At 70.2% G+C, this 55,353-nt stretch carries 49 protein-coding genes, 3 pseudogenes and 1 riboswitch; of the genes and pseudogenes, 31 read left to right on the top strand and 21 right to left on the bottom strand.

Annotated features, from left to right (window positions below):
- Positions 1-73 precede the first annotated feature (73 nt).
- On the bottom strand, positions 74-472 hold the full coding sequence (locus IE252_RS38415) for an SGNH/GDSL hydrolase family protein (RefSeq protein ID WP_190094142.1): 399 nt from the start codon (positions 470-472) through the stop codon (positions 74-76).
- A gap of 291 nt (positions 473-763) precedes the next feature.
- Between IE252_RS38415 and IE252_RS38420 the strand changes: the two genes are divergently transcribed.
- The gene (locus IE252_RS38420) at positions 764-1,108 is read left to right on the top strand and encodes a hypothetical protein (RefSeq protein WP_190094143.1); all 345 of its coding nucleotides are present in this window, start codon (positions 764-766) and stop codon (positions 1,106-1,108) included.
- A gap of 175 nt (positions 1,109-1,283) precedes the next feature.
- Here IE252_RS38420 and IE252_RS38425 read toward each other — a convergent pair whose 3' ends face one another.
- On the bottom strand, positions 1,284-1,535 hold the full coding sequence (locus tag IE252_RS38425; RefSeq protein WP_190094144.1) for a hypothetical protein: 252 nt from the start codon (positions 1,533-1,535) through the stop codon (positions 1,284-1,286).
- 84 nt (positions 1,536-1,619) lie between these two features.
- Positions 1,620-5,033, bottom strand: coding sequence for a P-loop NTPase fold protein (locus IE252_RS38430; RefSeq protein WP_190094145.1), 3,414 nt, complete (start codon positions 5,031-5,033; stop codon positions 1,620-1,622).
- 633 nt (positions 5,034-5,666) lie between these two features.
- Here IE252_RS38430 and IE252_RS38435 point away from each other — a divergent pair.
- Positions 5,667-6,389 carry a hypothetical protein gene (locus IE252_RS38435; RefSeq protein ID WP_190094146.1) on the top strand — a complete coding sequence of 241 codons (723 nt, stop codon included), beginning with the start codon at positions 5,667-5,669 and terminating at the stop codon, positions 6,387-6,389.
- 157 nt (positions 6,390-6,546) lie between these two features.
- Here the strand turns inward: IE252_RS38435 and IE252_RS38440 are convergent, their stop codons facing one another.
- On the bottom strand, positions 6,547-7,977 hold the full coding sequence (locus tag IE252_RS38440) for a short-chain fatty acyl-CoA regulator family protein (RefSeq protein WP_190094147.1): 1,431 nt from the start codon (positions 7,975-7,977) through the stop codon (positions 6,547-6,549).
- A gap of 183 nt (positions 7,978-8,160) precedes the next feature.
- Here IE252_RS38440 and IE252_RS38445 point away from each other — a divergent pair, with 183 nt between their 5' ends.
- The 3 genes from IE252_RS38445 to IE252_RS38455 are packed head-to-tail and all read left to right on the top strand — an operon-like array spanning position 8,161 to position 11,732.
- Positions 8,161-9,678 carry an MmgE/PrpD family protein gene (locus tag IE252_RS38445; RefSeq protein ID WP_190094148.1) on the top strand — a complete coding sequence of 506 codons (1,518 nt, stop codon included), beginning with the start codon at positions 8,161-8,163 and terminating at the stop codon, positions 9,676-9,678.
- Positions 9,678-10,583, top strand: coding sequence for a methylisocitrate lyase (prpB, locus tag IE252_RS38450; protein WP_190094149.1), 906 nt, complete (start codon positions 9,678-9,680; stop codon positions 10,581-10,583). The genes IE252_RS38445 and prpB overlap by 1 nt, the downstream gene beginning before the upstream one ends.
- Before the next feature lie 15 nt (positions 10,584-10,598).
- Positions 10,599-11,732, top strand: a complete 1,134-nt coding sequence (locus IE252_RS38455) for a bifunctional 2-methylcitrate synthase/citrate synthase (protein ID WP_190094150.1) — start codon at positions 10,599-10,601, stop codon at positions 11,730-11,732.
- Positions 11,733-11,927: 195 nt separating this feature from the next.
- On the opposite strand, the gene IE252_RS38460 is transcribed toward IE252_RS38455, so the two are convergent.
- The 3 genes from IE252_RS38460 to aceA all read right to left on the bottom strand — a co-directional run bounded on the left by IE252_RS38460 (position 11,928) and on the right by aceA (position 15,784).
- The gene (locus IE252_RS38460; RefSeq protein WP_190094151.1) at positions 11,928-12,800 is read right to left on the bottom strand and encodes a 3-hydroxybutyryl-CoA dehydrogenase; all 873 of its coding nucleotides are present in this window, start codon (positions 12,798-12,800) and stop codon (positions 11,928-11,930) included.
- Complete coding sequence (gene aceB / locus IE252_RS38465) at positions 12,797-14,389, bottom strand: malate synthase A (RefSeq protein WP_190094152.1); 1,593 nt, start codon at positions 14,387-14,389, stop codon at positions 12,797-12,799. Before aceB ends, IE252_RS38460 begins: the two co-directional genes overlap by 4 nt.
- Positions 14,390-14,494: 105 nt before the next feature.
- Positions 14,495-15,784, bottom strand: a complete 1,290-nt coding sequence (gene aceA, locus IE252_RS38470; RefSeq protein ID WP_190094153.1) for an isocitrate lyase — start codon at positions 15,782-15,784, stop codon at positions 14,495-14,497.
- 377 nt (positions 15,785-16,161) lie between these two features.
- Here aceA and IE252_RS38475 point away from each other — a divergent pair, with 377 nt between their 5' ends.
- From IE252_RS38475 to IE252_RS38500, 6 genes are all read left to right on the top strand, one after another.
- A complete protein-coding gene (locus IE252_RS38475; RefSeq protein ID WP_190094154.1) occupies positions 16,162-17,574 on the top strand; it encodes a short-chain fatty acyl-CoA regulator family protein in 1,413 nt (470 codons plus the stop codon).
- Between the two features lie 124 nt (positions 17,575-17,698).
- Positions 17,699-17,869, top strand: a riboswitch (cobalamin riboswitch).
- Between the two features lie 212 nt (positions 17,870-18,081).
- Entirely contained in the window at positions 18,082-19,581 is a 1,500-nt protein-coding gene (locus tag IE252_RS38480) for a CoA-acylating methylmalonate-semialdehyde dehydrogenase (protein ID WP_190094155.1), read from the top strand.
- Positions 19,578-20,732, top strand: a complete 1,155-nt coding sequence (locus IE252_RS38485; protein WP_190094156.1) for an acyl-CoA dehydrogenase family protein — start codon at positions 19,578-19,580, stop codon at positions 20,730-20,732. Before IE252_RS38480 ends, IE252_RS38485 begins: the two co-directional genes overlap by 4 nt.
- The gene (locus IE252_RS38490; protein WP_190094157.1) at positions 20,729-21,808 is read left to right on the top strand and encodes an enoyl-CoA hydratase/isomerase family protein; all 1,080 of its coding nucleotides are present in this window, start codon (positions 20,729-20,731) and stop codon (positions 21,806-21,808) included. Before IE252_RS38485 ends, IE252_RS38490 begins: the two co-directional genes overlap by 4 nt.
- Positions 21,805-22,707 carry a 3-hydroxyisobutyrate dehydrogenase gene (gene mmsB / locus IE252_RS38495; RefSeq protein ID WP_190094189.1) on the top strand — a complete coding sequence of 301 codons (903 nt, stop codon included), beginning with the start codon at positions 21,805-21,807 and terminating at the stop codon, positions 22,705-22,707. The genes IE252_RS38490 and mmsB overlap by 4 nt, the downstream gene beginning before the upstream one ends.
- Positions 22,704-23,477, top strand: coding sequence for an enoyl-CoA hydratase (locus tag IE252_RS38500; protein WP_190094158.1), 774 nt, complete (start codon positions 22,704-22,706; stop codon positions 23,475-23,477). Before mmsB ends, IE252_RS38500 begins: the two co-directional genes overlap by 4 nt.
- 151 nt (positions 23,478-23,628) lie before the next feature.
- Here the strand turns inward: IE252_RS38500 and IE252_RS38505 are convergent, their stop codons facing one another.
- Positions 23,629-24,129 carry a tetratricopeptide repeat protein gene (locus IE252_RS38505; RefSeq protein ID WP_190094159.1) on the bottom strand — a complete coding sequence of 167 codons (501 nt, stop codon included), beginning with the start codon at positions 24,127-24,129 and terminating at the stop codon, positions 23,629-23,631.
- A gap of 229 nt (positions 24,130-24,358) precedes the next feature.
- Here IE252_RS38505 and IE252_RS38510 point away from each other — a divergent pair, with 229 nt between their 5' ends.
- Positions 24,359-25,084 (top strand): DUF2625 domain-containing protein, encoded by a 726-nt coding sequence (locus tag IE252_RS38510; RefSeq protein ID WP_190094160.1) that lies wholly within the window; start codon positions 24,359-24,361, stop codon positions 25,082-25,084.
- 238 nt (positions 25,085-25,322) lie between these two features.
- Here the strand turns inward: IE252_RS38510 and IE252_RS38515 are convergent, their stop codons facing one another.
- Positions 25,323-25,700 (bottom strand): hypothetical protein, encoded by a 378-nt coding sequence (locus tag IE252_RS38515; protein ID WP_190094161.1) that lies wholly within the window; start codon positions 25,698-25,700, stop codon positions 25,323-25,325.
- Between the two features lie 385 nt (positions 25,701-26,085).
- Here IE252_RS38515 and IE252_RS38520 point away from each other — a divergent pair, with 385 nt between their 5' ends.
- Positions 26,086-27,129, top strand: a complete 1,044-nt coding sequence (locus IE252_RS38520) for a winged helix-turn-helix domain-containing protein (protein WP_190094162.1) — start codon at positions 26,086-26,088, stop codon at positions 27,127-27,129.
- 345 nt (positions 27,130-27,474) lie between these two features.
- Here IE252_RS38520 and IE252_RS38525 read toward each other — a convergent pair whose 3' ends face one another.
- Both IE252_RS38525 and IE252_RS38530 read right to left on the bottom strand, forming a co-directional pair.
- A complete protein-coding gene (locus IE252_RS38525) occupies positions 27,475-27,906 on the bottom strand; it encodes a hypothetical protein (protein ID WP_190094163.1) in 432 nt (143 codons plus the stop codon).
- A gap of 22 nt (positions 27,907-27,928) precedes the next feature.
- Positions 27,929-30,046, bottom strand: coding sequence for an NACHT domain-containing protein (locus tag IE252_RS38530; RefSeq protein ID WP_190094164.1), 2,118 nt, complete (start codon positions 30,044-30,046; stop codon positions 27,929-27,931).
- Positions 30,047-30,224: 178 nt separating this feature from the next.
- Between IE252_RS38530 and IE252_RS38535 the strand changes: the two genes are divergently transcribed.
- On the top strand, positions 30,225-30,443 hold the full coding sequence (locus IE252_RS38535) for a hypothetical protein (RefSeq protein WP_190094165.1): 219 nt from the start codon (positions 30,225-30,227) through the stop codon (positions 30,441-30,443).
- A 373-nt stretch (positions 30,444-30,816) separates the two neighbouring features.
- Complete coding sequence (locus tag IE252_RS38540; protein WP_190094166.1) at positions 30,817-31,716, top strand: GNAT family N-acetyltransferase; 900 nt, start codon at positions 30,817-30,819, stop codon at positions 31,714-31,716.
- Here the strand turns inward: IE252_RS38540 and IE252_RS38545 are convergent.
- Positions 31,713-34,004: an MMPL family transporter gene (locus IE252_RS38545; protein WP_229849080.1), complete on the bottom strand. Its 2,292-nt coding sequence runs from the start codon at positions 34,002-34,004 to the stop codon at positions 31,713-31,715. The two genes, IE252_RS38540 and IE252_RS38545, sit on opposite strands and share 4 nt — an antisense overlap.
- Before the next feature lie 175 nt (positions 34,005-34,179).
- Here IE252_RS38545 and IE252_RS38550 point away from each other — a divergent pair, with 175 nt between their 5' ends.
- The 5 genes from IE252_RS38550 (at position 34,180) to IE252_RS38570 (ending at position 38,583) form a co-directional block, all read left to right on the top strand.
- A complete protein-coding gene (locus IE252_RS38550) occupies positions 34,180-35,352 on the top strand; it encodes a sensor histidine kinase (protein ID WP_190094167.1) in 1,173 nt (390 codons plus the stop codon).
- Complete coding sequence (locus tag IE252_RS38555) at positions 35,327-35,989, top strand: response regulator (RefSeq protein ID WP_190094168.1); 663 nt, start codon at positions 35,327-35,329, stop codon at positions 35,987-35,989. The genes IE252_RS38550 and IE252_RS38555 overlap by 26 nt, the downstream gene beginning before the upstream one ends.
- Positions 35,990-36,428: 439 nt before the next feature.
- Positions 36,429-36,605: an Lsr2 family protein gene (locus IE252_RS38560; protein ID WP_190094169.1), complete on the top strand. Its 177-nt coding sequence runs from the start codon at positions 36,429-36,431 to the stop codon at positions 36,603-36,605.
- Positions 36,606-36,930: 325 nt separating this feature from the next.
- Positions 36,931-37,536: a dihydrofolate reductase family protein gene (locus IE252_RS38565; RefSeq protein ID WP_190094170.1), complete on the top strand. Its 606-nt coding sequence runs from the start codon at positions 36,931-36,933 to the stop codon at positions 37,534-37,536.
- 360 nt (positions 37,537-37,896) lie between these two features.
- On the top strand, positions 37,897-38,583 hold the full coding sequence (locus IE252_RS38570; RefSeq protein WP_190094171.1) for a hypothetical protein: 687 nt from the start codon (positions 37,897-37,899) through the stop codon (positions 38,581-38,583).
- A 121-nt stretch (positions 38,584-38,704) separates the two neighbouring features.
- Here the strand turns inward: IE252_RS38570 and IE252_RS43655 are convergent.
- The 5 genes and pseudogenes from IE252_RS43655 to IE252_RS38590 form a co-directional block, all read right to left on the bottom strand.
- Positions 38,705-38,797 (bottom strand): annotated as a pseudogene (locus IE252_RS43655) (isocitrate lyase/phosphoenolpyruvate mutase family protein); the annotation flags it as partial.
- Positions 38,798-38,865: 68 nt separating this feature from the next.
- A pseudogene (locus tag IE252_RS44425) lies at positions 38,866-38,928 on the bottom strand (hypothetical protein); the annotation flags it as partial.
- A 170-nt stretch (positions 38,929-39,098) separates the two neighbouring features.
- Complete coding sequence (locus IE252_RS38580) at positions 39,099-39,758, bottom strand: MSMEG_1061 family FMN-dependent PPOX-type flavoprotein (protein ID WP_190094172.1); 660 nt, start codon at positions 39,756-39,758, stop codon at positions 39,099-39,101.
- Between the two features lie 10 nt (positions 39,759-39,768).
- The gene (locus IE252_RS38585) at positions 39,769-40,029 is read right to left on the bottom strand and encodes a hypothetical protein (RefSeq protein WP_190094173.1); all 261 of its coding nucleotides are present in this window, start codon (positions 40,027-40,029) and stop codon (positions 39,769-39,771) included.
- A gap of 17 nt (positions 40,030-40,046) precedes the next feature.
- Entirely contained in the window at positions 40,047-40,415 is a 369-nt protein-coding gene (locus IE252_RS38590) for a TfoX/Sxy family protein (protein WP_190094174.1), read from the bottom strand.
- Between the two features lie 678 nt (positions 40,416-41,093).
- Between IE252_RS38590 and IE252_RS38595 the strand changes: the two are divergent.
- Positions 41,094-41,306, top strand: a pseudogene (locus IE252_RS38595) (transposase); the annotation flags it as partial.
- Between the two features lie 28 nt (positions 41,307-41,334).
- On the opposite strand, the gene IE252_RS38600 reads toward IE252_RS38595, so the two are convergent.
- From IE252_RS38600 to IE252_RS38610, 3 genes are all read right to left on the bottom strand, one after another.
- Entirely contained in the window at positions 41,335-41,904 is a 570-nt protein-coding gene (locus IE252_RS38600) for a suppressor of fused domain protein (RefSeq protein WP_190094175.1), read from the bottom strand.
- Between the two features lie 267 nt (positions 41,905-42,171).
- Positions 42,172-42,816, bottom strand: coding sequence for an NADPH-dependent F420 reductase (locus IE252_RS38605; protein ID WP_190094176.1), 645 nt, complete (start codon positions 42,814-42,816; stop codon positions 42,172-42,174).
- A 50-nt stretch (positions 42,817-42,866) separates the two neighbouring features.
- Positions 42,867-43,679 carry an inositol monophosphatase family protein gene (locus tag IE252_RS38610; RefSeq protein ID WP_190094177.1) on the bottom strand — a complete coding sequence of 271 codons (813 nt, stop codon included), beginning with the start codon at positions 43,677-43,679 and terminating at the stop codon, positions 42,867-42,869.
- Between the two features lie 118 nt (positions 43,680-43,797).
- Here IE252_RS38610 and IE252_RS38615 point away from each other — a divergent pair, with 118 nt between their 5' ends.
- Positions 43,798-44,742, top strand: a complete 945-nt coding sequence (locus IE252_RS38615) for a LysR family transcriptional regulator (RefSeq protein ID WP_190094178.1) — start codon at positions 43,798-43,800, stop codon at positions 44,740-44,742.
- A gap of 431 nt (positions 44,743-45,173) precedes the next feature.
- Positions 45,174-46,202: an alpha/beta hydrolase family protein gene (locus IE252_RS38620; RefSeq protein ID WP_190094179.1), complete on the top strand. Its 1,029-nt coding sequence runs from the start codon at positions 45,174-45,176 to the stop codon at positions 46,200-46,202.
- Between the two features lie 347 nt (positions 46,203-46,549).
- On the opposite strand, the gene IE252_RS38625 is transcribed toward IE252_RS38620, so the two are convergent.
- Positions 46,550-47,452 (bottom strand): LysR family transcriptional regulator, encoded by a 903-nt coding sequence (locus tag IE252_RS38625; protein ID WP_190094180.1) that lies wholly within the window; start codon positions 47,450-47,452, stop codon positions 46,550-46,552.
- Positions 47,453-47,620: 168 nt separating this feature from the next.
- On the opposite strand from IE252_RS38625, the gene IE252_RS38630 reads away from it, so the two are divergent.
- The 8 genes from IE252_RS38630 (at position 47,621) to IE252_RS38665 (ending at position 55,197) form a co-directional block, all read left to right on the top strand.
- Positions 47,621-47,932, top strand: coding sequence for an EthD family reductase (locus tag IE252_RS38630; RefSeq protein WP_190094181.1), 312 nt, complete (start codon positions 47,621-47,623; stop codon positions 47,930-47,932).
- A gap of 110 nt (positions 47,933-48,042) precedes the next feature.
- The gene (locus IE252_RS38635; RefSeq protein WP_190094182.1) at positions 48,043-48,924 is read left to right on the top strand and encodes a PhzF family phenazine biosynthesis protein; all 882 of its coding nucleotides are present in this window, start codon (positions 48,043-48,045) and stop codon (positions 48,922-48,924) included.
- Positions 48,925-49,202: 278 nt separating this feature from the next.
- The gene (locus IE252_RS38640) at positions 49,203-50,378 is read left to right on the top strand and encodes an alpha/beta hydrolase family protein (RefSeq protein WP_190094183.1); all 1,176 of its coding nucleotides are present in this window, start codon (positions 49,203-49,205) and stop codon (positions 50,376-50,378) included.
- A gap of 540 nt (positions 50,379-50,918) precedes the next feature.
- Positions 50,919-51,497: a TetR/AcrR family transcriptional regulator gene (locus tag IE252_RS38645; RefSeq protein ID WP_190094184.1), complete on the top strand. Its 579-nt coding sequence runs from the start codon at positions 50,919-50,921 to the stop codon at positions 51,495-51,497.
- A 170-nt stretch (positions 51,498-51,667) separates the two neighbouring features.
- Entirely contained in the window at positions 51,668-52,600 is a 933-nt protein-coding gene (locus tag IE252_RS38650; protein ID WP_190094185.1) for an MBL fold metallo-hydrolase, read from the top strand.
- 210 nt (positions 52,601-52,810) lie between these two features.
- On the top strand, positions 52,811-53,020 hold the full coding sequence (locus IE252_RS38655; RefSeq protein ID WP_190094186.1) for a hypothetical protein: 210 nt from the start codon (positions 52,811-52,813) through the stop codon (positions 53,018-53,020).
- Entirely contained in the window at positions 53,007-54,398 is a 1,392-nt protein-coding gene (locus tag IE252_RS38660) for an amidase (RefSeq protein ID WP_190094187.1), read from the top strand. The genes IE252_RS38655 and IE252_RS38660 overlap by 14 nt, the downstream gene beginning before the upstream one ends.
- Positions 54,399-54,690: 292 nt before the next feature.
- Positions 54,691-55,197, top strand: a complete 507-nt coding sequence (locus IE252_RS38665; RefSeq protein ID WP_190094188.1) for a DinB family protein — start codon at positions 54,691-54,693, stop codon at positions 55,195-55,197.
- Positions 55,198-55,353: the final 156 nt, after the last annotated feature.

The raw sequence follows: 55,353 nt of genomic DNA on the forward strand, positions 1-55,353 counted from the left end.
CGGCAGTCAGACCACCACCTTGCGGATACCTCATGGTCCGGGCATACCGCGACGGCCACCACCTGTCAGCCCTCTACGACATCACGCCCACAAACTCAGTAGAGCCACTAAGCCACCCAGTGGAGGCTGCGGACAGACCGAGGTCGCCCAGGCCGATGATGCTGACTGACAGACAGGAACGCTGGTTGGAGATCAGGGGCGGGTAGCCCATGAGGACGATCTTCGCGTACGGGGCGAGCTTGTGGATCTCCAGCACTGTCTTGGTGATGTCCGGGCGGACAATCTCGTTGAGGATGCCCGATATAGCCGTCTCCATTGGCTGCCCACTGAACCTCTCCTCCCGTGTGCCGACTTGTGCGTCTGGACTGTCGAACGTCTTGTCCTTGCAGTTGCCGTCGCCGCGGGACAGAAGGCATTTTTGGATGGTGTCGCCGAAGCGGGAGTCGTTGCCGCCGATGGAGATCGTGGCCAACGTCGTGTTGATGAAGCCGATGCCCCGCCGGGCTGTCAGCGGTCCGGCTCATGGGCAGCCGGTGGGCGGTGGTGCCTGGCTGCGCAGTGACCGGGCCACGCCCGCGTCGCGCGCAGCGACGCGACGCCGACGGCGTGCCGGTACCCGCCCGGAGGGGCCGACGCTATCGAGGAGAACCCGGGGGCGGCGGTCGTCGGCCGCGGCCACCGAGAGGTTGCCTTTCTTCCCACTCCCGCCGACCAGCAAGAAACCTCATAGGCCCGCAGCGGGCTGCGGACCCATAATCCGGATGTGGACCTATCGGATGACGGCCCGGCCCTGGATGACATATGGGCGCAGAGCGACAACAACCTGTGCGGGCTGCTGCCGGACAGCCGGAACGCCTCGCACATCGCCGAGCGCTTCGTGCGAGCCGGATGGCGGTCCCGGTCGTCCTCCTGGGAAGGCTACGAAATCGAGACCAGCTGGTGCCGCATCGAAGCCGACCCCATCGACAATTCCGCCACCCTGCTCAACGGCGTCATCGACCCGGACCGGCTCGACGATCTCGCCGCACTGCTGACACGGTTCGGCCTCCGCTTCCACCTTGAGCTCTACGACGACGAGCGCGACCTCATCCGGGAGATCAAGGGCTGACCGGGCGAGCGCGAGGGCCAGGACGGGCGGCAGGGTGTCGGCAGTGCGCAGGCCCGGCAAGCGGGCCAGACGGGCGCGCAAGCAGCGGCTGGCCTGGGCATCGCAGGGGTCCTCCTCCTGCAGCAGTGCCGCGCGCTCGGCCCGGTGAAGGAACGGGTGGTACCCAGCGGGTGCATCAGCTCGCGGTGCTCTGGGCGCCGGAGAGGCAGGGCAAGGGCGGACAGCCCTGCCCGCACAGCCTGTACTCCTCATCGCGGCCGCGTGCGGTGCGGTGGCCTTCGGCATCGGTGGGCAGGAGCAGGCGGCCGTGGCCGTCGATCGCCCGCGGCTCGATAGCGTCGGTGCGAGCCACGACCCGCAACCCCGCGAGGCTCGCCAGCTCCGCATCCTTGCCCGGCCCGATCAGGGCGGGTGGCAGGACCGCCATCAGCCAGCCGAGCAGGATGGGATAGACGCTCAGGCGCTGACTGTGGGCGTCATTCGAGACCCGAAGCCGAACGGTGAAAGCCGTTCAGGAGATTTTGTGGGCGAGCCCAGCCACCGCTTTGCCGTCGTACGTGGTGAGGAGTTTCCGTAACGACCCGCACGCCTGTGTGTGCTTCGCGTCGTCCAAGCCGATGCGGGTGCGGGCCCTGGCCCAGGCGATGTCGTCGTCGGTGTTCTGGGCGAGGCGTTCCAGCCCGGTCACTCCGTCGACGGACCTGCGCAAGTTGGGCTGCAGGGCGGGCCATCTCGCCGTGATCTCGGCAAGGACGACGAGGTGGAGCGCTTCCGCCACGTTGAGCTGGTCGACGCCCTTGCCTTTGTGGGCGAGGACGCGGAGGTAGAACTGCCAGATGGTGAGCACGCGCTTCGCCTCGCGGAGCGACACGTCGTTCTGGGCGCACAGCCGCTGTTCGAGCCGCTCGCGGATCGCCGGGTGTGCCTCCAGTGCGCGCGCGTACGAGTCCCTCTCCGCCTGGTACGTCAACCGGAGCTCCGCGGTGGGCAGACCGTTCGGGGGCGGAGTAGCGCCGGACGTGGCCTTACCAGGTGGTGCCGCTGCGGTGCCGGACGGCGCGGCCCCGGTGGGTGTGGTGTGGGGAGCAGTGCTTTCGGTGACCGCCCCCAGCAATCCTTCCAGAGCGGTGGCCACGCTGGTGTGGGCAACCGACGGCAGTGTGACGGGGAGCTGAACCAGCTTGCGGAGGAACGTCCAGCCCCAGGAAGGGTCCTGATGGGTCTGCAGCGCCTTGGAGGTGGCGAGGTCGGCATAGGCGCGGTCGAGATGTGCGGCGACCACGACGGGGTCGAGGCCGAGGACGAAGCGGCACCGCACGGACGCGGCCCGGTACCCGGCGGACGTGCGCACCTGGAGGGCGCCGGACAGGAACAGGTTGATGGCCTCGAAGACGTCGGCCGTGGCGCTGGGGGAACAACGGTCGAGGTCGTCGATGAAGACGACGAGTTCGTGGCCGGTGTCCTGGAGGCCGGCGAGCAGTTCGCGCATGTCGTGCTGGACGAGGTAGAGGTAGCCGGAACGCGCGTTGTAGTACGGGTCGTGCAGGGTTCCGTCCGTACTGGCGTCAGATCCCGGCGCCAAGGGCCCGCTGAGTACGGGGCCGTCCAGGAGTTGGCCGTTGAGGAAGGAGCGTGCGCGGCCTGCCAGGAGGCGGCCGAGGGAGTGGAGTATGCCCAGGGCCAGCAGGACGAGCGGCAGGCCGAGCGCGAGCTGCACGGCGGTGAAGTCGTGGCCGGCGACCGTGTAGTTCTGGCCTCCTTTGACCAGTTGGGCGATCGCCGGCGCCAGAAGAGCGAACACCGCCACGCGGAGCAGGGGCGACAGCATGCGGCGGAGCATGGCTCGCCGTAGCTGTCGGCAGTCGAGCCGGGCTCGGTTGCGCTGCAGCCAGTACCTCTCCCGGGCCCGCTTCTTCTCCCCGAGTGCGGGCTCGGTCGCCTCCACGACGGCCCTGGTCAAACCGGCCCAGATCTGGTCGCGGGTCTGGTGGGACCAGGGGGTGAAGTGCGCGGTCACCACACTCGAAGGTGCGGGCCGTTCCGGCGCTCCCTTCCCTCTCCAGCGGCGGCTCGGGGCGGGCGTACGGTGTGGCGCACCGCTGCGGGGCGGACGCAGCAGACGGTACGCCGCCAGCGCCGACAGGTGCCGGCCGGAGCCCCGCCGTCGCCACCGTCTGCGGGTGGTTCCCTCTGCTGGTGGGGCGGGTTTCCGCCGGGCGATCTCGCTCTCGATGAGCCACATCATGGTCGTCTTGCCCGAGCCCCACGGACCTTCGAGTGCCACTACGGACGGTCCGGTCGAGTCCAGGCTCTGGCGGGGCCTGTCCGAGCCGGACCTCCAGTCGCTGGGGACGAGCAGGTCGGTCACGGCAGCCACGAGAGGCTGACGGTTGAGGAGGTCGGTCTCAGCGGGACGGTCGCCGAAGCCATGAGTGTGTACGGAACCCTCGCCGTCGGGGAGCGCGGCACTGGGGTCCCGGCCCGTGCTGCTTTCTGACGACACCTCACGCGCCGCCGAACCCGATCTCGCCGGTTTCAACGCCTCCACCAGAGAGGCGGTGCCCGGATGCGCGGCGAGCAGGGCGAACATGGCCTGAGCCTGGACGGAGATCATGGCCATGTATTCGTCACCGGCCAGGTCCGGTGTCTCGATGCCGTTGACGATGGTGTCCCAGGGCTTGTCCTCCAGGCCGGGGATACGGGGAAGGACGCGGGCGAAGGCGCGAGTGGCGGCTTCGAAGACCTGTCTTCTCTCCGCGGGGTCTTCCGCTGGGAGCAGTTCGACATGCAGGGCGCTCTGGTACAGGACGCCGGTCTCGTCCCGTCCTCGTTCGGCGAGCGCCCGCCACCACTGCGTGGACCGGGCGACGACGAGGATGCGAATCCGTGCGCTGGGCAGAGCGACTGCGGCTTGCTGAGTAAGCTGATGGACCTGGTTTTCCCGTCCCGCATCTGCCTCGTCGACGATGACGAGCAGGTTTCCGCGTATCTGTGAGACGGCGGCAAGGCTGCTCTCGGGAGCGTCGGGCTTCAGCGTGCCAGTGGTCCAATGGCGTGCGGCCATCCGCCTCGCCAGCTCCCACGCCAGTCGCGTCTTGCCGTACCCGCCTGGGGCGATGAGGGCGCACACGCTGACGGGGTCCCGGCTCGTACACCAGTCGGTCAGCTGCTGAAATGCCAGCCCTTTGTCCCCGAAGGGGACAACAGCCAGTTCCGGAGCCAACAACGACTCCGGTGACGAGAAGCGGCGTGGAGGCAGCGGAGGCCGCAGGACGTCGGCGAGTTCACAGATCTCCAGGCACCAGGGAACGCCCGCACGCTGGGTGAACAGCTCCACGAACTCCGCTTCGTCCGCCAGAGACTCTATGCGCGCCGCGTTCAGGCTGGCGCTGCGATGGTCAACGGCGACCCCCACGAGCAGGTCGCCCACGAAGACCGGCGCGCCGGACATGCCCCTGAAGGGAGAGATCCCGTCAGACCGCGCGGGGACGGCACTCACGTCCAGCTTCCAACGAGCCGTGGCCACACCCGACACCGGGCTGATACCGCTGATCAACTGGTGGATGTCGAGCCCCCCGTCGCCGGCCCGCGCCAGTTCCGGAAAGCCCGTGACCTGGGCTTCCAGCGGGAGGAGTCCTGCCAGCGTCCCCCAGCGCACGGGCTCCGCGAGGTGACGGCGGGACGGGTCACCCTCGTCTCGCAGGCCAAGGAGAGCGAGGTCCAACTCCTTGTGAGACCACAGCACTTCTGCCGAAACCGGCGCCGTCTCGTGCATGAAGTGGACCCGGCCGCCCTGCGCACCATCACCGAAGAGGTGCGCGACGGTCAGGACGGTGTCATCCGCGATCAGATAGCCCGTGCCCTGTATGAGACGGTCCCCGTGCTTGCCCAGGACCAGGGCGACACGCTCCACCTCGAACCTCATGACACCCCCAGATTTACACCGAGCTCCCCAGATCGGCCACGCCTGCCAACTGCTATCAAACCAGGGGCAGTTGCGTGGCTTGTTCGCAGTGTAGGCAGGCCCGGACACCGCAGAGCGGGACTTGCCCCAGTCCGTGGCGACACCCAATCTGCTCGCGCTTCCCGAATCCACGGAAGCGTGGTCGGGTAGCCGACTCTCGGGCCGACGCTACAACGAGGCCCCGACACCAGAGACCATCCCGAACGCATGACCCAGGCCGCGATCGACACGCCGCAAGGCCGCGGACGGCCAGCAGCCGGCGCCGACGGCTCATCGGGCCGACGTTACGCCCGGCCAGCAGCAGCGGTACGGCGCCACCAGCCAGCAGATACACCCGCAACCCGGCAACGGCCCCACCCAAGCACGCTCGATCGTCAACTCACGCTCCCAGAGCGGTGGATGCCCAGCTCTAGGCCCTGCGCAGCAGGCTGGTGCGCGGTGACGATTCCGTGACACGGAGCGAACTCGTCCGCCGCACATGTCCCAATAGATTCGTTCATACACCGCCACAACACACCGGCTCAGTTCGGGCGATGGCGGTTCGGGCCGTGCCCGTTCTCTCGGTTGTCCTTACTTTCATGCACAGGAGTTGTCATGCGCTACACCCTTCGTACCGGCCTGGCCGTCGCCACACTCGCCGGCTCGGTCATCATCCCCTCCGCGGCCTTCGCGGCCACCTCGCACGGGGCCCGCACCGCCTCGGCCGCCGACCAGTGCACCGTGGTCAAGACCGACGGATTCGGCGCGGGCCTCGGCATCCGGATGACGATGAGCCCCCAGGGCCCCTCCGTCGCCTTCTTCGACGAGGCCGACGGCAGCCCGGTCACTGGCCTGGGCCCGCTCAACCGCAGCCACCCGGCACTGGGACGGGACGCGGGCATCGAGGCGGAGATACTCAACCCCTACGGCTCGACCCCGCAGCTGCTGGCCAAGACCAACGGCGGCCGGAGCGGCTACTACAACATCCAGAACTTCCCCACACTGCCCAAGGGCTGCTCCCTCGACGAGGGCACCGTCATCAAGCAGTGCACCGTCTCCCACCAGGACGGCATCGGCGCGGGCCTCGACGCCCGGCTCACCATGAGCCCCAAGGGCCCCTCCGTCACCTTCATCGACGAGGCCGACGGCAGCCAGGTCACGCGCCTGGGCACGCTCAACCGCAGCCGCCCCAAGCTCCCCGACTCGGCAGGCATCTACGCCGAGATCGTGCAGCCGACCAGCTGGGACCCGCAGCTCAAGTCCAAGACCCAGGGTGGCTCCACTCCGTACGCGTTCACCAGCTTCCCCAAGCTCCCCAAGGGCTGCCCGCTCAACTAACCCGCACCCGCTCAGAAGCAGCCCCTCCGGCCGGGAGCCACCGCGACGCGGTGGCTCCCGGCCGCATCCAGCTCACCCACCCCCCCCGTGTGACCAGACGGTGCGCCTTTTGCTCCCGCCGGACGAGGCTTCTCCTGCCGGAGCGTGCGAACCGGACTCATACGTCGGTGGTCACCGGATACGGCACCAGCGTGCGCCGGTCGGGGTCGACGGCGAGTCTTCCTGCGGCCGGGGGCCGGGCGCGCTGGGCGCAGTCGCGGCGCTCGCAGATGCGGCAGCCGAGGCCGATGGGTGTGGCTGCCCGGGGGTCGTCCACGGCCACGCCCTCGGCGTAGATCAGCTTGTGGGCGTGGCGCAGTTCGCATCCGAGTGCGACGGCGAACTCGGAGCGTGAGCCTCTGTGCCCGTGGCCGCCTCTGCTGACCGTGCGGGCCACCCAGAAGAAGCGTTTGCCGTCGGGCATTTCCGCGACCTGGGTGAGGATGCGGCCCGGCGCCGAGAATGCCTCGTACACCGTCCAGAGCGGGCAGGTGCCGCCGAGGCGGGAGAAGTGGAAGTCGGTGGCGGACTGGCGCTTGGAGATGTTGCCGGCGCGGTCCACCCGCAGGAAGGAGAAGGGGACTCCTCGCTGTCCGGAGCGTTGGAGCGTGCTCAGGCGATGGCAGACGGTCTCGAAGCCGACGCCGAAGCGGGCCTGGAGCAGCTCGATGTCGTAGCGGAGTTCTTCGGCGGCTTCGCGGAAGGCCGTGTAGGGCATGAGGGCGGCGCCGGCGAAGTAGTTGGCCAGTCCGATGCGGGCCAGTCCCCTCGCCTGACCGGAGGCCAGCTGTGGGCTCGCAGTGAGGGAGTCGAGTAGCGGTCCGTGCTCCAGGAGGGCGAGCTGGGTGGCGAGTTGGAAGGCGCGCTGTCCGTCGCTGAGCCACGGGGAGAGGAAGAGGAGACGGCGCTCGGCGTCGTAGCGGCGGGCGTCGACGAGCCGGTCCGGGGCCGCCTGGATGGTCCGTACGCCGTGGCGGTCCGCCAGCCGGGTGGTCAGGATGTCCGTGGTGTGGCCGATCGTGGCGGCGCCGAGCCCGGTCACGGTGGCTTCGGCCTGGTCGTCGAGGAGGCCGAAGTGGTTGTGGTGGGCGTAGAAGAAGTCACGTACTTCGTCGTGGGGCTCGGCGGTGGGGAGTGCGGCGCTTTCGGCCGGTGAGGCGAGGGCGGCGACACGTTCGGCGGCGTCCCGGTAGCGGCGGTGGAGGGTGACCAGGGCACGGGCGGTGTCCGGGTGGTCCCGGACGAGGTCGGCGACCTCGTCGCCGGAAACCGGCGGTCCGCATGCCTCGTCGGCGAGTGCGGCCCGCAGATCGGTGGCCAGCCGGGCGTCGTCGGCCTCCGAGAAGAACTCGGGGTCGATGCCGAACACTTCGGCGATCTTCAGGAGCACGGATGCGGTCAGAGGGCGCTGACTGTGCTCGATCTGGTTGAGGTAGCTGGTGGAGATGTCCAGCGCGCGGGCGAGTTCCACCTGGTTCATGCCGTGCTCGCGGCGTAGTTTCCGGAGTTTGGCGTGGGCGTAGATCTTGGGGGTGGCGGGACGTCCCATGGCGCTCTTCCGTTCTCGGCCGACACCTCACGTTTCTGCGAACATACCATTCGCCGGTTTTGCAAAATTCGCAGTTTCGCAGGACCGGGGTGGAGGCAATTCGCAACGTGGAGACGTGGCACGGGCCTTGTGCGGCGGGAAGGGTGGGGTGCGACCGACACCGCCACATCCCCGAGGAGCCCTGTGATCGAGCACCGCGTCCGTGTCCATCCCAGTGCCGCCCGACTGCCCCGTGAACAGCAACTCGCCTGGAAACTCGCCGAGGTGGCCACCGGCACACCAGCGGCTGCCGGCCTCGACCCCGAAGCCGTCACCATGGCCCAGAACCGGGTGATCGACAACGCGTCGGTCGCCATCGCATCCCTGACGCGCCGCCCCGTCGCCGTGGCCCGCGCCCAGGCCTTGCGCCATCCCGCGCACGGTGTTGGTGCCACGGTCTTCGCCAGCGGGATCCGCGTGTCCGCGGAGTGGGCCGCGTGGGCCAACGCCACGGCCGTACGCGAACTGGACTTCCACGACACCTACCTGGCCGCCGACTACTCCCACCCCGGCGACAACATCCCACCCCTGCTGGCCGTCGCCCAGCACACCCAGCGGACCGGAGCAGACCTGCTGCGCGGCATCCTCGCCGCATACGAGGTGCACGTCGCCCTGGTCAAGGGCATCTGCCTGCACGCGCACCGCATCGACCACATAGCCCACCTGAGCGCGGCCACCACCTGCGGTCTGGGAGCGCTGCTGGAGCTGCCGACGCAGACGGTGTACCAGGCGGTGCAGCAGGCGGTGCACACCACCACGGCGACCCGGCAGTCCCGCAAGGGCGAGATCTCCAGCTGGAAGGCATACGCCCCCGCCTTCGCCGGGAAAGCCGCGATCGAGGCCGTCGACCGGGCCATGCGCGGAGAGACCTCCCCCTCCCCCATCTACGAAGGCGAGGACGGTTTCCTCGCCTGGATGCTCGACGGCCCGGACGCGGACTACCGCGTGCGGCTCCCCGAACCCGGCGAACCGCGCCGCGCGATCCTGGACACCTACACCAAGGAGCACTCCGCCGAGTACCAGGCCCAGGCCGTCATCGACCTCGCCCGGCGGCTGCGCGAGAAGACCGGAAACCTCGAGAAGGTCCGGTCGATCGTGCTGCACACCAGCCACCACACCCATCACGTGATCGGTTCCGGCGCCAACGACCCCCAGAAGTACGACCCCACGGCCACCCGCGAGACGCTGGACCACTCGGTCCCCTACATCTTCGCCGTGGCACTGGAGGACGGAACCTGGCACCACGAGCGCTCGTACGCACCCGAGCGTGCCCAGCGCCCGGCCACCGTCGACCTCTGGCGCAAGATCACTACGGTCGAGGACCCGGAGTGGACCCGCCGCTACCACGAACCCGACCCCGACCGCCGCGCCTTCGGCGGCCGCGCCGTGATCACGCTGGACGACGGCACCGTGATCGAGGACGAACTCGCCCGCGCGGACGCCCACCCGGCCGGTGCCCGCCCCTTCGACCGGCCCGCCTACGAACGGAAGTTCCACACCCTGGCCGAAGGCATCGTCACCGCCGACGGGCAGGACCGCTTCCTCGATTACGCCGCCCGCCTGGCCGGGCTCGACACGGCAGGACTGGACGCGCTGTTCCCCGCCGTGGACCTCGACGCGGTCGCCGCGTACGACGCGACCCTGCCGAAGGGCCTGTTCTGATGCTGCACACCCGCACCACACCGGCCGAACGCCGGCGCGCCTTCCGCGAAGCCCTGGCCTCGGGGCGGCTGCTGCGGATGCCGGGCGCGATGAACCCGTACTCGGCCCGGTTGATCCAGGAGGCCGGTTTCGACGCCGTGTACCTGTCGGGTGCCGTCCTCGCCGCGGACCTCGGCCTGCCGGACATCGGGCTGACCACCTCGACCGAGGTCGCCGCCCGCGCCGCGCAGACCACCCGCGTGACGGATCTGCCCGTGCTTGTCGACGCCGACACCGGCTTCGGCGAGCCCATGAACGCGGCCCGCACCCTCCAGCTCATGGAGGACGCCGGCCTGGCCGGCCTGCACCTGGAGGACCAGGTCAACCCCAAACGGTGCGGCCACCTGGACGGCAAGGCCGTCGTCGCCGTCCAGGAGATGACCCGCCGCCTGCGGGCCGCCGTGGACGCCCGCCGCGACCCCGACTTCCTGATCATGGCCCGCACCGACGCCCGCTCCGTGGAAGGCCTCGACTCCGCGATCGACCGGGCCAAGGCCTACGTGGACGCCGGAGCCGACGCGGTCTTCCCCGAGGCACTGGCGAGCGCGGCCGAGTTCGAGGCCTTCCGCACGGCCGTGGACGTGCCGCTGCTCGCCAACATGACCGAGTTCGGCAAGGGACCACTGCTCGACGCCCGGGCCCTGGAGGACCTCGGCTACAACATCGTCCTGTACCCGGTCACCCTCTTCCGCCTCGCCATGGGCGCGGTCGAGGACGGCCTGCGCACCCTCGCCGCCGACGGCACCCAGGCCGCACTGCTCGACCGCATGCAGACCCGCTCACGCCTGTACGAGGTCCTCGACTACGAGCGGTACGCCGCGTTCGACTCGACCGTCTACGACTTCACCCTTCCGCCCGGCTCCTGACCGAGGAGGTCCTCAGTGACCAGCACCGTCCCCGAGATCCACCGCGGCCTGGCCGGCGTCGTCGCCGACACCACGGCCATCTCCACCGTCATCCCCGAGACCAACTCGCTGACCTACCGCGGCTACCCGGTCCAGGACCTGGCCGCCCGCTGCTCCTTCGAGGAGGTCGCTTACCTGCTCTGGTACGGCGAACTCCCCGATCCCGGCGAGCTGCGCGAGTTCCGGGCCAGGGAGCGCGCCCTGCGCTCCCTGGACCGCACCACCGCCGAGGTCCTCGCCCGGCTGCCGGCGACCTGTCACCCGATGGACGTGCTGCGCACCGCGGTGAGCTTCATCGGGGCGGAGGATCCGAGCGAGGACGACGGCACCCCCGCCGCCAACCTCGCCAAGTCCCTGACCCTGCTCGCCCGGCTGCCCGGCGTGGTCGCGGCCGACCACCGGCGCCGCCACGGCCTGGCTCCCATCCAGCCGGATCCGGACCTCGGCTACGCCGAGAACTTCTTCCACATGTGCTTCGGCGCGGTCCCGGATGCGGAGGTGGTCCGCTGCTTCGAGATCTCCCTGATCCTGTACGCCGAGCACAGCTTCAACGCCTCCACCTTCACCGCCCGGGTCGTCACCTCCACCCTCTCCGACCTCTACAGCGCCGTCACCGCGGCGATCGGCGCCCTCAAAGGCCCTCTGCACGGCGGCGCCAACGAAGCCGTGATGCACATGCTGGCCGAGATCGGCGACCCGCAGCACGCCGGGCAGTGGCTGGACGAGGCGCTGGCCGCCCAGCGGAAGATCATGGGCTTCGGCCACCGGGTGTACAAGGCCGGCGACTCCCGCGTCCCGATCATGCAGGAGGCGACGGAGCGGCTGATCGCCCGCGCCGGCGATCCCGACGTGACCCGGCTCGCCGCCCTGCACGCCGCGCTGCGGCACGCCATGATCAGCCGCAAGGGCATCCACCCCAACCTCGACTACCCCGCCGGACTCGCCTACCACCTGATGGGCTTCGACATCTCCGCCTTCACACCCCTCTTCGTGATGAGCCGCATCACCGGCTGGAGCGCCCACATCACCGAACAGCTCGCCCACAACGCGCTGATCCGCCCCCTGGCCTCCTACGACGGCCCCGGCCAGCGCCCCGTCCCACCGACCTAGGCAGAGGAGATACCGCTGCTCCAAGGCGGCCGAGCAACTCCCGTGCGCCTGCCACAACGCCGCGCTCCACGAGGAGCACCCGGGCACCAGCAACGCGTACGCCAAGGCAGCGGGGGTACGGCGGACACCACTCCGCCGTACCCCCTTCCACCACGCGCCGCCGGGCCCCTCAGCCCGGCGGCACCACCGGGACCCTCAGCAGTCCCGGTCGTAGATGTGGAACCCGCGGCCCGCCTTGCGGCCGACCAGTCCTGCCTGCACCATCCGCATCAGCAGCGGGGGCGGGGCGTAGAGGGGTTCCTTGAACTCGTCGTAGAGCGACTGCGCGATGGCGGCGACCGTGTCGAGGCCGATCAGGTCGGCCAGCTTCAGCGGGCCCATCGGGTGCGCGCAGCCCAGTTCCATCCCCGCGTCCACGTCGGCAGCGGTCGCGAAGCCGGACTCTGCCATCCGGATCGCCGAGAGCAGGTATGGGACGAGGAGGGCGTTGACGACGAACCCGGCCCGGTCCTGCGAGCGGATCGCCGTCTTGCCCAGGACATCGCGGGCGAACGCCTCCACCGCATCGACGGTCTCGCGACTGGTGTGCAGCGAGGAGACGACCTCCACCAGCGGCAGGACGGGCACGGGGTTGAAGAAGTGCAGTCCGATGACCCGGTCGGCGCGGCCGGTGGCCATGCCCAGGCGCATCACCGGCAGCGACGAGGTGTTGGTGGCGAGGATCGCCGCCGGATCGGCGACGATCTTGTCGAGGGCGGCGAAGGTCTCGGTCTTGACGTCCGCGTTCTCGGTCACGGCCTCGATGACGAGCTGCCGGTCCGCGAGGTCCTCCAGGCGGCCGGAGAAGACCAGCCGGCTCAGGGCGTCCTCTGCGGAAAGGCGGTCCAGTTTGCCGCGCTGGACGGCGCGTTCGAGGGAGACGGCGACGCGGTCGTGGGCGGCCCGGGCGGCGGTGTCGTCGGCCTCGCAGACGACGGTGTCCAGTCCGGCGCGGGCGCAGACCTCGGCGATCCCGGCGCCCATCTGGCCACCGCCGACCACCCCCACCCTGCGGATAGCGGCGCTCATGAGCGTCCCTCCGCACGGCGTACCAGGTGGCGGGTGTAGGCGTCGGGGGTGAAGAAGAGCGGGAGTTCGCTCGCGAGCGCGTTCCGCTCGAACAGCTCCCGTACCTCCTCGAGTGCGGCCCAGGGGTGCTGCGCGCCGAGGGAGGCCAGCTCCTCGTCGAGTACCCGGAGCACCGTTTCACGGTCCAGGACCCGGTGGCGCAGCCACTGCCAGATCTGGACCCGGGCGATCTCGGCGGTGGCGGCGTCCTCCATCAGCCCGTCGAGGGCCACCGCGCCCTGGCCGCGCAGCCAGGCGTCGAAGTACCGCAGGGCGACCGCGATGTTGGTGCGTACGCCCTGTTCGGTGGGCGGGCCGCTGATCCGCCTGACGGACAGCAGGTCCCGGGCTTCCACCTGGACGTCCTCGCGGGTGCGGTCGAGCTGGTGCGGGTGCTCGCCCAGGACCCCGTCGAAGACCTCGCGGCAGACGGGGACCAGGCCCGGGTGGGCCACCCAGGACCCGTCGAAGCCGTCTTCGGCTTCGCGCTCCTTGTCCAGGCGCACCTTGGCCAGGGCCGCCTGGTGGGCTTCGGGGTCCATGGCGGGGACGTGGGCGGCCATGCCGCCGATGGCGTGCGCGCCGCGCTGGTGGCAGGTGCGCACGAGGAGCTCGGTGTAGGCCCGCATGAAGGGCGCGGTCATGGTGACCTTGGCGCGGTCGGGCAGCAGGAAGTCGGTGCGGTGCCCGAAGGTCTTGATCAGGCTGAACAGGTAGTCCCAGCGGCCCGCGTTGAGACCGGCCGAGTGCTCGCGCAGCTCGTAGAGGATCTCCTCCATCTCGAACGCGGCTGTGATCGTCTCGATGAGGACCGTGGCGCGGACGGTGCCTCGGGGGATGCCGAGGAGCTCCTGGGCGAAGACGAAGATGTCGTTCCACAGCCGCGCCTCGTAGCGGTTCTCCAGCTTGGGGAGGTAGAAGTACGGGCCGTACCCGGCGTCGATCTGGCGCTGCGCGCAGTGGAAGAAGTACAGCCCGAAGTCGACCAGCGAAGCGGGCACGGGCCGGCCGTCGACCTCCAGGTGCTCTTCCAGGAGGTGCCAGCCGCGGGGGCGGACCATGATGGTGGCCGGGTTCTCACCGAGGCGGTACTCCTTGCCCTCGGGCGTGGTGAAGTCGATCCGGCGCTGACACGCGTCGAGGAGGTTCAGCTGGCCGCCGATGACGTTGTCCCAGGTGGGCGCGGTGGCGTCTTCGAAGTCCGCCATCCACACCTGCGCACCGGAGTTGAGGGCGTTGACGGCCATGCGCCGCTCGGGCGGTCCGGTGATCTCGACCCGGCGGTCCTTGAGGCCGGGGGCCTGCGGGGCCACCCGCCAGGTCCGGTCGTCCCGGACGGCGGCGGTGGCGACGGGGAAGTCGAGCGGGGAGCCGGAGGCCAGGCGGATGGCCTGCCGGCGGCGCTCCTTGAGCAGCTGCTGACGGCGCTCGCCGAAGGCCTCGGTAAGCCGGGCGAGGAAGTCCAGGGCGGCGGGGGTGAGGATCTCGTCATGACGCTCGCCCGGGGCCGCGAGGACGCGCACGGCGCGGGCAGGGGCACTGATGGTCATCGGGTAACTCCTGGGCGCGAAGAGGGAAAGAGGGTGGGCGAGGGAGGATCGCCCACCCCGTTCGGCCGAGCGGCGTGTGGGGCGGACGTGCCCCGACGGACCGGCTTAGTGGAACTGCTCTTCTTCCGTGGAGCCGGTGAGGGCGGTGGTGGAGGAGGCCGGGTTGACGGCGGTGGAGACCAGGTCGAAGTAGCCGGTGCCGACCTCGCGCTGGTGCTTGACCGCCGTGAAGCCCTGCGCCTGGGCGGCGAACTCGCGCTCCTGGAGGTCGACGTAGGCGCTCATGCCGTGCTCGGCGTAGCCGCGGGCCAGGTCGAACATGCCGTGGTTGAGGGAGTGGAAGCCGGCCAGGGTGATGAACTGGAACTTGTAGCCCATGGCGCCGAGTTCGCGCTGGAACTTGGCGATCTGGTCGTCGTCCAGGGCCGCCTTCCAGTTGAACGACGGGGAGCAGTTGTAGGCGAGCATCTGGTCCGGGTGCTGCGCGTGGATGGCCTCGGCGAACTCACGGGCCTGGGCGAGGTCAGGGGTGCCGGTCTCGACCCAGATGAGGTCGGCGTACGGGGCGTAGGCCAGGCCGCGGGCGATGACTGGGGCCATGCCGTTCTGTACGCGGTAGAAGCCCTCGGCGGTCCGCTCGCCCGTCACGAACTGGGCGTCGCGCTCGTCGACATCGCTGGTCAGCAGGGTGGCGGCGAGCGCGTCGGTGCGGGCCACGATCAGGGTGGGGACGTCGGCGATGTCGGCGGCGAGCCGGGCCGCGTTCAGGGTGCGGATGTGCTGGGCGGTGGGGACCAGCACCTTGCCGCCAAGGTGGCCGCACTTCTTCTCGGAAGCAAGCTGATCCTCGTAGTGGATGCCCGCCGCACCGGCCGCGATCATGGCCTTGGTCAGCTCGAACGCGTTCAGCGGCCCACCGAACCCCGCCTCCGCGTCCGCGACGATCGGCGCCAGCCAGTCCGTGGTGTCGCCCGCTCCCTCGGCGGTGGCGATCTGGTCGGCGCGCAGCAGCGCGTTGTTGATGCGACGCACCACCTGCGGCACCGAGTTCACCGGGTACAGGGACTGGTCGGGGTAGGTGTGACCGGCCTGGTTGGCATCGGCCGCGACCTGCCAGCCGGACAGGTAAATCGCCTGGAGCCCCGCCTTCACCTGCTGCACGGCCTGGCCGCCGGTCAGCGCGCCGAGCGCGTGGACGTAGTCGAGGTCGTGCAGTTGGCGCCACAGCCGCTCGGCGCCACGACGGGCCAGGGTGTGCTCCTCGCGGACGCTGCCCGACAGCCGTACGACGTCGGCCGCGCTGTAGGTGCGCTCGATACCCGCCCAGCGCGGGGCCGTGGCCCACCGCTCTGCGAGCTGCTGAGCCGCCGCTGTGGTCGTGTTCGCGTCTGCCATGACCGTCACCGTCTCCATGAGTCGCTGGATCTGCCAATGGCTCGTCCAGCACGACGAGCAATTGGCACTCTGTGCCTTGATAGGGGTCACGGCCGCCGGTCCCACCTGGTGCGGAACGGAGCAATGGTGCCGGACGACCGAGCCTGAGCCGTCGGGATCTCCGACATCAGGGCGCGAATTGCGCCCCAACTGCCCGTCTCGGCCGCCGGGGTCCGGCGGGCCGCACGACAGACTCTGACAGCGGCACTCAGTGCCATCAATGGGTGACGTCTGCCAATCTTTGCGAATCTTCCGCGGCGTGTTTGCCAAGGTTGCAAAGGATGGCATCGGCCCCATCGTGCGTACCCTGAAGCCGGAGCGACGGCGGAGGGGTGCGGATGAGCAAGGCGTACGCGGGGGCGCGGCTGCGAAGGCTGCGGGAGGAGCGCCGGATGAGCCAGGCCGAGTTGGCCCGGGTCCTGGGCATCTCCCCCAGCTACCTCAACCAGATGGAGCACGACTCGCGCCCGCTCACCGTCCCGGTGCTGCTGCGGCTGACCGAGACGTTCGGGGTCGACCCGTCGTTCTTCTCCGAACGCGACACCAGCCGGCTCGTCGCCGACCTGCGCGAGGCCCTCGCCAACGAGGTCGCCGAGGCCCGCGTCTCCCCGTCCGACCTGGCGGAGCTGGCCACCCGGATGCCCGCCGTCGCCTCGGTCCTGCTCGACCTGGGCCGGCGCAGCCAACTCCTCGCCGAGCGGCTGGCGGAGACCGCGGACGGCCGGGACGAACGGCACGGCGTGCCCGGCGCGCCGCGCTCGCCGCACGAGGAGATCCGCGAGTTCTTCTACCGCCGCCAGAACTACCTCCACGACACCGACCTCGCCGCCGAGGACCTCGCCCACGAGATCGGCATCCGCCCCGGCGAGGTCGTACAAGTGCTGTCGAACCGGCTCACCGACACCCACGGGATCCGCCTCGCCACCGGCTCCGCGGAGCTGCACCGCTTCGACCGACGAGCCAAGGTCCTGCACCTGTCCGGACGCCTACGGCCCGGACAGCAGGCCTTCCGGATGGCCACCCAGCTCGCCCTGCTCGAGTACGGGCAGGAGCTGGACCGGCTGGCGGCCGAGGACTTCGCGCCCGGCTCCCCCGCACACGCCCTCGCCCGGATCGGCATCGCGAACTACTTCGCCGCCGCGCTGATCCTCCCGTACCGGGACTTCCATGGGGCCGCGGAGGAGTTCCGGTACGACATCGAGCGGCTCACCGACCACGTCGGCCTCGGCTACGAGACCGTCTGCCACCGCCTCAGCACCCTCCAACGGCCCCGGCTGCGCGGCGTGCCCTTCTCGTTCGTGCGAGTGGACCGCGCCGGGAACATGTCCAAGCGGCAGTCCGCCACCGGGTTCCACTTCTCCCGGGCCGGCGGTACCTGCCCGCTGTGGAACGTGTACGAGGCCTTCGCCTCCCCGGGCCGGATCCACGTCCAGGTGGCCGCCATGCCCGACGGACAGCGGTACTTGTGGACCGCCCGCGCGGTCACCCGCCACCGGGGCGGCTGGGGCGAACCCGGCAAGACCTTCGCCATCGGACTCGGCTGCGAGATCCGCCACGCCTCGCGCCTGGTCTACTCCGACGGCCTCGACCTCGACAACGCCTCCGCAGCCACCCCGATCGGCATGGGCTGCCGCCTGTGCGAACGCCTCGACTGCCCGCAGCGCGCGGTCCCGCCCCTCGGCCGCACCCTCGCGGTGGACGAGAACAGCAGCACCTTCGTCCCCTACCCCGTCAGCCCCGAACGGACCTGAGCGCTCACACCAGGCACCGCGCCTCACTGTCGCTGACGGGCGCACCTGCCCGCACCGAGTGCAGGACCTCCGCGCCCGCGCCGGGCGGCAGGGGGTGGACTTACTAGGACGTCCAACTATATGTTCGTGGCACAAGGTCCGCGGTGCAGGGAAGCCGGTGTGAATCCGGCACGGTCCCGCCACTGTGACCGGGGAGTGTGCTGCCATCCACACGCCACTGACGAGCTCTGTCGGGAAGGCGGGCGGCACGCGGGGATCCGGGAGTCAGGATACCGGCCGCGGAACGTTCCGTGTTGTCCACGAGGATGGAGCAGACACGCATGGCACCGGTCCGTACCCACGACCCTGGTGATCCGGCGGAGCGAGCGGCAACACCCGCGCTCACCTAGCTCACCGGCGGCTGTCCGCCGCCTGGTCCCACGGCATTCCCCCGCGACGCGCCCGACCCGGCGCGGCCGCCGGCCTGTCGTGCCATCCCCGGATCCCACCTGACGAGAGCAGGCTCCCATGGTCCGTGAACTCACCCATTTCATCGGCGGAAAGCACACCACCGGTACGTCCGGGCTCTTCGGCGACGTGTACGACCCCAACACCGGCACCGTCCAGGCCCGCGTCCCCCTGGCCGGCCGATCCGACACCGAGCACGCCATCGCCAACGCCGAGGAAGCGCAGGCCGATTGGGGCCAGTGGAACCCCCAGCGGCGCGCCCGCGTCCTGCTGCGCTTCCTCCAGCTCGTCGAAGGCGAGCGGGAGAGCCTGGCGCGACTGCTTTCGGCCGAGCACGGCAAGACCGTCGCCGACGCACACGGTGACCTGCAACGCGGCCTGGAGGTGGTGGAGTTCGCCACCGGCATCCCGCACCTCCTCAAAGGCGAGTTCACCGACAACGCCGGCACCGGCATCGACGTGCACTCGCTGCGCAGCCCGCTCGGCGTCGTCGCGGGCATCACCCCGTTCAACTTCCCCGCCATGATCCCGCTCTGGCAGGCAGCCCCCGCCCTGGCCTGCGGCAACGCGTTCATCCTCAAGCCGTCCGAGCGCGACCCTTCCGTACCGCTGCGGCTCGCGGAGCTGTTCCTGGAGGCCGGCCTGCCGCCGGGCGTGCTCAACGTGGTCAACGGCGGCAAGGAGGCGGTCGACACCCTCCTCCAAGACCCCCGCGTCCAGGCACTCGGCTTCGTCGGCTCCACTCCGATCGCCGCGCACATCTACGCCACGGCCGCCGCCCACGGCAAGCGCGCCCAGTGCTTCGGCGGAGCCAAGAACCACATGATCGTGATGCCGGACGCCGATCTCGACCAGGCCGTCGACGCCTTGATCGGCGCGGGCTACGGCTCGGCGGGCGAGCGCTGCATGGCGATCTCCGTGGCCGTGCCCGTCGGCGAGGAGACCGCGGACCGGCTGGTCGCCGCCCTCAAGGACCGCATCGCCACCCTCAAGATCGGACGCTCCGACGACACCGAGGCCGACTTCGGCCCCCTGGTCAGCCGGGACGCCCTCGACCGGGTGCGCCGCTACGTCGACATCGGCGCCAACGAAGGCGCCGAACTCGTCGTCGACGGCCGCGACTTCACCCTCCCCGGCCACGAGAACGGCTACTTCACCGGAGCCACGCTCTTCGACCGGGTCACCCCCGCGATGCGCGTCTACCGCGAAGAGATCTTCGGACCCGTCCTGTCCGTCGTCCGGGCCGCCGACTTCGAGGAGGCGCTACGCCTGCCCAGCGAGCACCCGTTCGGCAACGGCGTCGCGATCTTCACCCGCGACGGCGACACCGCCCGCGAGTTCACCCGGCGCGTCACCACCGGCATGGTCGGCGTCAACGTACCCATCCCGGTGCCCGTCGCGTACCACACCTTCGGCGGCTGGAAGCGGTCCGGCTTCGGCGACCTCAACCAACACGGCCCCGACTCCATCCGCTTCTACACCCGCACCAAGACCGTCACCTCGCGCTGGCCCTCCGGGGCCAAGGAAGGCGCGAGCTTCACCATCCCCACGATGGGATGAGCGCCGTGACCACCACTCTCACCGAGGACCAGCTCGCCCTCGCCGAGGTCACCCTCGACTTCGCCCAGGAACAGCTGGCCCCCCACGCGCTCACCTGGGACCAGAACAAGCACTTCCCCGTCGACGTCATCCGCCGGGCCGCAGGCCTCGGGCTCGGCGGCGTGTACGTCCGCGAGAAGCACGGCGGTTCTGGACTCTCCCGCGGCGACGGCGTTCTCGTCTTCGAGACCCTCGCCACCGGCTGCCCCTCCATCGCCGCCTACCTCTCCATCCACAACATGGTCGCCTGGATGATCGACCGCTACGGCGACCACGCCCAGCGCGAGCGCTGGTTGCCCGGCCTCTGCTCGGCAGCGACCCTGGGCAGCTACTGCCTCACCGAACCGGGGGCGGGCTCCGACGCCGCCGCCCTGCGCACCCGCGCCGAACGGCAGGGCGACCACTACGTACTGACCGGCGTCAAGCAGTTCATCTCCGGTGCCGGAGCCGCCGGCGTCTACGTCGTCATGGCCCGGACAAACGAGCCCGGCGCGGACGGGATCTCCGCATTCGTCATCGAACGCGACGACCCCGGACTCTCCTTCGGCCCGAACGAGCGAAAAATGGGCTGGAACGCCCAGCCCACCCGCCAGGTCGTCCTCGACGGCGTCCGCGTCCCCGCCGACCGGCGCCTCGGCGCCGAGGGCGACGGCTTCCGCATCGCCATGAACGGCCTCAACGGCGGCCGGCTCGGCATCGCCGCCTGCTCCCTGGGCGGAGCCCAGAGCGCCCTGGACCGCAGCCTGTCCTACCTCGCCACCCGCGAAGCCTTCGGCACCCGCCTCCTGGACGCACAGGCGCTCCAGTTCCGCCTGGCCGACATGGCCACCGAACTCGCGGCCGCCCGGGCGCTGGTCCGGCAGGCCGCCGAGGCCCTGGACACGGGCGATCCGCTGGCCCCGCGCCTGTGCGCGATGGCCAAACGGTTCGCCACGGACACCGGTTACGCGGTGGCCGACGCGGCCCTCCAACTCCACGGCGGTTACGGCTACCTCAGCGAGTACGGCATCGAAAAGATCGTCCGCGACCTGCGGGTCCACCAGATCCTGGAAGGCACCAACGAGGTCATGCGCGTCATCGTCGCGCGCGGACTCACGGAGACCCTGCGATGACCAACCACGCCACCTCAGACCATGTCCTCCTTCACACCGAGGGCCACGCCGCGTACATCACCCTCAACCGCCCCAAGGCACTCAACGCCCTCAGCCACCCCATGGTGCTGCGCATCGAGGAGGCGCTCTCCGCTTGGGCGGACGACCCCACGATCGCCGTGGTCGTGCTCCAGGGCGCCGGCGAACGGGGCCTGTGCGCGGGCGGGGACATCCGCACGATCTACGAGGACGCCCGCACCGGCGGCACCGCCTCGGCCGCCTTCTGGCGGGACGAGTACCGGCTCAACACGCTCATCGCCCGCTACCCCAAGCCGTACGTCGCCCTCATGGACGGCATCGTGATGGGCGGCGGAGTCGGCGTCTCGGCCCACGGCAGCGTCCGGGTCGTCACCGAACGCTCCAAGGTCGCCATGCCCGAGACCGGCATCGGCTTCGTCCCCGACGTCGGCGGCACCTACCTCCTGGCCCTCGCACCCGGCGAACTCGGCACCCACCTGGCCCTCACGGGTGCGCCCGTCGGCGCCGCCGACGCGCTGCTGTCCGGCCTCGCCGACCACTTCGTCCCCTCGGCCGCGCTGCCCGCGCTCGCCCGAGGACTGGCCCTGGACCCCGTGCACTCCGTACTCAAGGAGCATGTGGAACAGCCGCCGCCCGGCGAACTGAGCGCCTCGCGCGAGTGGATCGACCACTGCTACGCCGCCGACACCGCCGAGGAGATCGTCGCGCGGCTTCGGGCCTGCGGCGTACCCGCCGCGAAGTCCGCGGCGGAGACCCTGCTGACCAAGTCCCCCACGGCGGTCAAGGTCACCCTGGCCGCGCTGCGCCGCGCCCGGCGGCTCGGACCGCTGGAGCGGGTGTTGGAACAGGAGTACCGCGTCTCGTGCGCGGCGCTGTCCTCACCGGACCTGGTCGAGGGCATTCGCGCCCAGGTCATCGACAAGGACCGCACCCCGCGCTGGTCCCCCGCCACGCTGGAAGAGGTCAGCCCCACCACCGTGGACAGGTTCTTCGCCCCGCTCGACGCGAACGAGCTCCGGCTCGTCGCGACCGCTTCGTCCCAGGAGGTCGTCTGGTGAGCAGCACCGTCGCATTCATCGGGCTCGGCCACATGGGCGCACCGATGGCAGCCAACCTCGTCAAGGCCGGACACCGCGTCCTCGGCTTCGACCTCGTGCCCGACCTGCTCGCTGCCTCTGCCGCCGCCGGAGTCGAACCGGCGACCTCGGCAGCCGATGCCGCCGCGGAAGCCGACGTGGTCATCACCATGCTGCCGGCCGGCCGCCACGTCCTCGGCCTGTACCACGAACAGGGGCTGCTCGCCGCCGCCCGGCCCGGAACCCTGTTCGTCGACTGCTCCACCATCGACGTGGCCGACGCCCGTACCGCACACGAGGCCGTCGTCGCGGCCGGTCACCGCGCACTGGACGCCCCGGTGTCCGGCGGGGTGGTGGGCGCCGAAGCCGCCACGCTCACGTTCATGGTCGGCGGCGGGGCGGAAGAGTTCGCCGTCGCCGAGTCCCTGCTCGCCGCCATGGGCAAGAAGGCCGTGCACTGCGGCGCCGCAGGCGCCGGGCAGGCCGCGAAGATCTGCAACAACATGATCCTCGCCGTCTCGATGATCGGGGTCAGCGAGGCCTTCGTCCTCGCCGAGAGCCTCGGCCTGGACCGCCAGGCCCTCTACGACGTCGCCTCCACCGCCTCCGGCCAGTGCTGGGCCCTGACCGTCAACTGCCCCGTACCCGGCCCGGTCCCCAGCAGCCCCGCCAACCACGACTACCGGCCCGGCTTCGCCGCTCCCCTCATGGCCAAGGACCTCGGCCTCGCAGCCAACGCCCTGCGGGCCGGTGGCGTCGACGCGCCGCTGGGCTACAAGGCCGCCGAACTGTACGCCGCATTCGCCGAGGGAGAGGGCGCCGACCTGGACTTCTCGGCGATCCTCCGCACCCTTCGACCGCAGAACGGAACCCCCGCATGACCTACGAGACCATCCTGCTGGAACGCAAGGGCCGCGTCGCCGTCCTCACCCTCAACCGGCCCGAGGCACTCAACGCCCTCAACCTCCAAGTCATGACGGACGTCGTGGCCGCCGCAGAGGAACTGGACCGGGACCCGGACGTCGGCTGCATCGTCCTCACCGGCTCCGCCAAGGCCTTCGCGGCGGGCGCCGACATCAAGGAGATGCGCCCGCAGAGCTACATGGACATGTACCTCACCGACTGGTTCACCGCCTGGGACCGGCTCGGCCAGGTCCGCACCCCCACCCTCGCGGCGGTCTCCGGCTACGCCCTCGGCGGGGGCTGCGAACTGGCCATGCTCTGCGACATCCTCCTCGCGTCCGACACCGCGAAGTTCGGACAGCCGGAGATCAAACTGGGCGTCATCCCCGGCATCGGCGGCTCCCAGCGCCTCACCCGGGCCGTCGGCAAGGCCAAGGCCATGGAGCTGTGTCTGACCGGCCGCACCATGGACGCGGAGGAGGCCGAACGCGCCGGTCTCGTCTCCCGGATCGTCCCCGCCGCCAACCTGCTCGACGAGGCCCTCACTGTGGCCACGACCGTCGCCGACATGTCCAAGCCGGTCGCGATGATGGCCAAGGAGGCCGTGAACCGCGCCTTCGAGACCACCCTCACCGAAGGTGTCCGCTTCGAACGCCGCCTGTTCCACGCGGTGTTCGCCACCGCCGACCAGAAGGAGGGCATGACCGCCTTCGTCGACAAGCGCCCGCCCCGCTTCACCCACAGCTGAGCACCCCCGGTGCCTCGGGAACGGCCCACCTGCCGACCCCGAGGCACCGACCGACAGCGAGTGGATCCGGCCGGACATCGCGGGTCACAGCGACCGCCACGCACACCCGCTCACCAGCACCCGACCGACTCACCACAGAGGGCCGCGGATTTCAGACGGTCGCGTTGAGGTCCTGGGCGTAGTGCTGGATGGCGCGCTGATATCGACGTACGTGGGGATCTTCGCTGGTGGTGGCGAGCAGGGTGAGCAGGATGCGCATGGCTTCGTGATGGTCGTCTATGTTGAACAGGGCCATGGCGAGGAAGGTCTGCAGAGCGCCGTCGTCGGGGTACTCCTTCACGGCCTGACGGAGAGTGCTGACCGCCTTGGCGTACTGGCCGAGGGTGCGGTAAGTGCTGCCCAGGCCCAGGAGCGCCCCGCGGCGGTCTTCCGTTGACAGACCTGATCCGTTGAGGCTGCGTTCGTAGAAGGGGACGGCTTCGGCCTCCATGCCGAGCACGTCGTGGGCCCAGGCGGTCTGATAGGCCACTTCACGGTCTTCTGGATATTGCCCGGCCAGTTCCATCAGTTGTTGGCGGGCGTCCTCGTGGTGTCCCTGCTCGCGGAGCCGGACAGCCCTGGCCAGCAGTTCGTCTCTGGTGGTTCCGTTCATCCCTGCATGATCGCAGTTCCCAGGCGGGATTCCTCAACTGGCGAGAGAGCGGGGCCTTCTGGGCCCACGCGTCCGCCCCCGCCGCCCACCGGGCTGCCGCGTGACCGTCAGCGCCGATACCTCTCAGCCGTTGCTCCCCACCCCGGGCGAACCCTCTATCCCCTTTGCTGGATCGATTGAAGGCGACCCGGGGGGACTGAACCGGCGATGATGTTGCGAGGATACGGAGATGCGTGAGGTCCATGAGTTGGTCAACGTCGATGATCCTGCCTGGCCGGTCTTCCTTGAGGAGCTGTCCGGCACCGACGTTCCGGTTGAGGTGCTGCCTGGCGATGCCGAGGTAGGCCGCGCCTCCTTGCGGCAGCTTCAGGTCTCCGCCCGGTCACATCTGGGCGGGATCGTGCTGAACTGCGGCGGTCTGCTGGTGGACGGCGGATGGTTGCGGATCTTCGGAAGCCCAAGTGCCGACGCCGAGGCGCTGCCCAGCTTTGCAGGGATCAACGCGATGCCCTCGGCTTTCGATCCGGCTTGGCGGCCGGGGGCGGGTCTGGTGGTTGCGCACGATGTGCTGGGCGGGGTCTTCGCCCTCAACGGGAGCAATCCCCGTGAGGCCGGCCGACCCGGTGAGCCGGGCGAGGTCGTCTACTTCGCCCCTGACACCCTGGGATGGGAGGCGCTGGGCGCCGGCCACTCGGCCTGGCTGTCCTGGATTCTCGCCGGTGGGCTTCAGGAGTTCTACGAGACCCTGCGGTGGGACGGCTGGCGCAGTGAGGTCTCTGCGCTGAGCGGGCGGCAGGGACTGTCCTTCTTTCCACCGGTCTGGTCGGCGGAAGCCCGCCAGGACCTGCTGGCGACCAGCCGTCGCGCCGTGCCCATGGCGGAACTCCTGGGCCTGAGCCGCGACTCGAGCCGTCAGTTCGACGGCACCGACCCGGGCTTCCTCGGCGCCACATGAACCGGCCCACTCGCCCAGAGGATGGAGGCAGCTGACCCATCCACGGCATCACCGCAACGAGGCCGAGACCCTTCACGCAGTGGCCTCGCCTTATGCGGGGCCACTGCCACGACCGCATCCTCCCGGACACCCCCACGACCAATCAGGCCGCTGCCGGTGAGCCCCCGCAAGGACGCGAAGTCCTAGGGTTGAGTCCGGCGGGGAACTGATGGCAAGCCCTGCCGGACGACGGGTTGGGTTAGCCACCGACCTTGGACAACTGCTTGCAGGGGCCGTTCTGCTGGCTGCAGACGAGGAAGTACACGTCCTTCACCATGAAGAGATCCTCATTGTCCTGCAGGACCGCTTCACCGTTGTCGTTGCCGTGCACATAGAGGGTGCGCCACGTGCTGCTGTTGCTGTTCTTGTATTTGATCTGCAGTTGGGGCCACATACCGTCGCCGTGCACCACGTCCGTGAGGACGATGTGGTTCATGTAGGCGTTGTAGTAGCCCGGCAGGAAGTCCGAGGGCTCGTAGTAGTACTCCAGGCTGGCGCAGGCGAGGGAGGTGCAGGCGGTGAAGTACCCGCCACCGGCGGCGCCGCTCTCGCCGGCGTGGGCCGGCGTTGCCGTCATGGCCGTGACCAAGACCGCCGCGGGCGCGATGCTCGTCAGAGCTCGTAAGATCTTCTTCCGCATATGCCCCTCCGATGGGAATGTTGGCCACTCGCGCGCACAGGTGTGCGCGGGTTCGTCGGCGCTTGCCGTAGGCGCCGCTAGGTTTCGCCGCTTCCCGCGGCAGAGGTCGGGCCTTGTCGAGCATGCTTTGCTTGACGGCTGGGCCGGAGTCATACGCCTCAGCAGCGGCTGCTGTGCTCCCCCGCCCCTCCTGACCTCTGACGGGCGCCCGCGTAACCGATCAGGTACACCCTGCGCCCAGCCCGGTGCGGAATTCGACTCGTTTCGACCTGTCCCGAAACGCGAGCGATGGGAAGGATCAACCGACGGCGAGGGGGATGTGGTGCTACGGGTTCACTTCACTGTCGAGGACCTGGCGCAAGTACAGGTCACGGTGTTGGGGCCGCTGGCAGAAACGCAGCTGAGCCTGCGGACTGTGCAGCGACGTGACCGTGCGGCGCTGTTCCATGGCTGGCGTGCGCGTACCGGTCCGCAGATCGGCGCCGATGGGAGGGAAACAGCGCGGTTTCTCAGCTCCCCTGCCGGAGGGCTGGTCGATCTGTTCACTCTCGTGGGCGCGGCAAGCTCTATGGACGAGGGGATAGAGCGCCTGATCAGTGCATCGGACCGGAGACTGCACACGGAGTTCTCCGTACTACCGCGCACGAGTACGCGGCGGGCACCATGGCTGGCCCAGGCAATGAACGCCGACCCGCGGGCACTGCGAAGGATGGCCATCGCGCTACAGGGCTGCCACCGCGTGGCAGTTGACCCGTACTGGAGACGTATCCACCAGCACCTGGAGGGAGAGGTGGCACGGCGTGGACGGCTCATGGTGCAGGACGGCGTGGGGGCACTGCTGAACAGCCTGCGCCCGATGGCCGTGTGGCAGCCCCCCGTGCTGGAAATCCCGGGCTATCGGCCCCTGCTCCACCCGGAGGCCGACTTCCACGTGACGGGCCGTCCGTTCCTGCTGGCTCCGTCGGTGTTCTGCGGGCCCGTTCCCCAGCTGTTCGCCAGCCCCCAGGCCAACACGGTCCTCATGGTGTATCCGGCTCTGAGCAACCCGGTCCACGCGACTGCCCTATGGGCTTCCCCCACGGATACGCGCCAGGCCGATGCCCCGGTGCCGCCCGCTCTGTCCGCGCTCCTCGGCCGTACCAGGGCAATCGTGCTGTGTGTGATAGCCGACCATCCCGCGTGCACGACGACGCAGCTCGCGCGGCGAGCGGGCATATCACCGGCCAGCGCCAGCGAGCACGCCACCACCCTGCGCAGCGCCGGGCTGACCACCCTTACCCGGGAGCGGAAGGCCGCCCTACACACACTGACCCATCTCGGCCTCACCCTGCTGAACACCAACGGCTCCGCTCCAGTCGGCTCCTGAACGACAGACGCCAGACCTCGCAGAGGGCCAGCGCATCGGTTTCCGCCGCGCTGGACCAGCCGGACCTCCGGGTCCTCCCCCACGGCGTCCTCGGCCAGGACCAGCCACGGCTCATCGAGCCGGAGGGGGAGGTCGTGCTGTTTGGCGGACACCCCCAGGGCCGTGGTGCAACGGCATGCCGGGAGCGGTCAGCTCACCACCAAGGAGAGTGAGCGCACGCGCGGTGATTGGTTGCAAGGTATGGCCGATTGCCAGCATGTGCCAGCCTTCCCGAACCCCGAGCAGGGGTAGGGGATTCCAACGGCCGGGCTCACCCACTGCGAGTGAGAACCTCATCACCTTCGCTCAGTGCTCTATACGGCTCCTCAAGTACCCTTCATAGTCGATCACTTCGCAGTACAGAGTGGCAGCCAACGCTGGGTCACGCAGCAGCCGTTCGAGCCACCTCTTCGCAGTGTCCAGGGTGATGACCCGGTCGCGCTGGCCCGCGATCATGTCGTGCAGTGCTTGTACGGCCTCCTCGCGGCACGCTCGGCCCAGGCCGGCGTAGACCGCGAGCGCCCAGGCCTGGACCGAATCCTCGCTGTGGCGGCGGTTGAGGACCTCGCGTACTGCCCGGGCGGCTTCGTCGGCGTACCGCGGCCCCAGCCTGGCGAGGTGGTGCACGGCCGCGGCGGCGCGGCCGTAACAACCGTCGTGGACGTGCTTCACGATGAGGCGGCGCAGCTCGGGCGCGGACTCGTCGGCCCATGCGGGCCCGAGTGCGCCAAGCATCATGACGGCCAGGCAGCGAAGGTCGTCATCGGCGGGCTCCGTGAGGAGGCCCCGGGCGGCAACGGCAGCCCTCTGTGGGCGCCTGTCGGACAGCGCCCACAGAGCCCGTAGCCGGTGCGGTCCCGGGCGGTGCGCGTGCTTGTCCAGGAACTCGTCGACGAGTGGGTGCCAGAGCGCGCCGACCTGTTGCCACCAGTCGTAATGGTCCGGTGCGTACGGGGGCGGGCAGTGTGCTCAGGAAGCGCGCGTAATGCCTGGTTTCCCCTCGCGCGCCGTCCGCCAGGAGGGCTCCGGCGAGTTTCTGACCTGCGGCTCGGTGGTCCAGCAGCCAGTCCAGCAGCTCAGCCCCGGCGGCAGGCCGGTGATGGGTGTACTGCAGCAGGACCGCACGGTCGAGATCGTGGTGGCGCGCCTTCAGCAGCGCCTCCTCCCAGGACGGTGACGCGGGGCTGAAGGACGGCGGCAGGCGCGTGGCGAAGTACTCGGCAGCAAGGTGCTCGGCGATGCTGGCATGCACGAACTCCACCTCGGCGTCGTGTCGGCGCACGATGAGTCCGGTGCCGACGAGAGCCGCAGCGGTCTTCTCCGTCCATCCGGCCACCGAAGCCGCCAGACGTGTACCGAGGCGCTCGCCCAGCCAGTTCCACGCGGTCGTCAGCAGCGCGCCGCTGTCCTTGGTCGTCGCCTCGACGGCCAGCCGGTGCAGAAGCCCGTCGCGCAGCGCCCGCGCTGCGGCGGTGGTGTTCACGTCGGCACCCGGCTGCCAGAGCCGGTCGCCGACCCGGTCCGCGTCCTGCAGGAGCCGGCGCCACGCGGCGAGGCCGTGCGCCTCCTCGGTCCTGGCGAGGTAGGCGCGGTACTGCTCGTACAGGCGGTACCGGCTGGACGGCAAGGGGTGTTCCGGCGCGGCCTCGAAGATCATGGCCGTGATCGTGGCCAGCAGGGGGACGCGGGCCAGTTCGCGCAGACCACTGCGGGCGATCTGTGTGAGGTAGGCCCTGGCTGTGCCGGGCGCGGTCGTGCCGAGGGCGAACCAGCGTTCGGCGAAGTCCTCCAGGTCCTCCGGGTCGAACGGATCGAGCAGGTACCTTGCGAACCCGGCCCGCCGTAGCGCGTCCATCTCGGGTACCGGTAGCGGCCGGGTCGTCACCAACAGGCGCATCGTGGTGTCCGGGGCACCGGCCAGTGCGGCGAGTTGACCGATCAGCGCGCGTCGGGATGCGGCGTCGGTGATCTCGTCGATGCCGTCCACCAGCACCAGCCAGAGGGCGGGCGGGGGCGGCCAGCCCTCGCGGCCGTTTGCCGTGTCGGCGGTCCGACAGGCGGTCACCTGCTCGAGTACCGCCGTGAGGCCACCGTCCCGTGCGAGCTGGCTTGCGGTGATGTGGAGAGGTGCGAACCCCGGCGCTGGCCTCTCGCCGTCCAGCCATCTGCGGGCCAACTCGCCGGACAGCCGCAAGGTGAGCGTCGACTTGCCTCCGCCGGGCCCGGCCACCACGAGCAGGTGTCGCGGCTCGGTGTCGAGCACGGCCTCGATCGGCCGCAGCACAGGCGGCAACGGAGGGCTGCTGGCCTCGCGTCCGGCGTCCACCGGCGGCGACCCGTCCGTGGGGTCGGTCGGCCTCCGCAGCAGCTGACGGACGTAGACCTGCGACAGCTGCGGAAGACTGCCCTCGTACAGCGGGTACGGCAGGGCCTCGGCAGCCACGTGGTGGCGTTGCATCAGGGCGTGGACGGCCGGCGGAAGCCGTTCGCTGCCGTTCCGCTCCGACGCCGGGACGGGCCGGCGGGACGCTCCGCGCGCGGCGGCCCACCAGCCCTTCCAAACCGCCCAGTCCGGTTCGCCGTGGCGCGTCAGGCCAACGCCGGAGGGGCACCGCCCGCTCCCGCGGCGCCGGGCCCGGACCTCCAAGTCGGCCAGCACCGGCTGCAGGCGCTCCCACCGGTCGGGTACGTGATCGCCGTTCTTCCAGGCGCTGATCAGCCCGCCAGCCGCCCGCCCCTGACGCGATCTCAGACCGCTCGCCGCCGCGACCGCGTTCAGGTCCGGCTCACCGGCGGCCTGCCACAACGCCTGCATCCGTGCGGCGAACCGTGCTCGCGGCTCCTCACCGTCGCCCGCCGCCTGGAGAACCGCTGCCACGCCCACCCCCATGCGCGCCCATCCGGTCCGGTCCGGACCGGATGACTCACTCTAAGGCCACGGCCTGCGCGTTCGAGGCGCACGGGACAGACGCACGGCCACGACCGCCGCACCAGCGTCTCCACTGGAAGCGGCCATCGCCTGCCTGCCCGATTCGGGCTCGACTTCGGGAGTCGCTGTGTTCGCTCTGTCCTGCGCCATCTCCACCGTCCTCCCCGCCTCGGTACTGCTCGTGATCGCACTCGTACCGTGGACCCGGCACGCGGCCCTGCTCCTGGGGCTCGTCACCGCGCTCATGACGACCCACGGCGAGCAGCGGGTACGGCTGTTCACCGCGTTCGCCCAGGCGCTGACCCCCTCCGCAGGCGGACGGGACGGCCGTGCACGTGCCCGGTGACGAGGCTTGGGGGAACGGGATGAGCACGTCGGCACCATCTCTGAGCACGAGGAATCGCAACGAGCCCCACCGCGCCTGCCTGCCTGCGTGGGAGGACACGACACCGCCTGATCGCGCCCGCGCACGGCGTGCTCCCTCCGATGCGAACCGGATGCTCGGCGAGCCCCGCCAGCCCCTGCTTCAAGGAGCACGGAAATCCGTGGACGGGCCCGTCGAAGATCACGTACGGTGTGGCTTCACGCCCTGAGATGAACGGAAGGAGGCGAGTGCCGTGCAGTTCACACCTTTCCAGCGCTCCCTCTTCCACTGTCCCGGCGTGGTTGGTCAGTTCTGACCGGGAGCGCTCCAAGCAGCCTGTATCCCGGAGGAATCCATGACCGATACGGTCATCCGCACGCTCACCGCGAGCGACGCTCATCTCTTCGACGCACACCCCGACCCGCTGGGCGCCCGTGAAGGCCATCGGCGTACCCGGTTCCGCCCCGACTGGAAGCGCGTCGCCCTGCGCGACGGCGAAGTCGTCGCACGCGGCGCGTGGTGGGGCGGCCCCGACGACTCCGAACCCGTCAACATCAACTGGTTCGACGTGGCCGAGGGCGAGGAGGAGGCTGGAGCCGAACTCCTGCGCTCCGCTCCCTGGCAGGTCGAACTCGAGATCAACCTGCCCGGCGGCTGGCCGGAAAAGACCGACCTACGCGCCGCAGCCGAGGCGCGCTTCGCCGCCGCTCGCGCCGCAGGGTACGAACCCCTGGTGGAACGCTTCCTGTATCGCTGGACCCCGGAACAGGGTCTGCCCGAGCGGCCCGGACGCCTGCGCTTCAGTACCGAACCCGACGACGCTGTGTTCTTCGACGCGCTGCGCCGCATCCACTCCGCCACCCTGGACGCCCACGCGCTGAAGGCCATCGAGGAGGGCGGCCTCGACCAGGCCGCCCAGGAGGAACTCGACTTCTTCCACTGGTGCCCCTCCCCACGGGAGTGGTGGCAGATCGCGCGCACGCCGGAGGGTGACCTGGCCGGCATCCACATCCCGGCCCACAACCCCTCCGGCCCGACCATCGGCTTCATCGGAGTCGTCCCGGAACAGCGCGGTCGCGGCTACGCCTACGACCTCCTCGCGGAGTGCACCCACCTCCTCGTAGAGCAGGGCGCGGAGTTCATCAGCGGTGCGACCGACCAGGGCAACTCCCCCATGGCCGCCAACTTCACCAAGGCCGGCTTCCCCGTCATCCGTGAACGCATCAACTTCCACCCGGCGGGCCAAGCAGCCTAGCGAGGAGTAGCACGCGGCGAGTGGTCCGCTCCGATGGCAGGTCCGGACCACTCGCCAGTGCCCGGCGGTATGTCGTCGGTGCCGACCGGGCCGCGGGGAAGCATCCGGTCCAGCCACTTCGGCAGCCACCAGTTGGCCCGGCCGAGGAGCGTCATGGTCGCCGGTACCAGCACCATGCGTACGACCGTGGCGTCGATGAAGATCGCGGTGGCCAGGCCGAGCCCGAACATTTTGGCGGAGGGGTCCTCGGCGACGGCGAAGGACAGGAAGACCGCCACCATGATGAGGGCGGCCGAGGTGATGATCCGGGCGGTGCCCGAGACGCCCTCGACGATCGCCGTGCCGTTGTCGCCGGTGCGCAGGTACTCCTCGCGTACGCGGGAGAGGAGGAACACCTCGTAGTCCATCGACAGGCCGAACAGGATGGCGAAGAGGAACATCGGGATGAACGACACGATCGGAACCGTCGCTTCCAGCCCGATGAGTGCGCCTCCCCAGCCCCACTGGAAGACCGCGACCATGATGCCGTAGGCCGCGCCGATGCTCAGCAGGTTCAGCAGTACCGCCTTGAGCGGTACGAGTATCGAGCGGAAGACCAGCATCAGCAGCAGGAACGACATCGCCAGCACGGCGGCGACGAACACCGGCAGGCGTTGGCTGGTGCGTCGGCCCACATCGGACAGGCTCGCGGCGGCGCCGCCGACGTGGGCCCTGGCCGGGCCGTGCCCGATCGCGGTCGGCAGCACGTCGGTGCGCAGCCGGGCGATGGTGTCGGCCGTGGCCTTGTCCTGAGGGCTGGTGGTCGGGAACACCACGAGGGTCGCGATGCCGGTGGCCCGGTCGATGTGCGTCGGCGCGACGGATGCGATGCCCGGATCCGCCGAGACCGCCCCGACGAGTCGGTCCAGCACTCCCGGATCACCGGCGGGGTCCGCGGCGATGACGAGGGGACCGTTGGTGCCCGGGCCGAACCCCTCGGCGACGAGGTCGTAGGCCCGGCGCTCGGTACGGCTGTGGGGCAGTGAGCCGTCGTCGGGCAGGCCGACGCGCAGGCCGAGCACGGGCAGCGTCGCCGTCAGCAGCAGCCCCGCCGCGCCGACCGCGTACAGCACCGGGTGCCGGCTGACGTGCCCGATCCAGCGACGCCACCCGGCGGCGGGAGCGGCGCCCGCCACCGTGTCCCGCCGCCGTGCGAGTCGGCCCAGCGTCCCGGTCCGCAGAGCCCGGCCGATCCGGCCGGCCCTGGCCAGGCGTGGGCCGGCGGCGCCGAGAAAGGCCGGCAGCAGCGTCACCGACGCGACCACCATGGTCAGAACGACGATCGAGACGGCGAGCCCGCCCACCGTCATGAACGGCACGTTCGCGACCGCCAGGCCGAGGATCGACACGACGACGGTTCCGCCGGCGAAGACCACCGGCCGCCCCGCCGTGGCCACCGCTCGTCCAGCCGCCTCGTGCGGATCGAGCCCGCGCGCAAGGTACTCCCGGTGCCTGGCGAGCACGAACAGCGCGTAGTCGATGCCCACTCCGAGCCCGACCATGCTGCCCAGGACCGGTGCGAAGGTGGGGACGTCCGTCACCCCCGCCAGTACCGTCATCGTGGCAACTCCGACGGTCAGCCCGAAGACAGCCATGCCGATCGGCAGCGCGGCGGCGACGAGCGAACCGAACGCCAGGAACAGGATCGCGGCCGCGGCGAGGATGCCGATCAGCTCGCTAGCGCCGCCGTCGGGGTCGGAGAAGGCGTAGAAGAGGCTCCCGCCCATCTCGATGCGCAGGGGCAGTTCGGCGCGCAGCCGGTCGCCGAGATCGACGAGGGCGTCGAGGTCTTCGGCCGACAGCCGGCTCTGGTCGGGATACTGCACCCGGACGACCGCGATCCGCCCGTCGGCCGAGACGAGCCCGCCGCGTACGGCGGTGTCCCCGCCTGCGTCGAGTGCCCCCGCCGGGTCGCTCGTGCCGAGCACATGCGGCAGCCGCTTCACCTCGGTCTGCAGCCGCGTGAGAGCGGTGCGCGCACTGTCGTGGTCGAAGAACGTCGCAGCGCCGTCGTGGGGGGTGACGACCACTTGGGCGGTCATCCCCTCCTGGCCGGTGCCAGCCCGCTCGATCAGTTCCGCGGCCCGTTGGGAGTCCAGCCCCGGAGCGGTCATCGAGTCCGCGGTCCGCCCGCCGAAGGCGATCGCGGCGAGGACGGCGAGCGTGGCGGCGACCAGCCATGCCGCGATCACCCGCCAGGGATGGCGGGCGGCGCCTGTGCCCAGGCGCAACAGGGCTTTCGAGAGCATCGGGTCCTCCAACCACCTCGTCGGCCGTCCTTGTACGGCCGCCGATGCCGAGGCTCGTCGCCACGGCGCTCCGCGGCATCGGCCCGCGGGCCGCGGATCCGTCGGCCCCGGGGCGGAGTGACGACCCGTCCTTTCGGCCGATGCGCGGCACGCCGCGGCCCCTAGGCTGAGAACCGTGCTCCGAGACGACCTGCGAACCCTGTGGACCGAACCCCGGCCGCCCGACGCGCCCGCCCGGGTGCGGCGGGACTGGGCGCTGCTCGCCGTGGGCCTGGGCGGTGTGGTGCTGGAGGCCAGCCTGCGCGAGAACGTCGTGTGGCGGCCGGTGGCGGTGGTGTTCGCCGTATGGCTGTGCCTGCTGCTCTTGTGGCGCCGGACCCGCCCACTGGCGATGGTCCAGCTGGCGTTCGGCTCGGTGATTCTGCTTCAAGTGGCCTCGCTCGTCGCCGCACCGCGCGAGCCGGTCGGCCTGGACACCAGCGCGGTCGTGCTCGTGCTGGTGTACGCGCTGCCCCGGTGGGGATCGGGACGCGAGATCGTGCTGGGCGGCGCGGTGATCCTCGCGGCCGGCGCGCTGTGTTCCGTCACGGCCGAGACCCCGGTCGTCGAAGGGGTCGTGGGCTTCGTCTTCCTGCTGCTGCCCGGCGTGGTCGGGGCTGCCGTGCGGTTCCGGGTGACCGCTCGCGAGCGGCAGTTGGACCAAGTGCGCTCCCGCGAGCGCGAGCAGCTCGCCCGGGAACTGCACGACACGGTGGCCCACCACGTGTCGGCCATGGTGATCATCGCCCAGGCGGGCCGGGTGCTCGCGGGCACCGACCCGTCCGCCGCCGTAGAGGCGCTGGAGGGGGTCGAGGAGGAGGGGGCGCGCACGCTGGAGGAAATGCGCGCCATGGTCGCCACGCTGCGGGACCGCGGGGTCGGCGCCGAGCTGGCGCCCCCTGCCGGCGTCGCGGATCTGGAGCGCCTGGTGCGCACCCCCGGCGGTCGCATCAAGGTCGACCTGGGGCTCGACGGCGAACTGGACACGCTGCCCCCGGCCGTGGACGCCGCCGTCTACCGGATCGTGCAGGAGTCGGTGACCAACGCGCTGCGCCACGCGGTCGACGCGACCGAGGTCGTCGTCCGGGTCGCCGCGGAACGACACATGGTACGGGTGAGCGTGCACGACAACGGCCGGCGCACCGGCCGGGGTCGCGACGGATACGGACTTACCGGACTGCGCGAGCGCGCGACGCTGATCGGCGGCACACTACGAGCCGGCCCTGGCACCGACCGGGGCTGGCATGTCGACGCCGAACTGCCGAGAGCGAGGAGCGAGAGCGGTGTCCATACGCGTCCTCGTCGCTGACGACCAGACGATCATCCGCACCGGGCTGCGCATCATGCTGAACGCCCAGCCCGGCATCGAGGTGGTCGGCGAGGCCGCCGACGGGCGGGAGGCGGTACGTCTGGCCCGCGAACTGCGCCCCGACGTCTGCCTGTTCGACATCCGCATGCCCGTACTCGACGGGCTCGAGGCCACCCGGCTGGTCGCCGGCCCGGGCGTCGCCGACCCGCTGGCCGTGGTCGTCATCACCACGTTCGACCTCGACGAGTACGTCTACGGCGCGCTGCGTGCCGGCGCCCGCGGATTCCTCCTCAAGGACACGGGACCGGACCTACTGGCGCAGGCCGTACGGTCGGCTTCCGACGGCGAGGCGCTCATTGCCCCCAGCGTCACCGTCCGTCTGCTCCAGGCATTCGCGGACCTGCCCGCCGGCCGGCCCGCGGCCCAGCCGGTCTCCCCCGTCACCGCCCGCGAGGAGCAGGTGCTCCTCGCCGTCGCCCGCGGGCTGACCAACACCGAGATCGCCGATGCACTGCACATCAGCCTCAGCACGGTGAAGACGCACCTGGCCAGCCTGATGGCCAAACTCGGCGCCCGCAACCGGGTCGAGATCGCGATGTGGGCCTACGAAACGCGCCGCATCCTCCCCGGAACCTGACCCGGGTACCGGGCCATGTCCCATGAGTCCCCACCCGGACATCAGTGCACCGGTCGGCCCACGTCGGCGCCACGTGCCTCACCCGCCCCAGAGCGTGACGTACCTGGAGGCCGGAACTGGGACGGTGAGACACCCGCTACGACAAGACTCCCGACAGCTACCTCGCCAGTCTCCACCTGCACGCCTCGACGATCTGGATCAAAGACCTCACCAGGACCACCCGATGATCACGACTCGATACGCGCCCTAGGACCCTCTCGACCGGCAGGAATCCCAGCCCACGACCGACTCCCCCCTCCCCTCCCGCACGATGGCTGCTCGACGTCATTCCTGATGGTGCGCGCTCTCACGTGGGCTAACCGGGACATACGGCAGCGGCCGCTCGGGGATGCAGAGGTGACGGCTGCGCAGGCAGCACGCTGACAGAGAGGGGTCTACGGTGCCCAAGCAGATCGAGGACATGACCGAAGAAGAGAGTGACGAGGTATGCAACAACACGATTCTCGTCAATGGCGCTAGCTATGAGCTTGAGGTAGCCCCCCATGAGTACGACGCCGTACTCGAGGCGGTCGGTCCCTGGCTCAAGAAGGCACGAAAGATCGACAAGGCCAAGTAGGCGAAGCCTCCAGCTTCTGCGACAGCAGACACTGATCCCAGAGGTGCCTTTCTGAGGGCAGCTTTCACCTGAGTGTGCTACTTGGCCAGTCTGGCCAAGTAGCACACTCAGTCACACGTGTTGTGACTGAGCGTTTCAGTTGGCCCCTGAGCGTTGCACTTGGCCCGGCTGAGCGTGACAGTTGGCCCGGGCCATTCGCGGGTGGCGCTCCGCCGATCTGATCGGCTGCAGCGTCATGGGTTTTCTCGATACTCCACAGCGCGGCCGATGAGTTTATGGCTCCCGGCCAGTCCAAGCTCGTGACATCCCAGGAAAGGACACCGCCATGTCGGAGCTTCTCGTCGACTTCATCACCTCCCTCGACGGCCACGCCTCGGGAGAGGGATGGCCCGGGTTCTGGGGTCTCGAGGGCCCGGAGTACCTCGCATGGCTCGGCGAACAGCCCGAGGCCACCTACCTGATGGGAGCGAACACCTACCGCCTGATGTCGGGCTTCGCCGCAGGCAAGGTCCCGGATGGCCAAGACGAGTTCATGCCAGAAGAAGAGGCGTCCGTCGACGAGCTCACGCAAGCGTCCAAAGTGGTGTTCTCCTCCTCACTCGAGGAGCCACTGACGTGGGCCAACTCCGCGCTCGTCCGCGACGACGCCGTCGAGACGGTCCGCGCCATGAAGTCGAGTGGCTCGGGGCTCCTCACCACGATCGGCAGCCTCAGCCTGTGCCGGTCCCTGCTACGAGCCGGACTCGTCGACCGCTTCCGGGTCGTGATGTTCCCGGTGATCACCGGGGCCACGGGCGAAGAACGCATCTACGACGGCTATCCGGACGTTGCCCTCGAGATGATCGAGCACCGCACCTTCGACGGCCGCATCCAGCTGGTCGAGTACAAGCCCCGCGTGCTCGAGCACCCGCCGCTCGGCGTCCCTGCGTGACGTCGCCCCGTCCGCCGGTCCGGACGGCCGCCAGGCCGGCGCCGGCGGACGGGGAGCAAGACCTCAATAAGGGGGCGAACGGCCAACGTCAGGGCGCCTGGTCCACCTGGCCCCAAGCCGTCGAGACCTGCCGGCCGGACACGGTCCTCGGCCTGCCCGGCTGGCGAGCCGGAACGCGGACCGTCCGGCGACTGATCAGGTAACGGCCGCCTCCGCCCTTCTCATGCCAGGCCGCCCGGGCCTTCCCTTAAAACCGAGCCGTGAACGTCAGCGCACGTCGGGTTGTCCCCGGCTCATGCCCCCGTCCCCAGTCCCGCCCCAACCACCGAGCCGACGGTTGTCCCGTCGTACGATCTTCGAATGGCCAAGCGCAAGGTGGAACGACGGGCCCGGAAGATCCTCGGCGAGGACCCGGTGGCCCTGGTGTGGTGCAGCATAAGGAAGGCGATCCCGACGCCGCCCAAGGACGTCCACCGGGCGGCGGGTAAGGGACGGCTCAAGAAGCGACACCACTGGCTGTTCTACGTGGGCGCCGTACTGGGGTTCTTCATCATCGTCCCGTGGTTCCTCCTCGACACGCTGGGCAAGAAGATCGACTGGCTCCTCAGCTCCAAGCCCGCACGCGGCCGGCAGGTCCGACGCACGACCGATGCCGACACTCGCGTACCGACGCCGCCGAGGACGCCGAGGACGCCCGACCGGGACCCGGCTGAGGAAGTCTTCGACGGAGACTGGAGCCTGGCCGCTGGCCAGCTACTGCTGCGCTGGTACTCGCAGTCCCCCAACCCACGACGCCTCGTCCTGCTGACTCAGGACCGAATCTGCGTGGCTGCCTCGCCCCGCCGCCGTCTGTCGCCCACCAAAGCCGACGACTTCCAGATCGTGACGGAGCTCGGCCGCCACGAGGCACGCATCGAAGCAGAGGCCGGTCAACCGCGTGGTTTCGCAACCTTCCGCATCCACTTCGCCGACAACTCATGGTTGGAGCTCGGCCAGCTCGCCACCCCCGAGGACGCAGACCGCTTCCTGAGCACGGCCAGCCGCTGACACCGGGGTGTGACGACAACCCTCTCAGTCCCGGGACCGGCCGCCGAAGAGGCACCCCAACGAGGATGAAGACGTCGGTACGGGCGTTGAGGAGCAGCTCCGGCAGGTCGGCGCCGGTCGCCGCGTGGCGGGCCGCACGGATCCGCTCGGCCTGCTCCTGCCCGGTGAAGAGCGGGCCGCCGGCGGCGGTGGAGCCCTCCAGGTTGATGCCCACGGCACCGGCACCTCGACCACGGCATGGACGGTGGCCACGACGTCTTGGGTGGTGGGACCGTAGCCGGCCTCCACATCCACGGTGACCAGCACATCGACCGCGGCCGTGACCCGGCGGGCTGCCTCGGCCACCTCCGCACGGCTGAGCTGACCGTTGGCCAGGCCCGGTGCCTAGGAGAATCTCAGCCTCTACAAGTTGCCGGGCACGACCGCCCCTCTTTCGGGCCGCCTCACGATTGATCTTGGGGCGTGCTGGCCCAGTGATTCGACGGGCTGGTGGTCAGTATGCGTAGGTCGGCCCGTTACTCGTACCGGTACTTCAGCGAATCCGCCTCCGCCTGCTCGATGTCAGCGATCGTCAGCTCTGGCATCCGCAGCTGGGCCAGTGTCACCTCGGCCGAGGTCGGCTGGGCATCCGCCGACAGCCATTGCTCCGGCTTCCAGGCCCCGCTGCGCAGGAGCGACTTGGGGCAGTGCGGGTAGACCTCCTCGATCTCCAGTACCAGCGCACTGGCCGGAGGTTTGCCCACGGCGGTCAGCTGCGACAGCAGCTCCGGGCGAGTGGAGACGCAGGCCCGGCCGTTCACCCTGAGCGTCGTGGTGCGCCCCGGGATGACGAACAGCAGCCCGGCCCGTCCGGTGGCGATGACGTTCTGCAGGGTGTCCAGACGCTTGTTGCCGGTCGCGTCCGGTATCGCCACCGTCCTTGCGTCAAGGACGGCAACGAACCCGGCAGGGCCTCCGCGCGGGGAAACGTCACAGTTACCCTCGGCGTCCGCGCTGGCGACCAGAACCAGCGATGAGCACCCGATCAACCGCCGGGTCTGCTCGGTGAGCTCGGTCATCTGCTTGCGTATGGCCGCGTCCTTGGGCAGTTCGTAGACCCGGCGCAACGCGTCCTGATCGGGCACGGCGTCGAGACGGAGCAAGTCGAAGGCACTGGTGGCAGGGGATGTCGTCATGTCACCGACCCTAAAGGGCCGACCTGCGACTGATCTCGGTCGGTGAGTGCGGGGCCATCATGGCGACGCGGCTGCCGAAGTCGTCGACGCCGAGGCAGAGCACGCAGAACGCGCCGGGCGTCCGGTCCTTCAGGAGCGGCAGCCCGTCGCGCAGGTGGGCGTCGCGGTAGGCCATCGGCCCGCTGTCCTCGCCGAAGAGCCGCGAGTAGTTCTCATCGTCCAGACCGCTGCCCGCCCGCTCGTTGAAGCCAGGCTTCCCAGAGAAGTCCAAGCAGGCTTGGACGCGCCTCACACCGAGACGGGGCCGGCGGTGGCGTCCATCGCCCAGGCCAGCCAGTCGTCCAGGACGTCGTCGTCGAGGGTCTCCTCCGCCAGCAGGACCCAGCCGCGTTGCTCCTTGCCCCGGATCACCAGGGGCGCGGCGCCGGGGCGGGCTAGGGCCTCGTCGGTTCGTTCCTTGCCGACACGCACCATGAGGCCCTCGTCGTAGAGGTTGGCCAGCGCGTTTCCCTGGAGGAGGAAGGTCAGGCCGCTGAACATCTTCTTCGCGACCACCCCCTCCGACTCCAGCCGCTCCTTGATGCGTTCAGCGAGTACTTCGTCGTAGGCCCTGACTCCACCCTGGTGTCGGGCCGCTGGAAGGGCGGCTGTGGTCATCGTTTCGGCTGGTCGCCGGTGCGGCCACCCGTGGGCCGTGCGGTGGCCGGGTGGGCGAGAGCACCCCGCCGACGACTTGAGCGGGCCGCTGCTGAGCCGACCAGTAGTCAGGGGCAGGTGTTCTGGCCCGCTGCTTCCTGGCCCTGGTGGTGCGGCTGGTCACACAGAGCGAAAGAGCGCAAATCCCGCCGCCTGGCCGAGAACCGCGGTCCACCCGCCCCCGACAGCGCACAGCCCCCACCACCACCGGACACAGCCGACCGGCAACCAGCGGCGGACGGCGCGTGGTCAAGCCCAGCCTGCGAAGCCGTCCACAGCAGCAATGAGGCGCCATCCGCGAGGCGTTGCGGTCCTGGCGCAATACAGGGCGCCCGTTCCAACCACCCCGCGATACGTCACTGCTTCCGGCTGTGCGACCCTGACGTGCCGGGGCCCGGTGGACATGGTCCGTGCACCCGTACGGACCATGGTCGTGACGGAACACCAGGCCCCGGCACTGGCGTCCTCGCCGCGCCGTGGGCCATGCATGAGGATGTCGCGCCTGTTGCCAGACGCCGTCGGCGAACCCGGCTGACTGCGGCCAGGCGGATTGGGTCTCGCAAGAACCGCAACTGGCCGCTATCACCCCACGGCACCCGCCGCGCAAGGGGACAGGCGACATGCTGATTACGGGCAGCCTGGCTCGACGCCGTCCGGCAAGACGACCTGCCCAGCCTCCACACCCTTGCCGCCGGCATCGACCGCGATCTCGACGCCGTCACCGCCGGACTCACTCGGCCCTGGAGCTCGGGCCCGGTCGAAGGGCATGTCAACCGGATCAAGATGCTCAAGTGCCAGATGTTTGGCCGAGCCGGCTTCGCGCTCCTACGCAAGCGGGTCCTGCTCGCCTGACGCTGTCCACCAGCTGGCCCTCCCCCGATCAGATCGCGGGGCGCCGGAGCACGTTGGTGGGCTCCCAGTCGCTCTTCCAGAAGGCTTCGAGCCCGTACTCGTTGATGAACTGCCGCTCGACGTCGTGGATGGGGTACATCCCTTGGATGTTGATCACGTCGTGACCCTCGTGCCCCGGAGTGCCGACGTCGATGCCCAGGTAGTCGTCTCTGTCGAGGACCAGCGGCGCGAACACGCAGAATGCCGTCATCTCTGACTCGGGCACGATGCGCTCACCGAAGTTGATCGTGCTGCCGTAACCGAATGGGCAGGTTCCACGGAGCTGCTCGGCGAGGAAGCCCACGGCGTGGGCCCAGATCACGTTGGTCGAGTTCACGCTGAGGCAGAGTTCCGGCGAGCCGTGCTGCCAATCGGGATGCTCCGCCAGTGACAAGCCGTAGGTGAGCGCCGTGAGAAGCCCGTCCGGCAGGTTGTCGTAAACGATCTCCGTCACGCCCCGCAGCCCCTGCTTGGTCGACTCGACAGGGAAGAAGCGGGGCTCCCTTCCGCCGGAAAGTCGATCAAGATGGGAGAGGTACTTCTCAACGCGACGGGCCATGCGTCCAGCCTGCCCGATCGCTCACCGGCGCACGCCACCGGGGCCGTCACCAGTCACGCTCCGCCATAGGCCCACACAAGCTGTGCCAGAACCCGGGGATGGGAGCCGTTTGTCGACGACTTCGGGAGTCGCCTCCCGTGTCGTAGGCATGATCACTGTCGATGAGTTCGGGCGGCACCTACAGCCCAGCGGGCGTTGCCCGTGCCGACACCCAGTTCCCTCGCACGAACCCGCTACCTGGTTTTGGTCTGACCCGGTCGTGGCGGGTCAGCGGGCCAGGGAGACGGCGAAGGGCTTGAAGCCGTGTCGGCGCAGGATGTGGGGCACGAGCAGGATCATGGCCTCGGTGGCGCGGGCTGTGGTGATGTCGCCGAGGTCCTCGATCCGTTCGGGCTGCCAGCCCAGGTCGCCGAGCAGGTCGGAGACGGTCCTCTTCGCCTGATTGTCGTCGCCCGAGAGGTAGGCGGTCGGTGGGGTGGCCAGGGTGTCGGGAGCGGTCATGACCATGAAGAGCATGGTGTTGAGAGTCTTGACCACACGGGTGTCGGGGAGCGCGGCCTGGAGCTTCTCGGCGAGGCTGCTGCCGGGATAGCACAGGTCGCCGGGCAAGCCGTCAGCGGCGTCGTGGGTTGCGTTGGAGACATCGACGAGGATCTTTCCGTAGAGCTCGGTGCGCAGGTCGATGAGGCGCTCCAGGGAGCTGTCGCCGGGCGTCGCGTTGATCACGATGTCCGTGGTGCGGGCGGTGGTGCGCTGGTCGGCGAAGGCGATCCGCGGGGTGAGCCCCGTGGTGCGGGCGGCGGGGTCTTCGGGGCTGCGGGCGCCGATGGTGACATGGTGTCCGGCTGCGGCGAGCTTGCCGGCGAGGTTGGTGCCGACGCGGCCGGCGCCCAGGATGCCGATGTTGGTCATGTGGTGATGCTCCTTGTCGTACGGGGGTGGGGAAGGGCGGAGACGTCCGGTCAGGCGGTCGGCGAGAGGACCTTGAGGGCGGCGCCGTGGATGCCGGGGGCGGCGGCCAGGAAGTCGCGGCTGGCGGTGTTCCAGGGTTCGCCCGTCAGGTCGGTGACGGTGCCTCCGGCTTCGGAGACCAGCAGGGCGCCGGCGACCAGGCCGGAGCGGACGTCGGAGAACTGCCAGAACGCGTCCATGCGTCCGGCGGCGACGTGGATGAGTTGCATCGTGGCGGGAACGGACACGCGTACAACCAGGCCGTTGATGAGCATGGCGGTGACGGAGTCACCGATCCGCCGGAAGGTGCGCTCGTCCTCGCCGGGCTTGGCCTGGCCGGTGCCGATGAGCGCGGCGCCCAGGTCGGTCTTGGCGGACACCTTCAGGGGTCGGTCGTTCAGGTGGGCACCGCCGCCGGCGACGGCGGTGTAGGTGTCGCCGGTCAGTGGCAGGTGGACGACGGTCAGTACCGGCTGGTTGTCGCGGACCAGGGTGGCGGTGACGGCCCAGTCATCCATGCCGTGGACGTGGTTGATGTTGCCCTCGGCGGGGTCGACGACCCACCACTCCCCGGACGGGAGCGCGCCGCCGGCCAGCTCGTCCTCAGCCCACTGCGATCCCGGCCGGGCCCGCAGAAGCGGTTCGCGCAGCACGTCCAGCACCGCGGCGTCGTTGGCGTGGATCTCGCCGACGACCTCGTCCAGACTCACGCCCCGGGCGTGCGAGGTGTAGCGGTCGCGCAGCGTGACTCCAGCGGCCTTCACCGCAGTGGTCACATCGGACAGGAGTGCCGCGTCGGCGCCGAACGGCATGGCTGTGCTCATGGTGGGCTCCCTGGAAGGTCGGTAGAAGCGGGGCGGTTTGCCTCGCCCCCGCACTTCGAAGGTAGGCCGCTCGGCCATTAACAACAAGTGCATGCTTGTCACTTGTAGAGTTACTTTCATGCAACTGGATCTGAACCTGCTCACCGCCCTGGACGCCCTGTTGGAAGAGGGCAGTGTCGCGGGCGCCGCAGCACGCCTCCACGTCACCTCACCGGCGATGAGCCGCTCCCTGGGCCGCATCCGCAAGGCCACCGGTGACCAGATCCTGGTCCGCACCGGACGCAGCATGGTCCCCACCACCCGCGCGCTGGCCATGCGCGCCCAGGTCCACACCCTCGTACAGCAGGCCCACCAACTTCTCTCCACGCAGCAGGAACTCGACCTGGCGGCTCTGAACCGGGTGTTCACCCTGCGCTGGCACGACGCCCTGACCGCAGCCTGCGGCACCGCCTTGACCACGGCCATCCACCATCAGGCCCCCGGCGTCCAGCTGCGCCTGTCGGCCGAACCCGGGACGGACGACGCCGAGCTGCGCCGGGGTGAAGTCGACCTCGAATCAAGCTCCAGCGCTCCGACGCTCCCCGACATCCGCCACCGCCTCGTCGGCAGAGACCGGCTGATCGTCGCCGTCCGACCAGGCCACCCGCTCACCGACGGCCCACTGAGCCTCGAGCGCTACGCAGCCGCCGAACACCTCACCGTCTCGCGGCGCGGAAACCTGCGCGACCCGATCGACGACGCCCTGACCACACGCGGCCTCGAACGACGCGTCCTCGCCGCCGGACCCACCGCCGCCTTCGCCCTGCAACTCGCCCACGACACCGACCTGGTCGTCACCCTCCCTGACGCCGTCACCCGCACAGCCCGGGACCAACTCGGCCTGACCACACTGCCGCCGCCCCTCCCGCTGCCCGACGTCCCCCTGTACCTGCTGTGGCACCAGCGCTACGACGACGACCGCGCCCACACCTGGCTGCGCGACCTGGCCACCGAGACCGTCCAGGCACTATTCACCCCACCGACCGCCTCCCAACAACCCCTCACCAACCGGACCGGGCCCTGACGGATACGCCCGGGGAAAGGCCTGCTCGGCACCGGACTGCGGCCGCTTCTCGGTCCGCGTCCACGACCGGTACCAACGCAGGCTGAAGGACCTTCCGCTCGCTGGGCAGGGAGCAGCATGATCGAGCACGGCGGGGGTGGCGCCAACGGCTCAGGCGAAATGATCTAGCATTCAGAGGAGTTGACGATCGCAAGGCCGGTCGATCGGGGTCTTCTTCAGGGTGTCGAGTGCCTGGCCGCAGAAGGAGCAACATGCCCCCCGTTCGCCCGACTCGCCGTGTTCTCATAGCCGGTGGCCTGGCCGCAATCACGTCGTCCGCCACCTTGCAGCCTGCCTTCGCCGCCCCCGCAGCCGCGCGGTCCGCGACATCGACGGCCGGTCCGGTCACGGTGCGGCTTGCCGGACCGACCGGACCCTCTCCGGTGGGCGCGGTGGAACTGCACTTGATCGACCACGACAGGCTCGACCCGTGGGCGGAGCCCGAGCAGCCGCGCGAGCTGATGGTGACGGTGAGCTATCCGGCGGACAGCACGCTAGGGCGGACGGAACTGCCGTGGCTTCCCTCGGGCGCCGAGCGTGCACTCAAGGCGCGTTTCGGAGGTGTACTGGACGCCGTCGTGCTCCCGGCGACGCACAGCGCGGATCGCGCACCGGCCCGCTGCGGGCGACACCCCGTGATCCTCTACTCGCCGGGTTACTCCTCGGACCGCACCTTCAACACTCTCGTCGTCGAGGATTTGGCCTCCTGGGGATACGTGGTGGTGACCGTCGACCACCCTTACGACTCCGGCGAGGTGGAGTTCCCCGACGGCCGAGTCGTGCTCACACGCCCCGCGGGCGACGAGGACGCCATCGCAAGGGCCGTCGCGGTACGCGCAGCCGACCTGCGTTTCGTACTGGACCGACTGGCGGTCCTCGGTCAGGGCGGAAACCCCGACGCCCGGCGACGCCCGCTGCCACGCGGACTGTCCCAGACGTTGGACCTGTCCCGCGTCGGGGTGTTCGGCCACTCCCGGGGCGGCGCCGCGGCGGCCGCCGCCGTAGGCGAGGACCCTCGGGTGCGGGCGGGCATCAACCTCGACGGTGCCGTTTACGGGCCGGTGGTGGAGCGGGGGCTCGACCGGCCGTTCCTGCTGGTGGACACCGCCGTGCACGACGGCCTGCGCCAGGACCCGACCTGGTCCGCACTCTGGCCGAAGCTGCGCGGCTGGCATCGGTGTCTGCGTCTGGCCGACGCGGACCACAACTCCTTCACCGACCTGGTGGCCATCGGCCCGCAGCTCGGGATGCCCCTGCCCTTGCAACTGGGCACGATCCCGGCCGAGCGAGCGGTGGCTGCCGTGCGCGCGACCGTGCGGACCTTCTTCGACGCGCAATTGCGCGGACGTCCCGACACCGGGCACCTGCTGATGGGGGCTTCACCGCGCCATCCGGAGATCCAGTACATCGCCGGCCGCTAGCCGCCGGGCCTGTCCGCGACTTCGCAGAGATCCTCACCGGCCGTGGTGTGACGTGGCAAGGAAACTTTCCTCCGCGTAGTTGACCGTCGTGCTCTGACCGACGAAGTACATCGACGCTGCGGTCTCCCAGCTGCGTGCCCCGGACGCCCCCGAGCCGGACGAGGACGACGACGCCGTGGACTGGCTGCGCCTTCCGGTGCGCTCGCGTGTGTCATCACGCCGCAGTCCCGCCCAGGGGGTGAAGCTGGGAAGGTGATGACGGCCTGCGGGGGGTGCGGGGCGTGGGAGTGCAGCAAGGCCTTCGGCCCCGCCACCGCGGAGGTTCGCCTGGCATGACCTGGTGCCCATCAGTCCGACAGCCAGTGCAGCTCGTGCGCCAGGGTTTTGGCGACGGCACGGACGCGGCGGTGTAGTGGCGACTGTTCGCGCGGAAGGACCAGGTGGATCGTCATGCTGGGTGCGCCGTGCAGCGGTCGCCAGGTGATGCCGGGCGGTGGTGCCGTGGCGGCGGCCTCGCCGGCCGGGGCGAGGGTGAGCCCGTCGCGCAGGTCGCGCTGTGACATGTCGAAAGAGACTGTGGGCGTGTGGAATCGGGGATGTGGCCGGGTGTCCCGGAACAGCGCCGCCAGCTGATCGTGGATCACAGGGTTGGCCGCACGGTCCGGGAGTCGCAGCGGATACGCGGCCGCGTCGGCGATCTCGATCTCCGCGTGTTCGGCCAGCGGATGGTGCTGCGCCAATAGGACGCCGATCCGCTGACGCCGCAGCAGGTACCGGCGCACGCCACGGCCCGGCTGTTCACCGCGGGTGATCCCGGCATCGATGCGGCCGTCGGCGACCGCGGGAGAGATCTCCGGTGTCGCCATCGGGACCGCGCCGACCTCGAGTCCGGGACTGCTGCGAATCAGCGCATCCACCAGGGCCGGTGCCGTCTCGGCCCCGGCGCTGAGGCTGTATCCGACGCGCAGCGTGCCCAGTTCACCGGCCGCCGCGCTCCGGGCGGTGTCCCATGCCCGGTCCAGCGCCGCCAGCGCGGGCGGCGCGGACTCCGCCAAAGCCGCACCGGCCGTGGTCAATACGACGCTCCGCGTGCTGCGGACCAGCAGGGCCGTACCGAGTTCCGCCTCCAATCGGCGCATCCGGGCACTGAGCGCGGGCTGTGCGATACCGATCCGTGCGGCCGCGCGGGTGAAGTTCAACTCCTGCGCCAGCACCAGGAAGTACCGCAGGCTCACCGTATCCGGCGCCACGTTCCCTCCCCTGCCGATTGATAACGATCCGTTCTGAGTCTATCCCGTATTGATCTTTCCCTCGACCCAGCGTCAAGCCCTAACCTGCGCATATGACGATGCAACTGATGGCGGTACTCGACATCGCACTCACACACCCCGCCGACCCTGATCTGGACGGAGGTCGTCATGCATAAGTTGGTGGTCCTGTATCCCAAGCCCGCCGACCCTGACCACTTCCGCGACTACTACGTGACCAACCACCTTCCACTGGTCATGAAGATGCCCGGCCTGCTTGCGTGGCGCTACAGCTTCGACGTGGCGGCGGCCGAGGGAGAAGCGCCGTATTTCGCGGTCTTCGAAGCCGACTTCGCTGACGCCGCCGCCATGGCCGCGTCGCGGGAGTCACCGCAAGGCCAGCGGGCGGCCGCCGATGTCGCCAACTACGCCACCGGCGGTGTGGTCGTCATCCACTATCCGGTGCAGGACGGCACCGGCTGAGGCCGGACGGTACGCTCCGGGACGCGTTCGGTCGACCGTTGCAGCCAGGTCCGGGCTATCGGCGGAACGCCGTTCGCGGTTGCCGGTTCGTCGAGCGTCAAGGGGGGCCGATGTCCTGGCCGGATGTCACGGTGGTTGATGCGTGTGTGCGGCGCGACGGCCGGGGCGGCAGCCCCACGGCCGTCACCGACGATGACCCGGCGGCGACGGACGCGGACCGGCGCGCGGTCGCTGCTGCGGCCGGCACCTCGCACGCGGCGTTCCTCGGCCCGGGGCGGACGTCGGACGGTGGCCGGCCGGTCCGGTTCTTCACCGCCACCGCCGAACTGTCCGGCTGCGGCCACGGCACCGTTGCCGCGCAGGCCGTCCGGTTGACCCGCACCGCGCTGGGCGAGCTGAACGACCGCCAACACACCGGCGGGCGCACGTTCGACACCGTCGCGATCCGCCGCACCGCCGGCATCGAGGTGTGGTTCGACCAGGGCCTCGTCGCCCTGCGTCACCCGGCACCCGACGAGCGCGCCGCGATCGTCGCCGCGATCGGGCTCACCGCGGACGACCCGCATCCGACCGACGCGCCACGGATCGCCGCGCCCAGCGCACCACGCATGCTGGTACCGGTCCGCGACCGGTCGGCGCTGCTCCGAATCCACCCACACCTCGGCAGGCTGACAGCGGCGTGCCGACGGTACGGGCTCCTCGGCTGTTTCGTGTACGTACCGCCGGTGGGCGACCGACCGGGTGCGGCGCGGATGTTCGCGCCGGCGATCGGTGTCGACGAGGACGTCGCCAACGCCAACAGCACCGGCTGCCTGGCCGCCCACCTGCTCGACACGACAGGGGCGCAGACGGTCGCGATCGAGGTGGAGCAGGGTGACAGCCTCGGTCGACCGGCCAGCGTGCTCGCTTCGGCCCGGCGCGGGCCGGCGGGCATCACGACCCGGGTCGGCGGGTTGGCGGTGGTCCGTGACGGACACCGAGGCGACAACTAGACCGTAGAGCCGGCCCGTCCGTCCCCGCAGGTCAGCAACTCCTCTGAAGTCAGCACGCCGGTCTGGGCACACGAGGCTTTGATGGACTCCGCCGTGACGTCCGGCGATAGTCGGCCAGCGCTAGGGAGGAGCAGCACCGCTGGCGTCCCGATGACGTCCCCGGTGGTCACATACCAGCGGGCTAGGGGACGCTGCTGGCAAACCCCTACGGGTAGGCGTCATGCGCGCCCCTCTGCGGGCCGATGCTGGGCCGGGGAGTCCGGGCCACATTGGGCACCATGAGACGAACTCATCGCATTGCGGCGTCCGGCGTGCTCGCGATCGTGCTCTCCCTTCCGCTGGTCCTGCCGGCCGCCTCTGCGCAGGCCGCCGCCCCGGCCCCGGCCGTCGCCGCTGCCGTCACGGACGTCCACTTGGCGCTGCCTCACCCCACCGGCTCGCACGCCGTCGGCCTCAGCACCCTGGAATTGGTGGACACCCACCGCCAGGATCCCTGGGTGCCCTCCGCCGGTCCGCGCCGGCTGATGACGTCGGTGTTCTACCCCGCACGGCCCGGCTCCGGCGTACCCGCGCCCTACATGACCGCCGCAGAGGCCGCGCTGCTGCTGCAGAAGCAGGCGCCGGGAGCCGGTATCCCGCCCGGCACGCTCAGCGGCACCCGCTCGTGGGCCCGCACCGGCGCCCGCCCGGCCACCGGCCGCTTTCCGCTGGTCGTGCTCTCGCCCGGCTTCACCCTGCCTCGCACCACGCTCTCGAGCCTCGCCGAGGACCTGGCCAGCCGTGGCTACGTCGTCGCACTCGTCAACCACACCTACGAGGACTCCGGGACAACGTTCCCCGACGGCCGGACGCTCACCTGCACCATCTGCGACACCCTTCCCCCGGGCGGCTGGATCGCCGTGAACGAGAGCCGAGGCAAGGACGTCTCGTTCGTCATCGACCAGCTGACCGGCCGTCATTCCCCGTGGCCGTACCGCCGGATGATCGACGGGAAGCGCATCGGCATGGCCGGCCACTCCGTCGGCGGCAGCGCAGCCGCCTCGGCCATGGCCGCCGATCAGCGGGTGCAGGCAGGTGTGGACATGGACGGCACATTCGACGTCCGTCCCCCCGCGGCGGGCGTGGGAGGCCGGCCCTTCCTGCTGCTGGGCACCGAGTCCGGGCACTCCCCCGGCAAGGACACCTCCTGGGACCAGGCGTGGGCGGACCTCAGCGGCTGGAAACGCTGGCTGACCGTCGCGGGAGCGGTCCACTTCAACTTCACCGATCTGCCGGTTCTCGCCTCCCAGCTGGGCATCCCCCTCCCGGGCGAAACCATCGCCGCCGAGCGCGCCGCAGCGATCACCCGCGCCTACGTCGGCGCCTTCTTCGACCTCCAGCTGAAGGGAATTCCACAGCCCCTCCTCGACGGCCCCTCCCGGGCCTACCCGGAGGTCATGTTCCAGCACCCTTAGGTGCCGCTGAGCAACGTTGTCCGGCGTTACACGCCAGGCGGGTCAAGGCCTTCCTCTCGGATCAGGCCTGCCTTGAGCGCCGGCGCTTCCCGGCCGACTCGAGTGGGGACCGGCCCGCCACCGACGCAGCAGCGTCCTGCCCGCTGGGCCGGCAGTTGTATCTGCCGCGGGAATGGACCGATGCCCCGGACCGCTGCCAGGTAGCCGGGGTGGTGTCGGGCACCAGGAGAAGTGGCGTCTGGCCCCGGACCTGCTCGACACGCTGGCCGGCTGGGATCTGCCCCCTCCCGTCGCCGTCGCCGACACCGCCATCCACCACACCGTCCAGGCCCATGGATACCCCACCTTCGGGCTCATCGGCGGACAACTCCCCGAGGGCCTGACCGCCCGCCCCCTGGCCGACCCCGTGTCGCTCCACCCCTGGCACGCCGTATGGAACCCCGCCACAGCCTCGTCACCGACCCTCGACCGCACCCAAGGCCACTTCGCTTCCGGCCGACCGTTTCGGCAGACGCAATTTCTTCGCATTAGGCTGTCCCCATGAGTGCCCGAGCGACCACACGCCCCGGCGGGCGCAGCGCCCGCGTCCAGCAGTCCGTACACCAGGCGGTCCGTGATCTTGAGGAGGAGGTGGGGCGGGGAGCGCTGACCGTGCCGCTGATCGCGGCCCGTGCGGGGGTCACGCCGTCCACCGTCTACCGCCGCTGGGGGGACCTGCGGGAATTGTTGTCCGACGTGGCCGTCGAGCGGCTGCGCCCGGACGCCCCGCCGGCCGACCACGGCGGCCTGCGAGCCGACCTGGAGGCGTGGACCGTGCAATTCGCCGAAGAAATGTCCTCGACGCCGGGTCGCACGTACATCCGCGACGCCCTGCTGGGCGACCCAGCGCAGGGCAGCGCGGTGCGCTGCTCCGACTACGCCGCCGAGCAGTTGAAGGCCATCGGCGTACGCGCAGCCGGGCGCGGGGAGGCCGTGCCGGACTTGGAGACGCTGCTGGACGTCGTGGTCGCCCCGCTGATGTATCGGATCCTGTTCCGCCCCTCGGAGCTGTCCCAGGCGTACGTCGGCCGCTTGGTGGCGGCGGCGCTCGGTCGCGCCGGGTCCTCTTCAGGCACGTAAAAGCTAAGGGTTTGCGTTTAGGGTTGATGTCGATCTAGAGTGCTTAAAGCAAAGTAATCGCCTTAAGGGTCCGCGCCACGCCACAGCCGCACACGACCTGACCGGGCCTGTCCTTTCCCCAGCACGTCATCCCGCCCGCACCGCCCAGCGCCGTCGAAAGGGCCCTGCCGATGAAACCCGCCACCCTCCGTCAGGCCACCCCCGCCACCAGCACGGGATGGCGCCTCGGCGATATCGTCGTGCGCCGCGTCGACGAGATCGAGCTGCCTCGACAGACCGGACCGTGGCTGCTGCCGGACGCCACCAGGGAGGTGCTGGACGAGGCGTCGTGGTTGCGCCCCGATTTCGCCGACGCCGAGGTCCCGCGGCTGGCGAGCCACAGCTTCGCGGTGGAGGCCGGCGGACTGCGGATCGTCGTGGACACCGGCATCGGCAACGGCAAGACCCGTGCCAGCCCGGCCTGGAACGGTCTCGACACCGACTTCCTGGAGCGGCTGGCGGCGGCCGGCTTCCCGCCCGAGTCCGTGGACCTGGTGATCACCACGCACCTGCACACCGACCACGTCGGCTGGAACACCCGCCTCGTCGGCGAGGACTGGGTCCCCGCCTTCCCCAACGCCCGCTACGTCACCAGCCGCACCGAATGGGACCACTGGGCCGCCACCGACCTGGATGAGGCCCGCACCCAGATGTTCCGCGACTCCGTCAATCCCGTCCGCGACGCCGGACAGTACGACCTCGTGGACGTGCCCGAGCAGGGGCACGAGGTGGCGCCGGGTGTCCTCCTGATCCCCGCCCCGGGCCACACCCCCGGGCAGGTCGCCGTCGAACTGCGCGGCAGCGACCGGCGGGCGCTGATCACCGGCGACAGCATCCACCACCCCGTGCAGCTGTCCCACCCCCACGTGCACAGCTGCGTCGACATTGACCCCTCCCAGGCGATCCGCACCCGCGCCCGGCTGCTCGACGGCGTGGCGGACACCGACGCGCTGCTCCTGGGCACGCACTTTCCGCGGCCCACGGCCGGCACCGTCCGCCGGGAGCACGGCCGCTACCGGCTGCTCGCCGAGCACGGCGGCGAGATCCCGGCCACCGCCGCCTGACCACGCGGCCGGTGTCCCGCGCCCGGCGGTGTTCGGTGGCCCACGCGCGAGCCACTGAACAGCCGCGCCACAGAACAGCTGCACCACCGAGCAGTCACAGCCGCACCACCGAGCAGTCGTGGCACCTGCAGGTCACCTAACGCTGATCCTTGGCCTTTAGCGCCTTCGGATGCTCCGCCGCTCCACTCCCGACCGAGGAAGAGAAGGTCCATGACCGCCGTCGAACTCACACCGCCGGAGGCCGCCCGCTGGGCCGCCCGCGCCGGGCTCGTGCTGCCCGCCGAACGCCACGCCGCGGTGGCCGCCGTCGCCAACCACATCCACGGCGTCGTCGCGGTCCTGCGCGAGCTGGACTTCGCGGACGTCCCGCCCGCCGCTGCCTACCGCGCCGGACAGGAGCCGCACGATGCAACCGTATGAGCTGTCCCTCACCGCCGCCGCGGACGCGATCCGTGCCCGGCAACTCTCCCCCGTCGAACTGGTCGACTCCGTCCTCGGCCGCATCGAGAAAGTGGAACCGCACCTCGGTGCCTACGTCACGGTCGCCGCGGAGCAGGCACGCCGGGCGGCGAGCGAGGCCGAACACGAAGCGGCGCACGGCCGATACCGGGGACCCCTGCACGGCATCCCGATGGGACTCAAGGACCTGATCGACGTCGGCGGGATGGCCACCACGGCCAGCTCCCGGGTACGCGCCGGCCACCGCGCGACGGCGGACAGCACGGTCGCCGCGCGTCTGAGCGCGGCCGGCGCGGTCCTGCTCGGCAAGACCCACACCCACGAATTCGCCTTCGGCCTGACCACTCCGCAGACCCGCAACGCCTGGGACCACGGCCGGGTCGCCGGCGGTTCCAGCGGCGGCTCCGCGGTCGCCGTCGCGTCGGGCACCGCGACCTTCGCCCTGGGCACCGACACCGGCGGGTCGATCCGGGTACCCGCCGCTCTCAACGGGGTGGTCGGCCTCAAACCGACCTACGGTCTCGTCCCCCGCCACGGCATCACCTCCCTGTCCTGGTCGCTGGACCACGTCGGTCCGATCACCCGCACCGTCGAGGACGCCGCCCTGATCCTGACCGCGCTGGCCGGACACGACCCGCGAGACCCCGCCTCGCTGCCCGTGCCCGCCACGGACTACCGGCCCGGTACCGACACGGACCTGACGGGGCTGCGCATCGGCCTGCCGCGCACCTACTACTTCGACAACGTCGACCCTCGTGTGGAGACCGCCGTCCGGCACGCCATCGGGCAGCTGGAAACCCTGGGCGCACGGCTCGTCGAGGTGGACATCCCGATGACCCGCTACATCCAGGCCACCCAGTGGGGCCTGATGGTGCCGGAGGCCGGGGCCTACCACGAGAGCAGCCTGCGCACGGTCCCCGAGCTGTACCAGGAAGATGTCCGCATCCTCCTGGAGGCAAGCGAGTTGATGAGCGCCGGGGACTACGTACGCGCGCAACGCGCCCGCACGCTCATGCGCGCCGAGTGGGCCCGCATGCTGGAGGAGGTCGACGCGATCGCCGCCCCGAGCGTCCCGATGACCGCTGTCGGCGCCGACGAGGAGACGGTCACCTGGCCCGACGGCACGGTCGAGGGCGTCTCCGACGCCTACGTGCGCCTCTCCGCCCCTGCCAACATCACCGGGGTGCCGGCCCTGACCGTTCCGGTCGGCCACGACTCGGTCGGCATGCCGATCGGCATGCAGCTGCTCGGCCGTCCCCTCGACGAGCCCACCCTCCTGCGGGTCGGCTACGCCTACGAGCAGACACAGCCGGCCCGGGGACTCGCCCCGGCGGCCTGAGCGTGGCCCACCGGCGCGCCCTGGCCGGTCACGTGGCCCCTTGGCCGGAGCAAGCAGAGCTGCGTCCGGTGACGTGCCGGTTGGCGAGGCTCTCCACCAGGCCGTGCCGGGCGGCGCCGTCCACCACGTATCGCACGAGCTGCCGGCTACCTGCCACGCCTGCGCAGGGCGATGGACGGGGCCCGGGCGGTGTCCGGGGGATCATGTCGGGCGCCCGACGGTAGGTGGAGCGGGTTGGGCCCTCCGCGAAATGCCTCGACATCTGTCGGGGTGATCGGGGACGCTTCGCGCGATGACCAGAATCGATGACACACCGCCCGCGTGGGACGAGCGCACCCAGCTCACCACGTTTCTCGACTACGCCCGTGGCACCGCCCGCGCCAAGTGCGAAGGCGTCTCCGCGGAGAACGCCCGCAAGGCGCTGCTGCTGGGCTCGCCGCTGATGACCATGAGCGGACTGATCAACCACCTCCGCTGGGTCGAGTACTACTGGTTCCAGGTGGTATTCCTCGGCGAGGAAGACCGGGCCCCCATGACGGATGAGGACCCCGACCGCGAGATGCGTATCGCCGTCGACATCCCGCTCACGCAGTTGCTCGACGAATACGCGGAACACAGCGCCCGTTACCGCGAACTGGTCGCCGGGAACAGCCTGGACAAGCAGGCCCAGCGAACCATCCGCAACGGCCTCCACGTCGACCTGCGCTGGATCCTCCTCCACCTCACCGAGGAGACGGCCCGCCACAACGGCCACCTGGACATCCTGCGCGAGATGCTCGACGGCACAACCGGTTACTAGACCCGGGAGAGATCACGGGCGGAGCCAGAGTCGGATCGAGGCGAGCGTGACGGTGCCGTGGATTCCTAATGGCGTTTGTCAAGCCGTGAGGATGACGGGTGGCGTTACCTGATAGCACCGCCGGTCGCGTAGTAGGGCCCAGAGGACGTTGACGCG

Origin of the sequence: Streptomyces melanogenes (assembly GCF_014649795.1) — a bacterium.
Lineage (GTDB): Bacteria > Actinomycetota > Actinomycetes > Streptomycetales > Streptomycetaceae > Streptomyces > Streptomyces noboritoensis.

Coding starts and splice junctions, on each gene's coding strand:
- IE252_RS38645 (WP_190094184.1), top strand. CDS start 50,919: ATGAGTGCCCGAGCGACCACACGCCCCGGCGGGCGCAGCGCCCGCGTC.
- IE252_RS38580 (WP_190094172.1), bottom strand. CDS start 39,758: ATGACGACATCCCCTGCCACCAGTGCCTTCGACTTGCTCCGTCTCGAC.
- IE252_RS38485 (WP_190094156.1), top strand. CDS start 19,578: ATGAGCGCCGTGACCACCACTCTCACCGAGGACCAGCTCGCCCTCGCC.
- IE252_RS38505 (WP_190094159.1), bottom strand. CDS start 24,129: ATGAACGGAACCACCAGAGACGAACTGCTGGCCAGGGCTGTCCGGCTC.
- IE252_RS38565 (WP_190094170.1), top strand. CDS start 36,931: ATGTCGGAGCTTCTCGTCGACTTCATCACCTCCCTCGACGGCCACGCC.
- IE252_RS38650 (WP_190094185.1), top strand. CDS start 51,668: ATGAAACCCGCCACCCTCCGTCAGGCCACCCCCGCCACCAGCACGGGA.
- IE252_RS38515 (WP_190094161.1), bottom strand. CDS start 25,700: ATGACGGCAACGCCGGCCCACGCCGGCGAGAGCGGCGCCGCCGGTGGC.
- IE252_RS38490 (WP_190094157.1), top strand. CDS start 20,729: ATGACCAACCACGCCACCTCAGACCATGTCCTCCTTCACACCGAGGGC.
- IE252_RS38475 (WP_190094154.1), top strand. CDS start 16,162: ATGAGCAAGGCGTACGCGGGGGCGCGGCTGCGAAGGCTGCGGGAGGAG.
- IE252_RS38480 (WP_190094155.1), top strand. CDS start 18,082: ATGGTCCGTGAACTCACCCATTTCATCGGCGGAAAGCACACCACCGGT.
- IE252_RS38655 (WP_190094186.1), top strand. CDS start 52,811: ATGACCGCCGTCGAACTCACACCGCCGGAGGCCGCCCGCTGGGCCGCC.
- IE252_RS38660 (WP_190094187.1), top strand. CDS start 53,007: ATGCAACCGTATGAGCTGTCCCTCACCGCCGCCGCGGACGCGATCCGT.
- IE252_RS38500 (WP_190094158.1), top strand. CDS start 22,704: ATGACCTACGAGACCATCCTGCTGGAACGCAAGGGCCGCGTCGCCGTC.
- IE252_RS38630 (WP_190094181.1), top strand. CDS start 47,621: ATGCATAAGTTGGTGGTCCTGTATCCCAAGCCCGCCGACCCTGACCAC.
- IE252_RS38425 (WP_190094144.1), bottom strand. CDS start 1,535: ATGGCGGTCCTGCCACCCGCCCTGATCGGGCCGGGCAAGGATGCGGAG.
- IE252_RS38440 (WP_190094147.1), bottom strand. CDS start 7,977: ATGGGACGTCCCGCCACCCCCAAGATCTACGCCCACGCCAAACTCCGG.
- IE252_RS38615 (WP_190094178.1), top strand. CDS start 43,798: ATGCAACTGGATCTGAACCTGCTCACCGCCCTGGACGCCCTGTTGGAA.
- aceA (WP_190094153.1), bottom strand. CDS start 15,784: ATGGCAGACGCGAACACGACCACAGCGGCGGCTCAGCAGCTCGCAGAG.
- IE252_RS38525 (WP_190094163.1), bottom strand. CDS start 27,906: ATGATGCTTGGCGCACTCGGGCCCGCATGGGCCGACGAGTCCGCGCCC.
- IE252_RS38540 (WP_190094166.1), top strand. CDS start 30,817: ATGACCGATACGGTCATCCGCACGCTCACCGCGAGCGACGCTCATCTC.
- IE252_RS38610 (WP_190094177.1), bottom strand. CDS start 43,679: ATGAGCACAGCCATGCCGTTCGGCGCCGACGCGGCACTCCTGTCCGAT.
- IE252_RS38460 (WP_190094151.1), bottom strand. CDS start 12,800: ATGAGCGCCGCTATCCGCAGGGTGGGGGTGGTCGGCGGTGGCCAGATG.
- IE252_RS38605 (WP_190094176.1), bottom strand. CDS start 42,816: ATGACCAACATCGGCATCCTGGGCGCCGGCCGCGTCGGCACCAACCTC.
- IE252_RS38665 (WP_190094188.1), top strand. CDS start 54,691: ATGACCAGAATCGATGACACACCGCCCGCGTGGGACGAGCGCACCCAG.
- IE252_RS38635 (WP_190094182.1), top strand. CDS start 48,043: ATGTCCTGGCCGGATGTCACGGTGGTTGATGCGTGTGTGCGGCGCGAC.
- IE252_RS38510 (WP_190094160.1), top strand. CDS start 24,359: ATGCGTGAGGTCCATGAGTTGGTCAACGTCGATGATCCTGCCTGGCCG.
- aceB (WP_190094152.1), bottom strand. CDS start 14,389: ATGACCATCAGTGCCCCTGCCCGCGCCGTGCGCGTCCTCGCGGCCCCG.
- IE252_RS38600 (WP_190094175.1), bottom strand. CDS start 41,904: ATGGCCCGTCGCGTTGAGAAGTACCTCTCCCATCTTGATCGACTTTCC.
- prpB (WP_190094149.1), top strand. CDS start 9,678: ATGCTGCACACCCGCACCACACCGGCCGAACGCCGGCGCGCCTTCCGC.
- IE252_RS38640 (WP_190094183.1), top strand. CDS start 49,203: ATGAGACGAACTCATCGCATTGCGGCGTCCGGCGTGCTCGCGATCGTG.
- IE252_RS38430 (WP_190094145.1), bottom strand. CDS start 5,033: ATGAGGTTCGAGGTGGAGCGTGTCGCCCTGGTCCTGGGCAAGCACGGG.
- IE252_RS38435 (WP_190094146.1), top strand. CDS start 5,667: ATGCGCTACACCCTTCGTACCGGCCTGGCCGTCGCCACACTCGCCGGC.
- IE252_RS38545 (WP_229849080.1), bottom strand. CDS start 34,004: ATGCTCTCGAAAGCCCTGTTGCGCCTGGGCACAGGCGCCGCCCGCCAT.
- IE252_RS38570 (WP_190094171.1), top strand. CDS start 37,897: ATGGCCAAGCGCAAGGTGGAACGACGGGCCCGGAAGATCCTCGGCGAG.
- IE252_RS38590 (WP_190094174.1), bottom strand. CDS start 40,415: ATGACCACAGCCGCCCTTCCAGCGGCCCGACACCAGGGTGGAGTCAGG.